Here is a 57,671-nt window from a genome sequence, read left to right on the forward strand (position 1 = left end):
GGTTTTATAAGAAACCTGAAATATAGTAGCTAATTCTGAAATTGTCTTTTGTCCTTTGTGAAGAAGTCTTAGAACCGCTAATTTTTCATCTTTTGAGTGGTTACTTCGAGCCATAAAAAAATGCCCCCTAGATAAACAGATTTTTATTTTTTAATCTGTCTACCTAAAGGGGAGCATATCAAAAGTTAGATTGGTGTCTAACTTTTACGGGGCAGTTCACATCAGTATGTTTTTTATAAGAAAGAGTGGAAGCTTTGAGGGGCTAATAAGATAGCAACTTTCGTTTTATATTTTTCCAACCTAAAAATTCTTTTATATATTCAGCAGGTGTTATGACAAGTAAGCTTTTAAATTCTTTGTAATAATGTGAAGGATCATAGTAACCATATTGGTCAATGTTTACAGGTGTCTCTTCAAAAGAAAAATGTTGAAGCAAGAGTTGAATGCGTATGAATTTACTTAGTTTTTTTGGTCCGAAACCTGTTTTTTTGTAGAAAAGTTCACGAATATATCGCTCAGAATAGCCTGTTTTTTGCTGAATTACATCTGGTAAGAACAGCCCATTATTTTCAATAATAGAATCAAAACAAGTAGCGAATATTTCATCACTCAAACTTTTTTCCTTTTTTTGAGAACAAAAATACTCATTACAAATCTGTACTCTTTGTTCGAAATCTCCTGCTTCAAAAACAGCTTGTATAAATTTAGAGTCAAGTGTGCAGCCTAATCCAACATTAACAAACGGTTGTTGAACAATTTGTTTTAATGCGCAATTGTATTGCATCACTGTTTGTTTTGGATTTAGACGAACACCAAAATATTTACCTTTTGGGGTAAATGAATAAATTCCACGTGTAGTCGGGGTATTTCCTAAGACAACCTTTTGATCTTTGCCCATGTAAAACATTACATCTTGGCAAGCATCAGGAATAACATGAATATCACTATTAATGCCTATTGGTTCAAACTCATAATAAAATAGTATATCCTGGTTTAACTCGCTGTTTGGCGTCAGTTCTCTATAAGAATACGTTTTTTGGACCAATTCAGGTTGGATTGGATAGTAGCTACTCAATAAGCCGCCCCCTCACTTCACTCTTAGGTAAAATTAAAAGAATCCTTGCGCCTGTTCATTGTAACTAGCTAAGACACATTTAGTTGATTGATACGATTCTAAAGCTTTTAAATGATTTTCTCGACCGATGCCTGACTTTTTGTAGCCGCCAAATGCTGCACCAGCAGGGTATTGGTGATACGTATTTATCCAAACACGTCCTGCTTGGATCTCTCGACTTGCTTTATAAGTAACGTTTGTATTACGTGACCATACAGCTGCCCCTAATCCATACATAGTATCATTTGCAATTTCAATCGCTTCCTCGAAAGTTTTAAACGTAGTCACTGCCAATACAGGACCGAAAATTTCTTCTTGGAAAATACGCATTTTGTTATCGCCTTTAAAAATAGTTGGTTTAATAAAATAACCATCTACATGATCAAGGTGATTTTCGGCACCACCGATTAAACATTCTGCGCCATCTTGTTTGGCAATTTCAAAATAAGAAAGAATTTTTTTATGTTGTTCTTCTGAAGCCTGTGCACCCATCATTGTTTCAAGATCGAATGGATCACCAACTTTAATTTGCTTTACTCGTTCAATGGCTTTTTCCATGAAACGATCATAAATAGACTCATGGATCAAGGCTCTAGATGGACAAGTGCAAACTTCACCTTGATTTAAAGCAAACATAACTAATCCTTCAATCGCCTTATCTAGATAGCCATCATCAGCATCCATGACATCTTCAAAGAAAATATTAGGGGATTTGCCACCTAATTCTAGTGTAACAGGAATAAGATTCTCAGATGCATATTTCATAATTAGTTTGCCGACATCTGTAGAACCTGTAAATGCTACTTTGGCAATACGAGGGCTTGAAGCTAACTCTTTCCCTGCCTCTGCACCAAAACCATTAATGACGTTTAATACACCTTTTGGTAATAGGTCTTGAATTAGTTCAACTACAAATAAGAATGATACAGGCGTTTGTTCTGCTAATTTTAAAACAACACTATTCCCTGCAGCAAGTGCTGGCGCCAATTTCCATGCTGCCAATAAAATAGGAAAGTTCCATGCAATGATTTGGCCAACTACACCAATAGGTTCTTGGTAATGATAAGCTACTGTATCCTCATCAAAAGGTGTCATTTGCCCTTGTTGTGCGCGAATGGCACTTGCAAAATAGCGGAAATGATCAATTGCCAATGGAATATCAGCATACATCGTTTCACGAATCGCTTTCCCATTATCCCAAGTTTCTACCCTAGCAATTTTTTCAAGATTTTCTTCCATACGATCTGCAATGGCTAATAAAATACGTGCCCGTTCTGCTATAGGTGTTTTCCCCCAAGTTTTTTGGGCTTCATGAGCGGCATCTAATGCTAGCTCTACATCTTCTTTTGTTGAACGAGCTACACGTGTAAATACTTCTTTCGTGATCGGCGTACTATTATCAAAATACTCTCCATTAACAGGTGCTACCCATTCACCACCAATAAAATTGTCATATTTCTTTTTGAATTGAATGCCATATTCTTCAATATTCGGTTTAACATTAACTTTTACCATAATGATCGACCCCTTTTAATGATGATGTTGATGCTGTTGTTCTTCCTTTACAGGTACCTCATGTTGAATCTCAAAACTACTTACTACTAGTACACAAATCATTAAACTAGCTACAATGTATATATGCTTTGGAATAGCTTTTATGAATATTGGAAACATCTCACGATTCCATACACCGATAGAAATGATAGCACTTACAATAAACATCATTGTAAAAAAGATAATGCTTAACGTTAAATATTGTGTGGTCATTAAAGTTAGCATCACGCCCATCATTGCTCCCATAAAACTAGATCCTGCACTTTCCATAAATAGGTGCATTGGTAAGCCTGTGGATAGTAAATAGCCTAATGCAATAGAAATAATGATAGATGCTATTGCACCTAGTACCATATCGGGAAGCCAGGTAGCCATATTCATCCCAACAGCAGTACTCATTGTCATAGAAATCAGCATTATACAGCACTTGGTCATGCCATGATTAGCAAAACGCTGTTTTAATAAACGGTTAGTGATTACCGTAAAAGTCACAATCACCAACATGCTTAGGAATGGTAGCATATAATCACTCCTCGTAAGAGTTTTATTGCGTATGACAAGACGATGTTGTGTGACACTTCTTGTCCGGTCTAGGAACGTCTAACGCTGGGTTTCGATCAAAGAATCCAACTGGTTTTAATTGGAAGTTGATGTATGCAGTTGGCATTACAGGCCAATCTTCAGGGCGCGGGATATGATGATGGCCCATTGTGTACCAAACGACGATATCTTCATCATCAATTGAACGGTTATTCTCAACGTATTTTGGAAGTCCATCTCCCCCAGCATGTTGATTTGGATACATACCTGTTGCATATTTTTCATTTTCATCAAATTGTGTAACGTGTAAATGGTGTTTAAGGAAACCAGCACGTTTCATAACGCTTGCTTCTTCATGAGCAAATGGGAAGCAATTTTCGCCAGGTAAAATTTTATATCCAACAGGTTGATTCACTCGGTTAAGTGAGTTTTTATTGATAATTTTCCAAGTACGCTGCGTTTTTAAATCTAAATTACGTAACGCTTCCTTCTCCGTTTTAAAGATACGTGAAACAGGATAGAAACCATTGGCATTTGGATTGTGTTCTCCCAATGTTTCTGAAACTGTTTCTGTTTCAACTACTGAGTTATTTTCACCGTCTAACATCGTATCAAGTCGGAAATTAAAGAAGTGTTGATGATGTGATGCATTTAATCCTGGAGAAATCTCAGATCCATATTTTGTTTGGATGCCATCTTCACATGTACCCGTGCTTAAAATACCTGTTAGTTTGACTTCAGCTTCAATCGTACCGTCTTGGTAGAAACTCCAATAGAATCCGTAATCATAATTTCCAACTGTACAGAAGAATGAAATCACTAGTCGACGTGAGCGCCGTACTTCTACATGGCCTGTTCGCCAATCTGTATGTTTCCAACCAATCCCGTAATCTTCTTCATGTAAGCAAATCGCATTTTTGATCGTACGAGCATTTCCTTTAACATCAGCAACAACACCATCAAAGTATTGAATTTCGCCTAAGCAGTCGCAACCTAGTTCTAACGAATTGGCTAATTGACCCATTCCATATTCACCAGCATCAAAGGCGTTTTGTGTGTTATGCGAAAATGTTGGTTCACCATATGGGACAACCATTTCAGATAATGCTGCACGATAAAGAACTGGACGATCCTTGCCTTTGTCATGATAATTAATTGTGTATAATACAAGGCCCTCACGTGGTGTAAATCCATAGCGGAAACTCCACTTTTGCCATTTGATCAAATTACCTTCAATTGTAAAGCTTGGACCTTCAGGTTGAATGATTTCCAATGGTTTTAAGTCATTTCTAAACACTATGGATTCATCAACTTCAGGATGATAATTACCTGATGTTGTTGGAATTGGACGTACCCCGTGATCTTCTACTTTGTAAACTTCCATTTTGTTTAGGTCTACATACGTTACAATACCTGTTAAAGGGTAAGCATATCCGTTATCTTCTAGTGATTGTTTTTGCCAACAAATCGCACGAAGTAAACGTTTACCCTCATGTTCCTGAACACCAAAATTCCCTGCTGACCAAGGATCCACCATGATTAAATCAGGATTGTCAATGCCACGTTTCTGTAAAGCTGCTACAAAATCAGGGTGGCTCTTTACTAGTTCTTCACATTGCTCAAATTCCTCTAAGGCTACATTTGGTTGTACGCCAGGAATATGTTCGTAGGAATCAACTTTTTCTGAAGTTAAATTTACAACCGCTTCAAATGTTTTCAATTCTTTATCATCTAAAATCACTAAAAATACTTGGCGATCTACTGTATTACCTGGTTTGTAATTTAGTACTTCTGATTTTTTAGGTTCATGTAACATCACCGACATAAATCGGATATGTTCAGACAACTGTTGCTGTTCCTTGACTATTTGAACAGCTTTTTCAATTTCTACTTCAGCTAATGGTGATAATGGGTGATTAAGCTCAACGTTTGGATTAACCTTTACTGACATTCTATCAACCCCTTATAATTTGATCTCTTTAATTATAATCAGAAAATTCAGTGAAGTGATTGTAAATAACGGCATTTTTATAGATACGTTATTTTTAGCTACAAATATATAATATTTTCTACTTCGAGCAATATTTATTTCCATAAAAAATACTAATTGAGCTGTTTATAGTTTTCTTCAGGTTCTCCAAAATTATTTTTCTTCTTGATACAATTAGGATAGAATTTGAAGTTATCGTTCAGCTTAGTAACTATTAAAACAACAAAACCCTCCTATTTTAAATAGAAAGGTTATTTAGTAAGGCTGTTTTCGTATAGATTGTTGCTATTAATACATAAAAACCAAGTTAATTCTACATATTTTGTAGATTAACTTGGTCTTTAGTAAATCCTTCTTTAACAAAAGCATCCGTTAGCCCTCCATGAATCGCAATAAACAGCACTTCATCACAGAAAATGAAAGATGATTAGGTTCTTTCATAGGAGTTTAAGAAAAACACAGTGGCAGTCTAGGATAGGAAAAAGTCTTAGATTGCCACTAGCTTATTGAACTACTTCACTGAACTATGGGACTCTATATCAAAGTCCACATCCTGAATAAATTCGATCACCTCTCCATTAGGACTATGGACTAGAGCGTTTCTGATAATAAGAGGGGGCTCTCCGAGAGCTAGATTGTCTGCTTCCACATAAGGTTTTGCCCCATGGGAAAGTGCCGTTTGAAACGCTTTGTCGACATCTTCCACATAAAACGCTAGGTGAAGCATAGCTCCATAAGCAACTTCCTCTTCCGACCGCGCTTTCTTCCCTTGTGCCGGAATGACAGCATCGTCATCAAAAACCTCGAGACATGTTCGGCCGTCGGGAGAGATCAGCATCGAAGCTTCCTTGATTTGAAACGAAGGAAGGCTCCAATGATGTCCACGCTTAAATCCCAATGCTTCAATGTAAAACCGGATTGTTGCCGGATAATCTTTTGCCTGAATTGCAATATGAGCAAGACCTTTGATATTCAAATATCATTTCCCCTTTCTGATGAATTTAGTATAGAATAGTGTTGTAAGGAAATACATACAATAAAAAAGGAAATTATCGCATTACACTTTCCAAAAATAACGAAAATCAATTAATTTTATTCATTTTCGAAAATGCACTAGGAGGAATTATATATGGAACATTGGATGGATGAAACTGATTACCACATCTTGGGTCTTCTTCAGCAGAATGCACGTATCTCCATTTCACAAATAAGTAAAGATGTGTCCATGTCCCAGCCCTCGGTAAGGGAACGAATAAAAAGACTTGAGGAGAAAGACATCATCTCGGGTTATACGGCAACCTTTCGTCATCAGGCGCTAGGCCGAGGGACCACGGCATTCTTTCTTATTAAAACAGAGCAATGTCAAGCACTGGTGGATTTTTGCGAACGAAATCCTGTTGTAACCGATATGTTTCGAATTAGTGGTGAATACAATTACATGATCAAGATTCAGACTGCTTCCATAGAGGATATTGGTCAATTTCAAGATTCTATTATAAAGTTCGGACCATCCAAGTCCCTTATCAGCTTGAAAAACCTGATTGAGAATCGGATTCTACTACCAGCACCATTCTCAAAATAACAAAAGAATCCTACTTATGCTAAACTGCCTATTAGCCATCCATGAAGAGCAAAAATCAGCACTTCACCACAGAAAATGAAAGATGCTTAAGTTCTTTCATGGGAGTTCAATAAAGAAAAATAGAGCTGCATTATGCAACTCAATAATCTTCAAGTAAAGCTACCTGTTAGTTAAACAAGAAAGGAAAATGTTCTAATAAAAGAGAATGAAAAATTCTTAATTCTGGCTTTTTTCTTTCTTTTCCCAAGTGTTCCAAAGAGTATATACAATAGCCAACAAAACTGAAAAGGTTACAAACTTGCATATATTGCGCATCTGCAACACCCTCTCTATTGAGTAACGCAATTCTTATGACTTCACGATATTCATTCAATTCATTTTTTTGATAAAAAAAGGAGACAGTTAAGTGAACGAGTATGCCAAATATGCTGATGATAAAAACAGTGTTGCTAATCGAACTCATACGAAAAATACGAACCCATAATATCACCATAAAGACGAGTATTGGAATTAAAATCCAAACTATCAATAAAGCTGGATTACCATTTCCTGACGTATCCCCTGAATTTGGAGTCATTTGGTTAACTATTAGGAAGATTCCTAATGCTAAAATATGAACAACGAGTAGCTTAACCTTTGCAAATTTCACTGCACCAACCCCCTCTTTTAAATTGTAACCCTAATTACACTAAACTCCCCCGTTAGCCATCCATGTAGCGGCAAAAACTAGCGCCACATCACAGAAAATGAAAGATGATTAAGTTCTTTCATGAGAGAAAAAAGTACACCATTGTTCAATAAGATTAAAAAGAGATTTAGTTACCAATTCTATTTATATCAACTTCAGGAGTTCTTTCTGGCGCACACCTAATAGAAATATGAACCACTTTATCTGATCTCATTATTAAAGCACCAATCATGATATATGTATTTTCACCAACTCACTTTTTAACTTTTTTTCCTAAAATAACGAACTTTTCCCAACGGTAAATCGTCTAATTATTGGTAAATCTGATTTTGAAGACAGAAGGAGAAATAAATATGAGAAAACCGATTAAAAAAACTTGGATGCTTGCATCTGCATTAACAATAGGAATGGCTGTTCTGACACCACTTCAAGCAGGAGCTGAAGAAGTAAAAACATCAAATAGTAGTAGTATTACTGTTCAACTTGAACAAAAAATTACAGGAACAATTAAAGACTTCAGTTGGGATGGAATAAACCTCAAAGGAAATGATGGTAAAAATTACTATATAGGTTTGGATAACTTTTCTTCAGAGCAATTAGAAAAAATGAAATTTATAGCAGGGCAAGAAATTTCTGTAGAAGGTAACATTCTAGAGAGTTTTTCAGATTTCTACACATTTGAAGTTTATAAAAAAGACTTGCCTAAAGAGGTAACAAAAGGAGATCTAACAAAATTAGAAAAAATGTTTAATGAAATGAAGAAGATAGAAAAAGAAATGTCAGATGAGGTAAATAGAAATGCAACAGATGATGTGATCGATAAAAAATATGAGGAAATTAATAAAATTTACGAAGAAATGCGTAAAATTACGAAGCCATATTATTTAGCTATTTGGCAACCTCAATCTTATGATGAATATATACAAGAATTCGGATTTAAAGAGAAAAATATCGTTATTAAAGAAAACGATACTACACAGCTTAAAGCTATTTATGAAGAATGGGTAAAGCTTGAAAAAAGTGGAGATGAAGAAAAAGCTAACGATAAACTAGATGAATTTAATAAAATCCTTCAACCATATTTAGATGAACTATATCCACCACAAACTTTTGAAGAGTTCGTGAAAGAATTGGAATTAGATATCCCTGCTGAAACTTTAGCCAAACTAAAACCAATCTATGAAAATGCTCAAAAAGCAGATAAAGAGGAAGATAAGGAGTTGTTTGATAAGCTATGTCATGAAATCAATCAAATTATTAGCGCGTTCATCAAGCCAGTAACATTTGAAGAATACATTTCTGACTTCGAGTTTGAAATCAGCGAAGCTGATAAAAAACAATTAAAACCGCTGTATGAAGAAGCCTTAGCTCTTGGTAAAAAAGGAGATTTTGAAAAAGCTGAAGAAAAATGGAATGCATTTTACAAAATTTTAAACCCATATTTTGCAGCAAATGAAGAAACTCTAATCTCTGCTTCTAAAGTAACAATAAACGGCCAACAATATTTCGCAGAATAGAAAAGGAACTGGGGTGTCTCAAAAGTCATTAAAAATGATTTTTGAGATTCCCCCTTTTTATATTTTAAGACCTAAAGTAAAAAAGTGAAGCTTTAAACAGATGGAGCCCCACTAATTATCAGTCTTCACCAATCGGACACAATACCTAATAAAAAATTCTCTTTTGGAGGGAAATTCAAATTATATAGCTTTGATAATAGTCCAGGACCTTTTTGCGTACCTGAATAGACCTCTGTCCATTAAAACAATAAGAAAAAAAGCTGACGATCTATTTATCGATCTTCAACTCTCCCCCTTTACTTTAAGAACATTTCTTTTTTTCATAAAAATTTTATAATTCTATCTTCTCATATAAAAGACTTAGATGTGGTATATTATCACAAAATCTAAATTACTCAATATATCCAATATTATTAGTATATTCCACTTTTTTATAGATTATTGAGCCAATGGAGGGAATATTTTGAAAAACTTATCCATTAAAAAGAAAATGCTAACACTTATTACGTCTGCTGTTATATTTTTGCTAATTATATCAGGTGTCGGTCTTTATTACATTAACGATATGGCAAAAAAAACCAACGAAATGTACGACGAGTCACTTTTGCCAATTCAATATATCGGTCAACTTCGAACTGACATTCGTGCAATGGATTCGTTCGTTTTAGAGCTTATGATTAATATGGACAAAAATCGTAATACTGAACTTCAGAATAATATCTCAGAAAGAGTTGAAAAAATTAAAGACTCAATCATGAAATTTGAAGCCACTTACAGTGGACATGAAGATGAACGAAAACTGTTTGAATCTCTTAAATCCAATCTCGACGAGTATTTTGGCACCATGACAGAAGTCATAGATTTGGCTAGTAAGAACCGAAATGAGGAAGCCTATTCTTTATACACTACATCTATGCATGATTCACGTGAGAAAGTGGCAACTAATGCACGCGATCTTATGACTATAAGTTCTGAAGATGCTAAACAATTAAATGAAGCAAATAAACAAAGTCTATTCACTACTATTCTTATTTCTAACATTCTCTCTGGTGTAGCCATTATTTTCTTTATTATATTGGCAACATGGATTCGACGTTTAATTGTTAATCCAGTGAAAGAGTTGCAGGCTAATATGTTAAAGGCAGGCGACGGTGATTTGACTGTACAAGGTACCTATTCATCCAAAGATGAAATCGGTCAATTAACTCAATCATTTAATTCGATGATTAATAATATTCGTAATACGGTAACTAAAGTCACTGAAACTGCTAATCAAGTAGCCGCGGCATCTGAAGAATTGAATGTTAATGCAGCAGAAACTACAAAAGCAACAGAGATGGTTGCAAGTACGATGGAAACTATAGCTCATGGATCAGTGGAGCAACTAAACAATGTCTCTAACACCTTTAATACTGTCAATGAGCTTTCAACAGGTGTGCAACAAGTAGCTGGAAATGCTCAAGCTGTTACCGAACTTTCAGGTGATTCTTTTTCCCTGGTGATAAATGGTATAAATGCTGCGGATCAGATGAATCAACAAATGATGGACATTACAGAACGAGTAAATGGCTTATCCGATGTTGTCGACTTGCTAGGGAAACGTTCTAATGACATTGGTCAAATTATTGATTCCATTTCAGCAATTGCTGAACAAACAAATCTCCTTGCCCTGAACGCCGCAATTGAAGCCGCACGGGCTGGCGAGCATGGGAAAGGCTTTGCCGTAGTCGCAGATGAGGTTAGAAAATTAGCAGAACAGTCTGCTGTTTCTTCAAACCAAATTGAAGTGTTGATTTCAGAGACACAGAAAGATACTCAAAAGGCTGTTGAATCAATGAATTTAGTAACAGCGGGAGTTAATGAAGGGATTAAAACAACAGAAAATACACGTACAACTTTCTCTGCAATTCAAGGTGCCTTTCAACGTGTTACGATGCAAGTAGAAGAAGTATCTGCAATGGTCGAGCAAATGGCAACAGGAACTGAAGAAATTGTTGGTAGTATGAATACAATCCACTCCATAACTAAATCTACTACAGCCGGCACAGAGAGTATTTCTGCTGCGACTGAAGAACAAACGGCATCAATGGAAGAAATTTCATCATCTGCTTATGCACTTGCAAACTTGGCAGAGGAGTTAAGGGACTTAGCAGCTCAATTCAGAGTTTAATATGATTATCATGGGCGGCACCACTTTTAACATTTGAATATGACTTTACACATTTTACAAGGAATAACAACATCATTCATAAAAAAGAAGCGGCTAGATCATTTTTTGATCTAAACCGCTTCTTCTCCTTATAGCTCCCACTGTTCCGTAAGTCCGAAATTATGAAACCATGTATATTGTTGGTAGAAGTATTTCACAAGGTAGAAGAGCTGGTGTTTATTCTTTGTTTGGTATTATTACTGGCTCCTTGGTCCATACGTTATTTGTTTCTTTGATTATCCTTACAAAATTTATTGTATTATTTAATACCATAAAAATTATTGGTGTTATTTATCTCGTTTATCTTGGAATTAAAATGATACTTGATAAGTCAAATATAGATTTCGAAGCCTCATCAAATAAAATAAACTTGAGAAAAATTTATAAACAAGGACTTTTAACAAGTCTTACGAATCCAAAAGTTTCTTTATTTTTTATTGCATTTCTCCCGCAGTTTATAGATGTCAGGGCATCAGGTCCTATTCCTTTTTTAATTTTAGGACTTACTTTTACAGCAACTGGATTACTATGGTGTTTATTTGTTGCTTATTTCTCTTCATCCGTTACTAAAAAACTAAGAGGAAACCAAAAGATGGAAAGCAACAGACAGGTATGGATGGGTTTACCGTATTCGGTAGCAAAATGATAATAGAGTACAAATAATACTTTAAAAAATGGCACTATGAGACCTAATTATATAAATGATGCTGCAAGTGATACGTTAAATATCTAATTACGAACTACACGCACTGAAGGCATTACCCGGCTTTTTGTCTACTATGCATACAGTGTGAAGTAGACAAAAAGTTAAAAAACACTTCAAATGCTTAAAATTTGAAAGGGATGTAATAAAGTTATGAAAATCACTAATTTATCGCAAAGACAATCTAACCCTGTATACTCAACGAATAAAAATAACCCTATAAAAAGTGATCAGCCTCATTTAAGAGAAGCATATGTATATTCTAAGGAAAGTGTTCAGGCTTCCGAACTACTATGCAACTATACGCCAAATGAAGTAGGAATGAAGTCGGATGCCAATCTGGTTTCATTCAAAGGAAGTCGTTCATTAAATACACCGAATTGGGATATCATCCCGACGAAAGGCATGAAGGTTCCCACGCAGGATGTAATAATCAGCCAACTCAAAGCATTAGCTGAAAAATATGTGCGAAATACAAATCGAAACGCCATAGAAGGCATTCATTACGAAAAAAATAAATTACACGCACAATATATTTCTTCCGTATCCCCTGACCGAAAAATGCTTCACAAACAAGCGATGCAAGCAATAAAAAAATTTGAATCAGAGGAAACAAAACAAATAGGCCAGAGGACGCTTGTGGATTATTTGATCAAACACGACAATATACAAACGGAAACAAATAATAGTCTTGTAGCAGGGGGCATGGTGCGTCCTATTATCAATTCTTTAGGTGGTTATGACTATGATGTCGCCGATGGAGGGATTAAGGTACTAGGAAGCGTAAATGGACAATGGTCTTACGGAATGACTCCAGCCGAAAAACAGAAATCAGACGAGTTTTATCAGCTCTATTGGTCATTTGTAGATGAAGCAGAAAATGATTTAAAGAATGAAGCTAGTAATTAAAACAATAGAAGAATTATGATACTTAAAGAAACGAATAATTATACGTTCAAAAACACACATGAATTTGTAATTAACCAAATTCATGTGTGTTTTTTCTTCATTTGTTAGTTTGTTTTCCTTTTATGTCAGAAGAAACTTTCATGAAATATTAATAAAGGGGTTTAATTGTATGATAGCAAACACTATTTTAAGTAGAGATAATGGAATACAAGAATACATTAGCTTAATTGATGATAGTAAAATGATCGAACCAATGGCAAAAGAAATTTTATATAAAAATCCTTTTGCATGGGCTAATATTATAACGAAAGCATTTGATGTCACAGTTAAGGGTAACAGTATTTCAATTAATTCTTTTACAACGTTTCTAGAGGGTTGCGCATTTGAGAAATTCCTAGAAATACTGGAAGAACATGAAATTATCCTAACAATAGAAAAAGGCATGCTTATATTTTTTGGCAACGGAGATCTAGAAACTATACTTCTAGATGCGCTTTCCACTAATAAGTTTCTTTAATAAATATTTGAAAGATGAATTATAATATGTTGTGAAGGTAAATATTGTATACAGGATTTTTGTAAGGAATGTTTAGCACATGAGTTAGCAGAGCATGCCTGGGAAAATATATCAGGTCTCGAAGTAAAGGGATCAATTATATGGTCTCTTCCTACACAAAAGAAGCCAGTATAGTAAAATCTTTTTTTATTTCGTAATTTGGCGCCGAAGCATGTGTACAATTCTCGTACCAAGTAATTTTGGAAAATGGTACAGGTCTTCTATGCCATTTCAGTATTTGTAATAGTCACCTGAAGTGCGGATTCTATGACCTTGCCCCTAAACAATATTTATCCAATATTGTTTAGATAATATATAGTCTTCGAGTATTTATTCTACGCAGAGTACACTTTATAGTCTCCGATAGGAATTTTATAGATTTCATTAAAAACAGACTCTAAGATCTTGCCTTCTTTAATCGCCTCTTGAATTGAATCAAACTTCAACTCTCCAGTAACTTCTAATCATTTATTCTCTCTTGTTCATACCATGTAACAAACTTGTTAGATCATTCGTATTTTCTAAATCACACAAGCGACTGTTTATAGCATCCTCTATTAGTTCATCATCTAGATTCTTCGCTTAAAGGGTGTTTTGATTTAAAAATTTTAAATTGAATTTTTCACAAATACATAAATCTCCTGGTCGTAAAGTATCTAAGCACGCCATACCAAATGTTCAGGGGATCACTTGCCACCCGTTGACTCACCCAAATACAAATAGTAGCTAAGTCTGAGCCAGAAAACTTACCCCCCCTATTTCTCTTGCAAGTTCTTCTAAAAATACAGGTGTAACATATCGTTGTAATTCTTCCAAAAATGGTTGTAGTTCATCTTGAATTGAGAGATTCATAAAAAAACGTCATCCTTTCTAACCTAGCTAGTTTAGAAAGGATAACGTTTTTTTGTATTTAAGGGTATTAAAATTTCTAAGTTGAAGGGCATGTATGGTGACCCTCTGAGCTGGAGCAATGTGGCGGCACTCTTTTATTATATTTTTGTAATACTTTTGTAATACTTATGAAAGGATTTCGAAAGATATATAAACTAATATGAACTTATCAACACCTTAAGTAGAATTCACTTTATTTTATAAAATAATAGTAAATTCGATTGTTATACAAATTTTATACTATCAAAAAAGGAGCTAGTAATATGCTAAAAAACAACAAGAAGACTAAACAAATTTTATCACTTGCTATGATTGGAGTTATTGGTACTTCATTTGCATTCGCATCCCCAAATTCAGCGAGTGCAGCAAGTACACCTCAAGTTAACCCTATAGCAGCAGGACAAGAAAACCCTTATATAGAAAATTGGGATGAGCCCTTCAAAAAGATGTTTAACATGCTTCAAAATAATGTTGAACAGTATAAGAATTATAAAAATCCACAGTTTGTTCTTAATAAGGTAGTTAAAACATCTGTAGAAGAAGATGGTTCTCCTATTACTAATGCAAAAACTTTATTCGTAGGGAAGACAGTTTTCAGGAATAGTACGGATCGTGATCAAACTTTCACTACAAATGAATTCTCAAAGACAATTGAACATTCTGTTTCTAGTTCCACTACTCATGGATTTAACTTAGGAGTAACTGCTAGTGCATCGTTTGGTATTCCTGTTATTGGAGAGACAAGTGTTGAAATATCTACTGAATATAATTTCTCAAATACAAATGAAACTACAAAGACTGAAAGTTATACTTATACCGCTAGCCCACAAAATATCGTAGTTCCTGCACATTCAGCTGTAGAGGTTTCTGTAATTTTAAATACCGTTAAAATAGACGGAAATGTAGACCTTACCTCTACTATAACAGGAACAGTTAATTATGAAGATGGTTCTCGAAAGCGCAATAATAATCTTCAGAATTTATGGTATGACGCTTTTAGATATAGCAATACCGAGACTAGTGCTTTTAATGTAAAGCCTGTCTATGAATATTCAGATGGTTTGTATGATAAAGTTACTTTAAAAGGAAAAGGTAAATACTCAGCTGAATATGGAACACAGTTCTCTGTATCTGTAAAACCTATTGTAGAGCAACCTAGAGCACTTGCTGTTCAATCTGACGGTACGGTTGCTGAAAATGGCAAATCTACTGACGAAGATTACACTACTGCTAACGAAGGTTACACTTATACAGTTGAACCAGAAGTTAAAAAAGGACAATAAAAATAGAAAAAAGCTCTCTCATAATAAAAAAGTGAAAGTTCCTTCGATTTTATCGAAGAAACTTTCACTTTTTATGTATAAGGGGTCACTATGATACCCCATAGCCGTCAAGCTAAAATTTTAAAGTATCCCCTAAACGGAAATTTTGTGCTAGCTTGTAACAAAAAGCTCATTTTTTTGGTTTGGGGTAATTCTGAATTCTTAAGTTGATGGGCATGGGGTCCTACCTCCTTTGAGATTGCTCCGGCTGCCCTCTCAAGTAAGACAAATATAAATAACCAACCAATCTTTGTAGAAATTCAATTGTCCAATAGTCGTAACAAACTTAAAATCTTAACTTGATAGCGATGTGGTGCTACCTCTAATAAGATTACAACCAAATTTTTGCTAGTTGAGATACTCCTTTTATTATCTTTTCTTCACATAAATTACCCAACCCAAGTTGAATATGTGGATATTGTGGTATATCTTTCGAGAAATATTTTGAGCAAGGATAAACTGCAATTCCGTGTTCATATGCCCTTTCAATTAGCATTTTTTCACTCATTTTTGTTTTAACTTCAATAATAACGAAAATTCCGGAACTACCACCTTTTATTTCAACATAATTCTTAAAGTGTTTTAGTAATTCCCTATTCAATAGATTCATTTTACGTTTATACAAAGCTTTCATCTTCCTTAAGTGTGAGTACCAATATCCTTTATTCATAAAGGTTGCCAGTGTTCTCTGATGTATAGATGAGGATGTTTGCTCAAACAAAGGGAGTATCTTTTTATATTCACTTAATAGCCTCCTAGGTAAAACCATATAACTGACACGGATAGAAGGTAGCAATGCTTTTGAAAATGTCCCTAAATAAACCACCCTATCATTAGAATCTAAACTTTGAAGAGACGGTATAGGCTGATGGATGTATCGAAATTCACTATCGTAATCATCCTCAATAATATAACTTTCCACCCTTTTTGCCCATTGAATTAACTTTAATCTTTCATTGACGGGGATTGTTACTCCGTATGGAAAGTGGTGAGTAGGAGTGACATATAAAAGTCTAGCAGGCGACTTTAAAAGGCGATCGACTTGAATGCCTTGTTCTGTTACTGGGATTGGATCAATGATAAATGACTGAAGAGCAAATAGTTCCCTTGCCACATTATATCCAGGGTCTTCTACTGCCAGATAATGATAGTCTTGCTTTAGCAACAACGACAAAAGTAATAACAAGTGTTGTGTGCTACTGCCAATAATAATCTGGTCAGCAGAAGTATGAACCCCTCTTGATTGAAACAAGTAATCTGCTAGTACCTTTCTTAATTGAATATCGCCTTGTTTTTCTCCGTATGAAAACATGCTAGAGTCTTAAACGATTTTGTTTGTAAGCATTCTCCATTTTTTTAAAGGGAAATTCTCTTGATCCACTGTCCCAATCTTAAAGTCAATAGTTTTTATGTCAGTTTGATTTTTTTCATGATGCTGTTCTCTAATGGGTTCATATGTAAGCGTCTCATCCGATATAGTTGCCTCTACAAAAAACCCCTTTTTGTTCTCACTTCGAATATATCCTTCCGATTGCAATTGTTCATAGGCTACCTGAGTTGTATTTCTGCTAACCTCTAATTGGAGAGCAAAAAAAAATATGTTGCATTTGTTGTTATGCAGAAAAAAACTGTATAAAAAAATATGATTATTTTCACTATATTGCCGAGTATATAGAAGTTTAAGAAATAGGCTTTAATGTACAATTACTAATTGATATGATCTCCTAAATTACTGCAACATTAGATTGATATAATTGTTGTAGCAATTAGGATCATCTGGGGTAAAAAAAGAGGATAGATAGAGCGAATTCATTTTAGCTCTTCTATCCTTTAAATTTATATATATAATGTGTGACATTTTTAACAATACCTATTTGCTTAGCTGAAGCTGGATTTATTTTAAAATTATGCCTTAATTCTTCCCATGACAATCGTATGATAATAGTTGCCATCTGAAAGGACTTTATCATTTTTTAAGACGCCTTCAACTTCAAAGCCAAGCTTTTTATAGAGTAAAATCGCTTTATCATTTGTCTCTATAACATGCAAGGCCATTTTTTTAATGTCATTAGCGTCAGCCCATTCTACCGATGTTTTTAAGAAGTTTTTACCTATCCCATAACGCCAAAACTCCTTTAATACACCTACACCGAAATCTACTTTATGAGCAAATCTTTTTAATGGCGATCCCTCACATCTAGAAAATCCGACGATACGATTATCGACCACTGCTACTAAACACAAATTCCTAGGACTTTCTGTGTCAACTTTAATGATCTGCTCGAAACCTTTTGTATCGATAAAAGCTTCTCCTTGTTCTCTATCAAAGTTTTCCGTTTCTCCATCAAGTTGTAATCTTATTGTAGATAATGCTTCGGCATCTTCTATTTTGGCGGATCTAATTGTATAATGGAGTTCGTTTATATAAAATTCTTGGCTGTCTATTAGCATTGTGAAACCCTTTCTACTACTTATTTATAAAAAACGTACTCGGCTGAATGTTCACGAATCGATTGTTCCAAACGGACTCGTGATGCTTTATAATTTGCTGGGCATTTAATACGGTACTATCTAGTGTGGTATGCGCCCCTTCAACTAAAATGTTTTGATGGTATCCACGACTATAGGCATTTCGGATGGTCGTATCCAGACAAAATTCTGTTTGAGCTCCTGCAAAAATAAGCTGCTCAATTTTTTGTTCTTGTAAATATTGCGCCAATTCCGTTTGATAAAATGCATCCCACGTTGTTTTTTGTATGACTTTATCCTCTGGTTTTCGTAAAAGCCCGTGATATAGATCCCAGCCGGGCTTGCCAAACGCAAAATCGTCGTCTTCATTAGAATCCGTATGCTGGATAAAAATGATTGGAACTTCGCTATGTCGTGCCGAAGTTATTAACGTATTAATATTTTCTACCACTTTTTCATCATCAAATAAGTAGTTTTGGTCATCCAAAAAGAAGGCTTCTTGCATATCTATAATAATTAATGCCTGCTTCATCTCATTCTCCTTCAAGAATCTGACTTTAATTATCTTATTGTACAGAAATTTATTTTCCATTTAAAGAGAATTTCGAGAAATGAGGAAGGTTCCCTTTTTACCTAGGCGCTTTCAGCATGACGTCTGATGAAAAGTTAAGACTGCTCCTAAAACATTTTGGTTATGAGTGTTTTTTCCATTCTTTAAGTTCTTCAAAAAAGTAGTAAAATTTAAAAACCATAAAACTCCTAATAAAGGTACGACAAGCCAAAGTAAAAATAACATAAATTATTCCTCTCCTTTCCATTTACTAAATCTTATTCAACAAAACTGTTCGTTCGTGAAAAAGCGGTAACTCTATTGAACAATCAATTGAAGAACTATCCAATATTTCTTCCTACGCCCCAACCTAAATCAATGACATTTCAGTTGTCTTTATTATTAAATAAAGACGATACTCCCCCTGCAAAAAGGCACTCACTGGCATAACTCTTCGTTTATGGATTCAATCATCTTGACGATAAATGCTACCATCCTATTTTCATACTTAAAACATCGTTTCTCTACCCAAAGCTTTACCTAACAATTTTAAAATAATGACTAATCATACTTAAATACATATAAAACCACACATTTCAATCGAATCACAATAAAACCCCTTCATAGATAATGCTATGAAGGGGTAAACAACATTTTATTTCATTAATTCCTCAACAAATTCAACTGGTACATATGTTTTCGTTGGTTCTAATAAAGCTGGCGCTACTTTAAAGTGACGAATTGCTTTATTATAGCCGTATTCTTTTTGACCACGTGTAATTGTGTAAGATACTGCACCTTTAGAGATAATTGCGCCTTTTCCTGTTGATTCTACTTTATAGCCCAACTCTTCGGCAATTGATCGTAGTGGTACCATTTTTGTACCTTCAACTTCATAAAAGTCATTGTTAATGATTTCTTGTATAGCCGATTCAGATGGATCCACCTCACCCGACTCTTCCGCAATCGTATCTAAAACGACTACTTTTGAAGGCGGTGTTTGTGCTGGGATGCTCATAGTTGCGATTGTATAGAACACTAGTAAATGTTGTTCTGCTAGATCTTCAGCTTTTACTTCTTTGCCAGATAGGCTAAGTAATTCAGTTTCTTCACCAACATTTAGTTTTAACGTGTTATCCGTATTCACTAATTCTTTATTAAATAAGTCTACTTCAACAGTTCCCATTTCTTTTGTTTCGACAATGATTACTTCTGGGTTATATTGTGGTGGATAAATCGCAAGCATTGGTTTATTTGCATATGTATATGCTGTGACTTTATCACCTTTTTGTAGTTTTACTTCTTTACCCGTATTATCGAATACACGTGTATCGTCATTTACGACTAAAACATTTGTATCTTCGCCCTCTTTAACAGTATAATACGTTGCATTTTTACTATTTTCAACATTATCAACAGTTCCAGCTACTTTAATAAAAACCGGCTCAACCTGAGGATTTTGCTCCTTATTATCAGTAGTATTTGTAACACCTGCATTTCCTTCGTTTGCTGATGCGGATGGAGCTACTATAGCACCCCCAATTAATAATGCTGTCATAGCAAATGGTACAACTTTCTTCATTTTCATAATAAAGCATCTCCCTCATTTTACAAATTCATAGTAGTAGTCGGTTATAAATGAAAAAGGTTACAACATTACCAACATTTTTTATAGTGACTCAAAAAAACCGTGATTCTTTTTATGATGAAGAATCACGGCTTTTTTACTTTTGCTGTTTGGACGGGTGTTTTGTTCGGTTCGTGGTGATTCGCTTCCGTGGTATTTTCTTGCTTTCGCGGGTATTTACCTTGCTTCCGCGGATATTCTACTCCTTCGCGCGGATATTCCACTCCTTTGCGCGGGGATTCACCTCGCTTTCGCGGAAATTCTCCTCCTTCGCGCGGGTATTTACCTCGCTTCCGCGGATATTCTACCCCTTCGCGCGGGTATTTACCTCGCTTCCGCGGATATTCCACTCCTTCGCGCGGGTATTTACCTTGCTTCCGCGGATATTCTCCTGATCCGCACCGATATTCACTTTTTCCGTGGATTGCTCCGATTAAAAGCGTCTTTTTTAAAATATAGATTGAAGCCTATTTAAAACACGTTGTAAAAAATATTGATGCTCACTTTGCTTTGTTCGGATATCCAATGCAACATCTGGAAGATCGGTAATGACTCCGTTGACATTTTTCTCGATAAATTCTTGTAATGAATGATCTTTATTCAATGTCCATACAAACAAATCCATCTTTTGTTGCTTCAGCTCTGCGATTAGCTGATCTGTTATCCAAGATTCCTCAAGTGAAATAAAATCTACAGTTTCTACCATAGGTCCGATATTTAATGCATACACAATACCCACACGTAAGTTGGGTGCCAATTTTTTTAGTTGTGCCATCATTTGTAGATCTGATGACTGCACATAGTGTGTATCGAGTACCTTATAAACTTTTAGCTTTTCTACTAACTTTGGCAATACATCTTCCGTTTCTTTACCATGCACTTTCAATTCAATCAGCAAAGCAACGTCTAGAGCCTTTGCTACTTCAATAAAATCATCTAAAGATGAAATTTTATCGTGAAAGCCATTCGCATGGATTGTCAGCGTCTTTAATTCACCAAGCGTCATATTGGCTATGACACCATTTTTACCTGTTAATCTTCTTAATGTTCGATCGTGGAAGACAACGAATTCTCCATCTGCTGTTTGCTGAATATCAATCTCGATTAAGTCTGCCCCAGCACTCGCGGCACTTACAAGACCACTAATCGTATTTTCCACATTCCCTGTCGTATAACCCCGATGAGCAATAATTTTTGTATCTGGTGCATAGACACTTTTCTCAAGTGAAATAGTGTTCATGACACTTAATACGATGAAAACAATCAAAATAATGATGGATAATGGCTTATAGCGCCTTTTTTTAAACTTCGGTGAAAACCTAAACTTACTTAAAATAAGTGTATTATAAGTAATAGCTACCATTACTTGTGAAAATGTTGCTTGCAGTAAACTAAATAGCACTACGAAAACCATTTCTAAAAAAGCGAGCGTCATCCCCGCTGTAACAAGTGCTGCACTCGGCATAAAACGCTCCAACAAATATAATGGCAACGTGCTTATCACCGTAATTCCTAGCATTACGAGTAAATGACCCACTAAAAGCACGGCTAATACTATAAGGAGTAAAACTAGACTACGTCTTGAAAAACGCCAACTTTGTATCAAGGATCGAAGGATTGATATCTTTGGTTGGATTGTAAAAATCGGCAAGGTCAAAAAACTACGAATACCTACTATTAGTAAGACACTTACAACAGCAGCATAGAGTAACCTGCCAGAGCGACTGTTCATTATTCCATCTGTTAAAAAATGTGGAAGTGAAATTGTTTGAGATATTGTTTGCGGTAGGATCCATGAAACTAATGGGAGTAAAAGAGCTACATAGACAACTAAAAAAATAACTTGCACACTAAAAAAAGAAAGGACCTTACGATTGAGCTGCTGCCATATGTGTAAAAATCGATAACGATTACCTTTTTGTTGGTGAAAGGCCATTAAAAAAAGAAAGCCCATTTCATAATAAGTACATAACAAAATGACCATGATCAAAAGAATAATCATCGAGATCACAAAAGGATGCGCCATAAAGCTTTGAATATTTTGCTCAGTAATATGTGTATAGCCTGTTATTTGTAGCATTACCTTAAATACGATCGTTGTCACCGGCATTATTAATAAAAACTGAAATAACCTAATCAGTGCGAAAACCTGTATATAATCAATGCGATACTTATAAATATTGTAGATGGCTTGTCGCATTACTTGTCCGGCTTTATGCATTCATTCACCCCAGTCCGTAGCTGTCGCACTTCAACTTCAGCATGTTTACGCTTTTTATAAGATATGATAATCTGCTTATTTTAAATTACCTTTATCTATAGAAATACAATTTGTCCCATATAATATGCGAGGATGATGAATAAGATTTATGTATTTATGGTGGCTCCAAACATTTTTTTGAAACTTTTTTGCATGTAACTCAGTAGATAATATAATTGACACTATTTGAAGGGGGAGAAACCATTATGAGACAAATAATCTATAACTTCGGAGATATCATTAGTACAACCGTACTTTTTGTTATTTTCCTCTCCATTTTTTTCGTGATCATTAATATGATTAAAAAAATGAAGTCTACAGCTCCCTTACCTCCTCAGCAAACAATTCAGCAAAAAGTTGAAGATTTAACATTACAAGTTAAAAGACTAGAGCAACAAGTGAAAGATTTATCAGAAAGAGGCTAGTGGGAAAAGCCTTTAAAGTCTATCCCTTTCTTTTTGGTCTAACATCACAAAAAAATCGCTGTAAAGTTTATTCTTTACAGCGATTTTTATAAACGATACGGCCATCAACAACCGTATATGTGACTTTAACTTGTGGAATGTTTTCGATATTTATTGAAAAAAGATCTTCTTCTAGTACTGTAAAGTCTGCTGTATAGTCCTTTTCAATCTTACCTCGAACATGATCTTGAGCTATTATTTGTGCAGCTCCTACTGTATAAAGCTTTACTGCCTCAAAGCGTGAAATTTTCTCCTGTGGGTTGTAGCCATCATGCGTCTCTCCAAAATTTCTCCTTGTCACTGCAGCATAGATACCGTACAAGGGATTAGGCACTTCAATCGGGGCATCACTGCCACCTGCAACAACTAGCCCACGATCAAGCAGCGATTTTAACGGATGCAAGCCTTGTGCTCGTTCCTCCCCTAGTCTAGCTAGTTCTGCTGCATATTCTCCCTGTACAAACTGCGGTTGCATATCCACTGCAACCGGTAATGAAGCAAGTTTTTCTAAGAGATCTTCATCAACCAAACTACAATGAATAACCCGATCTACTTGACCCTCTCGAGGCGGATAGGTGGCAAATACTTTTAATATCGTTTCAATGGCTAAGTCTCCAATGGCATGCACTGCTACTGTTTGTCCATACTGACGAGCAAGTTGAACATATTCCTGTAATTGTTCTGTTGAATGTACAAGCATACCGCAATTGTCTAACTCATCACAATATGGTTGACGTAATGCAGCAGTACGTCCTCCAAAGGCACCATCGATAAAGATCTTCATTGCACCAAATTCCAAATATGGAGAAGCTGTTTCCTGCATCTGAGCAATTTCTTCAAATACTGTATGATGTTGCAATAAATGAACTTTAAATGATTGCTGTGCCTCGACGATTTTTCGAAAAGCTTTTATTGGTTGAATCGGTGGCCCATAATAGCTTAAATCTTCAGAATGACCACCAACTAAGCCGTATGATTGCAGTGATACTACTGACTTCTCGAGAGCATCTTCAATATATTCAGGCGTAATATGGGGCATATGGTTAACAATCATATACAAAGCAGCATCCTTTAATACACCTGTTAGCTGTCCATTCACCTTATCGATCACGCCCCCCTCTGGTGAAGGGGTATCATTTGTAATGCCTGCAAATGCTAATGCCTTAGAATTTGCTAAGATTAAATGGTGACAACTCCGCTTAATTATGAGATGCGCTTCACCCAGAACGTCAAGCTCCGCCAATGTTGGGAACATAGGAACTTCAAATTGTGTCTCATTAAGCCCTATTGCGATGACCCATTGATCAGCGCGAACGTCTGCCATCCGTTCACGAATAATTGCCAGTAGCTCGTCCTTACTTCTAACGTTTGATACATCAATATGCTTTAATTTTTCCCCGTAGCCAATAATATGTAAATGACTATCAACAAAGCCTGGGTACATCACATTCCCTTGCAAATCTTGAATAGAAGTAGCATGTGGCGACAGGCTATCTACTGAGCCTGTCGCCACAATTTTTCCATCTTCTACAAGGACTGCTTCAACTGTTTCGCCAACTTGCGCCATCGTGTAAATTGTTCCACCTGTCCATAACGTTGCCAAAACAATTCTCCTCCTATGCAATCACTTCTAATCAATTGTGCCTCGGCATAATTGCGTCCTGAATCGGCTTTGTGCTAGCACAAAGAACTCCTTTCCGATTCCGTGACATCCGCCGGAGGCTTTAATTTCTTTCAGCAGGTGTTTGTAACCCGCTGAAAGAAATTAAATGAGCACTTTCTAAACGTCGACGAACAATTACGCCAACCCATGCTGCTAGAACAGCTTTCAGAATACCGACAACGATAAATGGTGCTACACCACCCATAAATGCTGCAGTCCAACTTAAGTCTGCTGCAACTTTTAACCAAGCCGTTCCAAATGCTAATGTCACAACCATCCCAATCAGGTTCGCAATAATAGCGTGGAAGATTGTAATGCCAAATTTATCTAAGTATAAGCCCATAATAACTGCCGTAACGAGGAAGCCTACAATATAGCCACCTGTTGGCCCAACCAAAATTGCAAATCCTCCTGACATACCACTAAATACTGGAAGACCTACTGCGCCAAGTAAAATATATATCAGTACTGAAAACGTACCAAGTCTTGTCCCTAAAATTGTTACGATTAAACCTACTGCTAATGTTTGCCCTGTAATCGGTACAGGTGAAAAAGGTAATGGAATGCTTACTTGTGCTAACACGGCGATAATCGCTGCACCAAATGCCGCCAACACATAATTATATGTACTGCTCTTTTTCAACCTAAATTGCCTCCCTTTGTGCGTTAACTCTAAATGTAAATAAGTTAACACAACGATAAAGCAAATGAAAACTGTTGTCAATCTATTTCGAAAAATTGCTATAAAAAAAGAAATTACTATAGTGAACTAGCAATTTCTTTTCATAAAATCCATTACCAAAATGGTGTATTCATAGGATCGTCCGCTTTTAATACCATAACGTGTGGTTGATTTCCGTTCCGACTGGGCGCTTTGTTGTTGCTGTCGCTTCGCTTTCGCACAGATAAAACATTTGTTGCTGTCGCTTCGCTTTCGCACAGATAAAACATTTGTTGTTGCTGTCGTTGCACTTTCGCACAGATAAAACATTGCTGTCGCTTCGCTTTCGCACAGAGCAGAGCTTCCTGGGGGCGTCCGATGATCCGCTTGGGCCTACACGATGTAGGTCACGAAGGCGTTATCACAGGACGTGATGTTGTTAGCCTTCGTTCCTCTATTGGCTCGCTCCAGGGTCTCGGGCCAACAGATGTTTTTTGCGCGAAAGCGTAGTGCTAACGTAGCGGCAGCAGCACCGATGTTGGTCACGAAGGCGTTATCACAGGACGTGATGCTCTTAGCCTTCGTTCCCCTATCGCTGATCCCCAAGGAGTCGCCCAGCCTCCACTCCAATCAACTTATATACATGGCATACGTTTTAACAATTGTCATCCACAACTATTGGTGATGTGCCAGATAACCCCCTTATTTGTTTGGTTGATATACATATTGAATGTACGATTCGTTAACAATCTTCAATTAGTGTTCGTGTTTAAATAATAATTAGTCCTTTTTAGATTGAAAGTTGTTCGGAAAAAGAACCGTATCCAGAATACGAAGAATGGTTGCCTCAGTCTCCAACGTGAGCAAGCGCCAAAAATTGAACCATTATGTTTTCATTTCTAGAAAAAAATGGGTTGTTATATTTTGGGTAATATGATAATCTACAGAAGTATTTTTTCCATTATTAAGGAGGTTAATTATGAAAAATCTTGGTATCTTATTTTTAGTTTTGGGGTTAGGGGCATTCATACTACCGTTATTCGGTCTACAATTCAAATTATTCACCGTTTTTGGCAAGATTTTTGGCGGAGGCGAAACCTATGCCGAAATTGCGCTTGCATGTATCGGCGCCGTTCTAATAGGCGTTCATTTATTTAAAGCAAAGAAGGACAAGTCGTCCGCAGCGTAAGAAAACATGGTTTGGGAGGAAGCTATTTTTGAAATCGTTAATTGCAAAACTATTAAAATCAGTAACTATTATAACTTTTATGATGATGGTGTGTGCGGTTCCCGCATTCGCCGAAGAGGAGCTAAAATGGATAGAAGGTGGACAGAAAGTCGACGTGGGAACCAATTTAGCGGAACTGCAGTTAGGTAGCGAATTTCTTTTTCTTGATGAAGAAAATACGAAAAAGTACATTACGCAGAACGGAATGGAAGCGAGCGGGTTAGAAATCGGTGTGGTTTTCCCAAAGGATGAAGCACAGAGTTGGACCGTTTATTTCGAATATGAAGAATCTGGACATATAAAAGACGACGAGAAAGCGGAAATCGATGCTGACGCCTTGCTGAAAAGCTACAAAGAAGGCACAGAAGAAATGAATAAAGAGGTAAGTCCTGAAAATCAGTTATTCGTTGACAAATGGGATGTTGCTCCGTTCTACGACAACGACTTACACAGTTTGTCGTGGTCTTTATTGGCACATGATTATCAGAACAACGATGTTATTAACTACAACGTGCGGATTCTTACGCGCGAAGGCAATATCTCGGCAATACTTGTCTCAGATCCAGCGAATTTGGAGGCGGACCGTAAAGTGTTTAACGACATGATCCTATCGCAGTTTCAACTAAAGCAGGGTCAGCGGTATGAGGATTTTGACAGCAAAACCGATAAGGAAGCTGAATTCGGCTTGACTGGATTAATTCTTGGAGGGGCGGGTCTAGCAGTTGCCAAAAAAGCGGGATTGTTTGCTGTACTTATCCCTCTATTGAAGAAGTTTATGATCGTGTTTGTGATAGTAGGCGGCGCGATTTTTGGCTTTATTCGCAAAAAAATCGGATCAAAGAAAGAGCAGTCGGAGGAACAACCGACACAACCGGAACAGCTAGCAAAGTCAGAGCAACCGGCACAGGACCAGGAAAGTGACCGCAGCAAGGTTAATTCGTAAGAGTACTAACCGCTAAACGGTTCGCGGATGTGGTTATTTAATTGTTTGAAAAATAGGAATAATCAAACCCCTCCTAATCGCTCGATAGCCGAGTAATTAAGAGGGGCTTTTCATATCCTTTATTCATTTAAAGAAGCACCTTATATAACGGTTGGATAATTTAAAATAGATTGATTACCAAAGTGGATCGTTCATAGGATCATGTTCTTGTAAATCAAATACATATGGTGCTAACTGACGGTAATAAATAAAAATACCTGCTAAAAAGAAGATGGTCCCAATCGAAATATTTTCAAAAAAATGTTGCATCAAAATCATAAGGGGAATCGGGAATGTTAAAATACCACCCATTTGTATAGATTTTTTTGTGCGATATTGTTTTTTTCCACAATGAGGACATTCGAGTTGTCCATTTTTCCGGTACATTTTTCGAGCTTGCTTCTCTGTCCAAGTTTCTCCACACTCAATACACACCGGTAGGCCATATCCTTTCTTGATTAACACACGTTTAACAATAAAGGCAATCCCTACCAAAAAGCTAAAAAGCAATATACCTTTTACTAAATCGTATTGTAAAAATGTCCAAATGCTCCATGTATCCGCTTCTTGCTGTAAGCTAGCTGCCTGATGACTTCCAGTATGTTGGTCTTTATTCTGTGATAATAAATAACTAAAACCAACCACAAAAAGCGTAAACGTTGCTAGCACCACACGATATTGCCATGGACTACTCGTTTTTCGTTTATTTTTACTTCGAGCTTTATCGGCAATCACTTGTTTTCGCGCTTTTGTGAGTTTTACATCTTGAAGTTCTTTTAGCACCTCTTCTTTAAATTGATTCATGGCGTAACACCTCCCAATCATAATCACCAATTGCTGTTGCAAGTTGCTTTCTAGCACGTTGTAATCTTGTGCGTATCGTTGCCTCTGGACAACATACGAGCTGTGCAATTTCCACGGTTGTCATATCCTCAAAATAATAGAGAATCAGCACTTCCCTATATGCCACAGATAATGTAAACAAAGCTTCTACTAGCTCTCGTTTGGTGGATTTAGCAAGAAATTCTTTTTCAGGCGTGACTGCTGTCGTACGTCCTGTAATTTTCTCAAATAGTGTCAGTCGTTTACTTTTCCAGCTTCGTAAATAATCATGACTTCGATTGACTGTCATTTTTACTAAATATGTACGTAATGATGATTCTTGCCGAAATTGTTCCTGCTTTTGATAAAAGGCGATAAACACATCCTGCACAATGTCCTCAGCTGTTGCTTCATTTTTCACATATAAATAAGCAACCTTTAGTAAATAGTCACCGTGCTCAGCAATAATTTTTTCGATATTCATGGTTGTCCTCACCTTCTTTCTACACTACGGACGGACGCCACTTCATTTCCGATTCACTTTTTTAAAAAAAATTTTTTTAAAGAAAAGAATCTGCAAAATCCCAACGATGATTCGCTGAAATAAAGCAGATTCTTAATTATGTTTTTTAATCAGTTTTATGATTCTTGTGTGTCTTCGTTTCTTTTATATTCCAAAATATCTCCTGGCTGACATTCTAAGGCTTCACAAATTGCCTCTAAAGTTGAAAACCGAATCGCTTTTGCCTTTCCATTTTTCAATATAGAAAGGTTAGCCATCGTAATTCCAACCCTCTCCGAAAGCTCTGTTACGCTCATTTTTCTTTTAGCTAGCATCACATCAATATTAATTATCATTGGCATGTTATTCACCTCAGACCGTTAAATCATTTTCTGATTTTATATCGATGGCATTTTTCAATAGCTTTTGAAGAACAGCCGCAAAGACTGCAATTACAAAGGAAGCAAAAATAATGACCATTCCGATTACAATAATTCCTGGAGCGTCGTCTAGATCCGCCATGAGATAAAATACAGGCATGCCTATCACATACATACCACTAATAATGATTGCACAAAATTTTATATTTTTTAAAGCTCTAACAGACAAATCCGAAAAAGCTTCATTCTTGTCAATATAGCTTAAAAGTCTTAAAGTCTTATATAATGCAACGAAAAACGCTATCGCTGTCACATATACACCAATTAAAGTGGGATATTGCAAATAAGCTAACTTTGGATAATGTTCTGCTGCTTCATTAGCGAACCAAGGTAACCAAAATATACACAAAGCAAGAACCGGAATTCCAATAAGAAAAACAGCCGTCTTTAATAAGAGTGTTTCCCGTTTCATAAAAGCACCTCATCTATTTATTGTCAATTTGAATTTAACATATTATTTATCGATTAACAATAATCTTTTATTCATTTCAGCGACATTATTATCGTTTGCATAAATCTCATCAAGTGTGTCGATTAACCATTTTTAACTACTTTTATTAATTAGAGGCTCATCACCATAACGTGGGGCTGATTTCCGTTTCGACTGAGCACTTTCCTAGGGGCTCCATTCTTCACTTCAAACAACTTATATACATGACATACGTTTTAACAAATAGTCAGCCCTAACTTTTAGTGATAAATCCGATGCTTTTCGCTATAGCAACTCTGTTCTTGCGGCGAACATCGAGCCGTTCTTTTGATGATATTATCTAGATGATTTTGAGTGCTATAATCAAGAAGGATACAATCAAAGCCCAATAGTTGTAGTCCTTTAGAATATCGCGAAAGGATGATTGCTTAAAATGAAGTCTATTGAATTAATCGTAACGGTAGATAGGCCGATTGGATACGTTGATCATTATAACAATGTTTACCCAATTAATTATGGTTATATCCCTGATCTGATAGGTGGTGATGGTGAAGAACAAGATGCATATATCATCTCAAAAAAAAAGCAAGAACCACTCGAATCATTCACTGGAAATTTAGTCGCCATCATTCATAGAAATGATGATATCGAGGATAAATGGGTAGTTGCTTTACCAAATGAAGAATTTTCAGTTGAGGAAATTTGGGAACAAGTTAGTTTTATGGAGCAATATTTTGATGCAGTAATCGAAATAATTAAATAAAAAATTGGAGAGTTTTTTTCCCCTCCAATTTACGTCTAACTTTTGGGGTTCAGTACCATATTAGGTACCCCCTTTTCTATTATCAACTATTCCCCACTTCACTATAATGATTATTAATTGTAATTTGGTTTCGTCCATTTCGCTTTGACGTATAGAGTGCTAGATCTGCATTATGAATTAGTTCCCCAACCTCAGTAATCTGCCCTTTATTATTTGTACTTACACCGATACTAAATTCCAAATGAACGACCTCACCATTCATTATTAAGGACAAAGAAGTCAATGTTTGATAAAGATTTTCTGCCATCGTTTGAACAGATTCGTTCTTCTTTAATTCGATAAGGACAATAAACTCATCTCCTCCAAAGCGAGCGACAATCGACTCAAACGGATGAAAAAATTCCTTTAATGTCGCCGCGGTAATGGTCAATGCATCATCCCCACATAAATGACCATTTGTATCATTAATTACTTTAAAATGGTCTAAATCAATCATCAATAGCGCTAGTTGCTGATTATCTAATGAAGCTTTTTCCACCATTTTTTCTGCATTCTCATCAAAATAACGACGATTATAAATATTCGTTAATGGATCAATATAAGAAGTTTTTTCAAATTGCTTCTTCTGGTCATTGTACTCCATCTCAAATAACCCATGTGTATAATTCTCCCTTTGTATTTCCAGTAAAATGTTAATATATTCCTTTTGTATCGAGCATAAAACAATTTTATTACCTTGCTCTTCTATTAGTCTCACTAATGAGTTGTAGATCGTTTGAAGCAAAGATAAATCATTATTCTCTAAGGCATAATACTTCGATTTTTGATACCAATCAATTGCCTCGCCAAAACGTCCTTGTTTTTCACAAAGTAAAGCATAGGCATTCATAACCTCCAATTGAACCTTGGAATACGGTGGTTTCTGAATCTTCATCAGTAACTCTTGCAGTATTTCATATGCTTCATAAAATTCTCCCAACCAAATTTTAGCAACTGCTAAGTTTAATTTGGGATGAATAATTCCTGTATAAGGCTTATTATCCTTCGTTTCTATAGCATTGGCGTAGTTTAGGCTCATTAAAGCAAACTCTTTTGCCTTATGATAATTCCCTGATGTAATTTCTAAATCACTTAAATTATTATAAATTTTCCCCATGCTTTCTACATGCTGAATACGCTCGGCAATATTTAGTCCCTTGATCATAAACTCTTCAGATTTCTTTAAATGACCAAATGTCCCCCAATAGATAGACGCTAAAATATAATGATGGATTAAATCAATATCATCACCATATTGAAAGGTTAATTCACGATATTGCTCAAGTACACTAATGGAAACTTGCAAATCACCTGTTTGAAAATAGCTTGCACAGCGATAGCGTAATAAAAGGATTGCTTTTTTATACATACCAAGCTCAATGGCACTTTCAATTGCGGCGCTACTTAATTCTATATATTCTAAAAAGCGATTCGCATTATATAATTCATTTAGCGTAATCCATAATTCTTCAAATTCTTGTGTGTTCATACTGCGCCCCCTCATATTAACCCTCACTTCTTTAATACTATCTTCATGTGTAAAATATTACAATTCTTCTGGCACATTATTTTCAATTTAATAAGCAAATTTTACCTAAAAATAAGATATAAGGATTAATTTCTCCCGATAAAAATTTTTTAGCATATGTAAATAGACTCGTATTTTTATGACCGTATAAAAACTAAAATTTCCTGACATATAAAAACAAGCCCCTTCTTATAGAGACTTGCAAAGATTCTTCAATACCTACTATCACCTTCCACGCTTCCATTAAACGACCGTTTTACTTCTTTTCAAAAAATTTTAAATATAACCTTGACCTTGGAGCATACTCCAATGTTAGGATAAATTTAGGAGGTGTTCATATGCAAATCAAGCAGTTTGCCACTAAGTATCATGTATCCACTGATACCGTGCGTTACTATGAAAAAGAAGGATTACTACATCCCAATAAACAGGACAATGGCTATCGAGTGTATGATGTCACTTGTGAACATACAATTAAATTTATTCTAGTATTAAGGCAGCTTGGCTTTACATTACAAGAAATCAAACAACTACTCTCTCTAGAGCAAAAGCCTGTTTCAGATTCCTGCAATCAAGAAACAGTACAGCTCTTCTCTAGCAAGATCACTCACATTGAACAACAATTACTGTTTTATCAGCAGGCATTACAATCCTTACAGCTCACTCGAACATTATTAGCTGAAGGAAAATATGCGGAAAATAAACTGGTGATCGGCTCACTTATCGAGGATATGTATAAAAAATTACAGGAAGGTCGAGGTCATTATGAAACTACGTAAAATTATTTCTTTAGAATATGTAATAGCGTTTTTAGTAACTGTATTTTTCTACTGGCATTTTGAATTTTCGTTCGTATATTTTGTCTTGTTTTTATTACTACCTGATGTAAGCATGTTAGGCTACATAGTCAACACAAAAGTTGGCGCTTTATTTTACAATATTGGTCATAGTTTCATGCTACCAGCCCTTCTCCTGATTATTGGCTTCGTCACTATATCTACACCACTACTAATGGGCTCTATTATTTGGTTGGCACATATCTTTTTAGATCGTGCACTAGGCTATGGATTAAAATATGATGAAGCCTTTACTAAAACTCATTTACAGCAAATCGCTTAAATCAGCGGTTTTGATAGATTTATCAGCGATGTAAGCGGGTTTATCAGCGATTTTGGTACTTTTATCAGCGATGTGAGCGGGTTTATCAGCGATTTTGGTACTTTTATCAGCGATGTGAGCGGGTTTATCAGCGATTTTGGTACTTTTATCAGCGATGTGAGCGGGTTTATCAGCGATTTTGGTACTTTTATCAGCGATCTGAGCGGGTTTATCAGCGATTTTGGTACTTTTATCAGCGATGTAAGCGGGTTTATCAGCGATTTTGGTACTTTTATCAGCGATCTGAGCGGGTTTATTCCGCTGACGCTAAAAAATCCACTTTTTTATCAGTGGATTTTTTAGTTTTTTTGAAGGTACGTGTAGATGGTTTTAAGATTCATTTTAATCCCGTTTACACCCTTCCATTCTTTATACTTTTTAGGGATTTCAAATGCAGAAATAAAGTCTTCCACTGGCAATTTTCGTTGAATTGCCTCTTTTGAGCTTTGAGTCAAAAAAGATAAATAATCGATTAATGTATTACACAAAGCCAAATTAGTAACGCTTCCATGACCAGATACAATTGTATCTATATCCATTTGTTTAACTTGCTGTAAAATAGACAAAAATTCCACAGGGTTATCAATCGGTACATGCAAGTCTTCTGTCGCTATATCACCCATAAATGCTATCTTTTCTTTTGGTAGGTACATAAATGTATCACTTGGTGAATGTCCCCCGCCTAAACAGTATAATTCCACCGTTCGATCGGCACCATTGATGGTCAATTTTTCTTTAAACAACAAGGATGGTAACACAATTTGTAATTGCGATAAGTCATCCAACACTTTCGACATTTCTTGATATTGGTTGATTAGGCTTGCTTGTAAAATGTTGTCTTTTGTTGAATCGATTTGATTTTTTAGCTGAAGAAGATATTGTTTCATTTCCTTCTCTTCATTCTCTAAATCCTCCATACTATTTTTTTCTTTACACAATTTCTGTGTTTCATATGTTGAAATAATCGTTGTATCCAAAAATACTTGATTCCCAAAAACGTGATCTCCATGATAATGACTATTAATCAAGTACTTTACCTTCTTACCAGTTAAACTTTCTGCTTGGCGTCTTAACTCTTTCCCAGCAGAAGGAGTACTTAATGAGTCAAAAACAAGAAGCTCCTCACCTAAATCAACTATTCCTGCATTACTCCAAGCACCTTTACCTGGTTTAGCAATGGCAGCAAATACACCGTCATCTAAAGTATGTAAAGTAAAATATTCGGTTTCTACTCTCTCACAAGCCATTTACAACCCTCCCTTGAAGTTTTTTACATATTATAACATTAATTTAAATAAACATAAAAAAAGAAAATCCACACTTGAATGGATTTTCTAATCGTCATCAATTATGCCTCGGTATAATTGCGTCCGGAGGCTCAGCGGATGTTTGGACACCCGCTAAAAGGAGTTAAATAAGTCGCTTAATCATCGTTTCATATAATGCAACAATCAGTATGCCACCAAGTATAGGGATTAAAGAACTAAAGCTAAAATAAAATCCTGCTTCATTGTATTGTCCAAAGAAATGAAATTGCAGCCATGCAACGTCATATGTTTCACCTACACCATATAAAAAAGCTGTACTAAATAAAAACAACGCGAGACATTTTATAAATTCATTCCTCTCCATACAATTCACCTCACTTTACAACGGTCATTTGTTTTGCATAAGCGGCAAGGTCTTCAATTGTTAGCTCAGGGTTTACCATCATAATGCCATATTGATAGCCCTTTTCTTGCCAGCCAATATAACGGAATTTACTCTCGTCCATGACAGTACCTTTTTGACCTCGGATGTCCATTTCTTTTTCACCAAAAATAGGCTCTTCCTCAGTAACACTACTATTCGCTTTAAAAACCGTTACTGAAATTTCTTGTTGACCATTCTTTACATAATTGAAAGTGTACTCTGGTCGATCTTCTAGCCCTTTATCTAATAAAATCTCCTCTAAAGTAATACCATTTTCTTCTGGCACCATTAAAAATTCACCTAGCTGTTCTTTCACTACATCCAGTGTCACTGATTCAGGTTCTTCGACAGTTATTTCTTCCACTTTTACATCCTTTGGTAAATCAATTGTAAATTGTGTATCATCAATTTTTGCACTTTCATCCATTTTTGTATATTCAGTCGTTGTTTTATTGCCTGCGCTGTTCATTGTCATTTTTAATGTCAGCCATGTTTTTTTATCAACCCAAACTTCCATATCGCCAAATAAAGTATCATCTTTTTTGACTTTCGCTACAAGTTTGTAAGTATCTCTTCCAGCAATTTTCTCTTCGCCTGCAATCGATATATCATGCGTATCTTTTACTAAATTAAACAATGTCTCTGCCTGTTCTCTAGGTGACGGAAACGCGTTCAATGCATCCTTAGAAATATCCATCTTTAAAGCTTTATTTGCTTTGACATCATACGTAATAATTTGTGAACCATCGTTGACTGCAATGCTGTTCTCTCCATTTTCACCTATGATCTCAATACGGCGTTTCCCATCTTTAGTCCACTCTTTGATTTGAGCTTTTCCACCAGCCTCGCCCATATCCATTGTGTATTCACCGTAGTAAGTAAGTGGTTCTTTCGTTTCCTGCAACGCTTGATCAATAATTTCCTGTGGTGAATACGATGCCTCGGTGTTACAACCTACCAAGCTAAATGTTAGTACGGCAACTAAACCTGCTGCACGTAATGATTTTTTCCAATTCATGATCATATTTCTCCTTTAAATGGTGGCAACCAGCATAATACAGCTGTGCCATAGCCTTCTTTAGATATAAGCTCTACTGTCCCACCATGCTTTTCTATTATTTGTTTTGCAATATTTAAACCTAGCCCAGTGCCTCGCTCTCCAGCCTTAGTTCGCGCTGTATCTGCTTGGTACATAGGTTCAAATAACTTCTCAATATTTTCTTTATTTACACCTTGCCCGCTATTTTGCACAATAATATACATGCCATCTTGCTTTGCCAGTGCTGGTACTACAAAATCAAAGCACCATATAGGACATTTCCCTACATTTACAGCTGCTAAACCTATCGTTGTACCTATTTCCCCATAGCGCCAAGCATTACTTATTAAATTGTCGATCACACGTTGAAGCTGCTTCGGATGTACTGCATAGATCCCCTCTATGTCACAAGTAACTGAAAGCGTAAATCCTTCATTCTCACATAGATGCTCGTAATCCGACAGTGCCATTTCAAAAAATTCTTCCCCATCTACTTCAACTAGCTCTAAATGATAGCTTGTAGATTGCAATAAAGTGTACATTAGTAAATCCTCTAACATCTGCTTCATTATGTCAGCCTTCGTTAAAATAATCTGTCGGTACTCGACTTGCTGTTCTTCTAATAACGCCTCGCTTTGCAAAGATTCTGCATATGCTTGAATAGCTGTAAGCGGTGTTTTTAAATCATGGGAAATGCTAGCAATCATTAGTTCCTTTTGCTGTTGTTCAGCTTTTAAGTGAGCACGCGCAGTTTCTATTTCATCCTGCATAGCAAGAAAGGTTTGAGCAAGCTCCCCAATTTCATCTTTTCTTACCCCTAAATTCGATTCCGCATGCTCCCCCTTTGCAAAAGCTCGCATTTGCCGCATCAATTCATGCAACGGCCGATTTAATTTACGGTTAAGCAGCATCATTACTGCAAAATAAATTAGAAGAAATAATAATATAGAGCCAGCTATTACAAGCCAAGAACGACTTTCTACGCCTTTTACCCAATCCGTCCTAACTAATTGAATTTCATATACCCCAAGAAATTCCCCATCTTGATAAACAGGTTCTTTATACGTAAAGGCATTGTACCTTTGCTTTAAATCGTATAAATCTTTAAACATACGATCTTTCGATACAAATCCCGAATTCAATGGATTTGAGGAATACAAAACATAGCCAGAATTCAAATACAGTGTAATGGCTAACTGATCATTGGTTAGTACTTCAATATCTTTTATATCTGCATTTTTTTTATAATACACAGGATTGTTGAGTACAGATTTTACCTGATTAAGTTCTGTCCACTTTTCGATATACTCACTAAAGTTTTTATCTTGATAATAGGCGTTAATCCACACATAAAGGCCATATGCACCAGCTATAGGTAAAATCATCACGATAAAAAAAGTGATGAGTAACCAAGTTTTAATTTTCATAGCGGTTCCCCAATAAAGCAGTAGCCCTTGCCCCATACCGTTTGTATATAATACGGCGTTTTGACTGGGTCTTTTAGCTTTTCTCGTAGCGCCTTTATATGTACAGTGACTGTATGTGTTTCAACTACGCTTGCCTGTTGCCAAATATGCTGATAGAGCTCTTCTTTTGAAAAAGTTTGGCTTGGATTTTTCGCCAGTAGTTTTAATAGTGCAAATTCCTTCTGTGTTAAGGCAAGCTCTTCTTCATCAAGGCGCACTGTTTCCTTTTGCCAATCAATCTTTAAGCCGTGTGTAAAGGATGTAACATCTTCTGATATTTCCTTTTTGTTATAACGTTTCCAGCGACGTAAGTGAGAGGCTACACGTGCCTTTAACTCCTCTAAGCTAAACGGTTTTGCTATATAATCATCAGCGCCCTGCAAGCCCTCAACCTTATCTGCCTCTTCCTTACGCGCACTCATCATTAATATTGGCAGATCACTTTGCCAGCGAATATTTTGGCAAACAGTTAGGCCATCCATCTCAGGTAACATCCAATCGACTAACACTAAATCGAATGTATTTGCTTGAAAATCTGCTAGTCCTTCAAGCCCTGTCGTTGCCCAAGTAACTAGGTAACCCTCTTGTTCAAGCGTATCCTTTACAATACGTCCAATCGCCATATCATCCTCAATCAGTAATAGCTTTTCTCTCATCTGTTTTCCTCCTGTACTAACCTTACTATGCAAAAAGTTTTTTTATCCGAACTTTACACTTTCTTTATAATTACCATAGATTTTGCTATCCGTCGATTCAATCTGGCTATCCGTCGAGCAGGGCGGCCTTTCCGTCGTTCTGCTCGAGCTATCCGGAGAGCAGGGCGAGCTATCCGTCGCTTCGGCCTTTCTTTCCGTCACTCTGTCCTTTCTTTCCGTCGTTCTGCCTGAACTTTCCGTCGCCTTCTTTTCTATCCATCGTTCTGTTCGAGCTATCCGTCGCTTCAGCCTTTCTTTCCGTCACTCTGCCCTTTCTTTCCGTCACTCTGCCCTTTCTTTCCGTCGTTCTACCTGGCCTTTCCGTCGCTTTCTTTTCTTTCCGTCGTTCTGCTCAAGCTATCCGTCGCTTCGGCATTTCTTTCCGTCGTTCTGCCTGAACTTTCCGTCGCCTTCTTTTCTATCCGTCGTTCTGCTCGAGCTATCCGTCGCTTCGGGTTTTCTTTCAGTCACTCGGTCCTTTCTTTCCGTCGTTCTACCTGGCCTTTCCGTCGCCTTCTTTTCTATCCGTCGATATGTTCGAGCTATCCGTCGCTTCGGCCTTTCTTTCCGTCGTTCTGCCTGAACTTTCCGTCGCCTTCTTTTCTATCCGTCGTTCTGCTCAAGCTATCCGTCGCTTCGGGTTTTCTTTCCGTCACTCTGTCCTTTCTTTCCGTCACCTTCTTTTCTATCCGTCGTTCTGCTCAAGCTATCCGTCGCTTCTGCCCTTTCTTTCCGTCGTTCTGCCTGAACTTTCCGTCGCCTTCTTTCGTTCTGCTCAGCCTTTCCATCACTTCGCCCTATCTTCCGGTCACTCTGCTCGTCGCTATCAATTAATCAAATCAAAAAAGGGAATGCACGTAAATTGTGCATTCCCTCTCATTATGTTAGAAAAATAAACTTAATAAGTAATAAATAGCTCCTGCCATGACTGCAGAAATTGGCATTGTGATCACCCATGTTGTCACAATTTTTCGTGCCATGCCCCATTTAACACCTTTAACACGATGTGCTGTTCCTACCCCCATGATGGATGAAGAAATAACATGTGTTGTAGAAACTGGTAAGTGAATTAATGTCGCTCCAAAAATGATAGATGCAGAAGCAAGGTCAGCTGCAACCCCATTTACTGGACGAATTTTCATGATCTTACCACCAACTGTTTTGATGATTTTATAACCACCTACTGATGTACCAAGACCCATCGCACATGCTGCTGCAAAACGTACCCAGAAAGGAATATCGTCACCTTGATGTAAGCCTCCTGCAATTAAAGCGAGCGTAATAATCCCCATCGCCTTTTGCGCATCGTTAGTACCGTGAGTAAATGATTGTAAAGCTGCTGTACCAATTTGCATCGTACGGAAACCTTTATTCGTTCGATATAAATTCATATCCTTGAATATAACTTTAAATAAAGACATCATTAAGAAACCAGCTGCAAACGCAAGTAATGGTGAGAAGATAAGCGCTTGAAGGATTTTTATAAAGCCGCTGTAGTTCAAAGCGTCAAAACCTGCCGCTGCAATAGCCGCCCCTGCCACAGAACCAATCAATGTATGCGATGAACTAGACGGAATTCCAAAGTACCACGTTACTAAATTCCATGTGATCGCTGAAAATAATGCCGCTAAAATAACGACAGAACCTGTAGTATCTCCATCAAAAGCATTCAAGCTGTATGGGTCAACAATATCCTTTGTCAATGCTTTCGCTACCCCAACAAATGTAATAGCCCCGATGAAGTTCATACCCGCTGCCATATATACTGCTGTTCGCGGCTTCAAAGCTCTTGTTGATACAGAAGTTGCGATCGCGTTGGCTGTATCATGGAAACCGTTAATAAAATCGAACACAAGTGCGAATATAACGATTAATATTGTTATTAGTAATATCGTATCCATTTCGTACACTCCATCTTACGCGTTACGCATAATTATTGTTTCAATTGTATTTGCTACTGTTTGACAGTAGTCTGCAATATCTTCAAATTGTTCGTAAATATCTTTGAACACGATGATACGCATTGGATCTTTTTCCTGGATAAATAATTGCTTCATTGAAGAACGGAAAATTTCATCACATTCACGCTCATAATCTTTAATTTGAATCGCATGTTTACGCATTTCCACAAGCTTTTTATTATTTAATAGTTCCATTGCTTGTACCATTTCATCTGTACTTTTCGCAATATATGTTAGGAATTGACGCATCGGCTCTGTCACTTCAGTTAAATTATACATATCAAAGTGAGCAATACAGCCTTCCATGCCGTCAATAACATCATCTAATTTATTGGCAAGCGCTAAAATATCCTCGCGCTCGATAGGCGTCATAAATGATTTATTCAGCATGACGATCAGCTCATGAATCAATTTATCTCCACTTTTTTCATATTGTTTCATTGTATCTGCGATTTCTTTCAGCGCATCTATATCTTGAATACGTGCATTATGTGCATAGTAAATGCCTTCATTAACATTTTTAGAAATGTTTAATAACGCCTTAAAAAATGGATCTTGCTTGTTTGAGTTGAACATATTGTTCCTCCTGTTGAAAGAATATAGTGGATTTCTGCAATCATCATAACAAAACTTTTACACAATTCTACATTTTTTTAAACATAAACGAGTTGAATTTACAAAAATGTAATATAAAAATTGCCACATTTATTTTTTAGTACTTTTCCAAGTTGAAAACGTTGGTAATCTAACGATAAAAATCACCATATTTTCTTTAAATATTACCGTTTTTCCTTTTATTTTAATAAAAATACTTGAAAAAACTTTTTTCTCTTCAATTTTTTCACCGTTACAAATGTTAAGGAATTGTAAACGATTTTTACATAAATATGTCGAGTCTTCATTGTTACTTATTGCCATTTCTCGTGTTATGACAAAAAGTGGCTAACATTTTTACTTGCAGGTAAGGTTGACTTTAAAAAGTTTGCGAAAATAATTCTTTTTTTTACTCGTTCATTGGTGCATACACCATACACCTTGTTTCACCAGCTATTTTAAAGCCTCTGACGCTTGTTATGCTCTTCCTAGTTGCAACTTATACGGTTTTCAAGAAAGTTTGGGACCATACTAGTTGAACTGACGTAATTTTCAATCAATTGACAAAATTTATGTGCATGCTATAATACTTTTGGGCTTCACCGCATTGAAGCGAAGAAGTGATTGTTAGGAGGATTAGCATGTTTCGAATTGAAGCAAAAAGTAACCCTCGATTTATCGAGGCAAGCTTCATTATATTATTAATTATTGCCACGATGGCGTTCAGTATTGGGTATTTACAAGCGACACCCCATATACCTATTTTACTTGTCATTTCACTTTTAATTGCCTATGGATTACTAAAAAAAGTTCCTTTTCGTGAGCTTGAAGCTGGTATGGTGGCAGGTGCCAGTGCTGGTCTTGGAGCTGTTTTTATTTTCTTCTTTATTGGTATTTTAATTTCAAGTTGGATTATGGGTGGCACAATCCCAACGCTTATCTACTACGGTTTCTTAACGGTTTCACCAAGCTTTTTCTTTGCCATCGTATTTTTGATTTGTAGTATCGTTGGTATTTCTGTTGGTAGTTCATTAACAACAGTTGCGACTGTGGGCGTTGCTTTTATGGGGATTGCAGGTGCAATGGACATCTCTTTAGCTATAACAGCCGGTGCGATTGTGTCCGGAGCTTTCTTTGGAGATAAAATGTCTCCGCTATCAGATACAACAAATCTTGCATCAGGTACAGTTGGCGTAGACCTTTTCGAGCATATTAAAAATATGGGTTGGACAACGATTCCAGCTTTCTTAATATCATTTGTTCTTTATGCAATTTTATCGCCAACAGGAGCAGATACTTCATTTGAAACAGTTGAGCAATTTAAAGAGGGATTACTGTCAACTGGGCTTGTTCATTGGTATACATTATTACCAATTGTTGTTCTTGTTATTATGACATTTTATAAAGCACCCGCACTAATTACACTTGCAGTCGTTTCAATTATTGGTGTTGGAATTGCCTACATACAAGAACCGATTGCACTGTCGAATGTCTTCAAAATGCTTTTTGATGGCTATGTCTCTAATACTGGTAATAAAGACGTAGATGCATTACTGACACGTGGGGGTATGAACAGTATGCTATTTACAATTGCCTTAGTTTTATTAGCATTAACAATGGGTGGTCTATTATTTACGCTCGGCATTATTCAAAGTATTTTATCGAAGGTGGAAGGTTTCTTTAAAAGTGCTGGCTCTGTTATTACAGGCGCTGCCATTACAGGAATTGGTGTCAACACATTAATTGGTGAGCAATATTTATCCATCCTTCTTACTGGGGAAGCATTTAAAGCTCAATTTGAGAAGGTTGGACTTGCCCCTAAAAATCTATCTCGTGTCATGGAGGACGCAGGTACTGTAGTTAACCCTCTTGTTCCGTGGAGTGTTTGTGGTATTTTTATTGCTAGTGTACTAGATATACCAACAACTTCTTACCTGCCATATACCTTCTTCTGTCTACTCGGACCAATTTTAACAATCATCTTTGGTTGGAGTGGTAAAACATTAACGAAGCTTGAAAAATAAGATTGGTAGCTGATGAAAACGTCAGCTACCTTTTTTGTTGAGTATCTTCCATGTTAAACTGTCAATTAATAATCGTCATTACATAGAGGTGTTAAATAGAAATGAGAACATGTTGTTTTAAAATGAATTTACCGTTAGAAGAAGCCAAAAAAAGATATTGCCATTGGATAGATGAGGAAATTGATCAATCAGTACATATTGCAGAACATGAAGATGATTGGACATATTTTGTAGACATAGAAGGAGAAGCGTTCTTTGGTTTAACAAATGAATCTTGGCTGGAACTTGCAATGGATCATTCTGTTACTTATGCATACTACGATGAGGATTTTAATGCAGAGCTAATAGTAATAGAAAATGGCAAGTTAATACGAGAATTTTCACTTTATGAAGATGAACCAGATGCTAATGTGAATTTTGGCACTTTTAAATATGAAAAAAATGCTCCAATAGAAGATTGGAATGATATAGTAACTTTTCTTAAAACCGAATTGACTATTTAATGAAGGAGCCGTTTTTGCTAATGCAGGTAAACGATCATGGCGCTACCGTACATAGCCTGCCCCCTTCTATATTCCAATGTGGAATCAAAACTGATCATTTTCCGCATTTCTGTTCACCTACACTCTCTGTTATGCTCAAACAAAGGAGATGAAGAGAAATGACAACAACATGGAATGCCAATTTATATGATCAAAAGCATGACTTTGTTTCAAAATTTGGAGGAAGCTTAGTGGACTTACTTGCCCCTCAAGAAAATGAAGAAGTTTTAGATGTTGGTTGTGGCACAGGTGATTTAGCACGTGATATTGCAGTACTTGGTGCCAATGTGCAAGGGATAGATGCCTCCCACGACATGATTATCGCTGCACAGAAAAAATACCCAGACATTACGTTTTACACAATGGATGCTGCCGCACTTCATATGACAAATCAATTTAATGCAGTCTTCTCAAACGCTGCACTCCATTGGATGAAGCAGCCGGATCAAGTCATTCAAAATATTTACACTGCACTTAAACAAGGTGGCCGGTTCGTTGCTGAAATGGGTGGATACGGTAATATCGCTTCTATTGTATGGGCACTACAAAAAAGTATGGAGGCATTAAATCTGTCTTATATAGAGGAATATTTCCCATGGTACTTCCCTACTTTAGAAGAATACCAGTCGAAATTAGAAGATGCTGGTTTTACGGTTGAAATGATTACGCTATATGAACGCCCAACCTCACTTCAAGGTGACGATGGGCTACGTAATTGGCTAGTGATGTTCAGCAATAATATGCTCCAGCATTTATCAGAAGCTGAAAAAGAACAGATCTATGCAAAATGTGAAGAATTATTAAAGCCTAGGTCTTATCAGGATAATCAATGGATTGCTGATTATAGGCGATTACGATTTGTTGCAATTAAGTGAAACTATAAAAAAATAATAAGGGAAAAGGTTACTTTCTTTAAGGTAACCTTTTCCCTTGCTATGAACGAGGTAATAAAATAACCATCACGCCAATTAAACAAATGCCTGCTCCAACCCAGTCCAAGACGTCTGGTTTTTTGCCGTCTATTCCCCAACCCCATAAAATAGAAAGAACAATAAAGACACCTCCGTAGGCTGCATAAACCCTTCCAAAGGTCGGGAAGGATTGAAAAGTTGCGACAACCCCGTATAAAGCTAAGGCAATACCACCTATAATCCCCCAATAAAATGGTTTACCTTCTCTTAACCAAAGCCATATTAAATAGCCACCTCCAATTTCGCCTATTCCTGCGAGGATAAATAATAATGTTGCACTCATCATTTTTTTCACACTTTCTACATTTATATTTTGAGCTCTATGATAATCTATTCAAATTTGACAGCGTTTTTTAACTCCTCCCTCTTCAGTACAATCCCCAGTATGTAATCGTATCGGTTATACCTAAAATGATCAGAATAATACCCGCAACGATCTGAATCACTCTCCCCATTTTCATGCTTGTCCGCATAATGAGCCTTTTTGCATCAAATAAATGAATAAGCCCTAGCATTACCAGAAGTGGCACAGAGGTTGCTAAACCAAAAATGGCTGGCAAAGCGAAACCATACGAAGAGGTTGCGACTGTTGGCATTAACCACACGAAAAATAACACAAACATCGTAGGACAGAAGGCAATGGAAAAACTAGCGCCCATCAGAAAGGAGCCAAGTTTCCCCTCTTTTAACACGGACGGTATAAACGAAGGAATTCGATTCAGGAATTTTAGTTTTAAAATGCCAATCAACACGAGTCCTGTGATCAGCATAATCGGACCAATTACTTGGCGAAAAATAGGAAAATACTTAGTTATCTTCGTTTCAAAGGACTGACCAAATAACCAAGCGAAAAAGCCGATAAAACTAAATACCACGACTTTCCCCAGTATAAAAAACATAATTTCTTGCCAATTACTTTTCATTTGAATTGCTCGATTCCCATAAAAAGTGATAGCACTTATATTCCCCGTTAACTGACAAGGTGCTAATGCGCCTATTAATCCAAGTAGAATGGCCATAATGAACGGAGAATGTTCATAGGAATTTAAAAATATTGAAATAGGTCCGCTTATAAACTGACTTATGTTCGACATCATACTATACATCTAGAAACACCTTCTATTTTTAATTGTATAACTCACCGATTGATCTATTATAAAAGGAATATATGAATAAATGATGCAGATTTGCTTTACAATGTTGATTGAAGAAAAACGTTGACCAAATGATGTCTAAGTAAAAAAGCTCATTAAAAATTTAGACACGCTAGTCTAAAGCCGCCCCATTGTAGACGGAATGGCAAACAGCTAAGAAGGCCTCAATATCCGATGACAAATATTTTGATAAAAAATAAGTGTTCGATACAATATGGGAAAACTCCTGTACCGAATAGCTATGAAGCAATTGCTGCTGAAATTCCACCTCGATCACACTCTTTGGTAAAAAAGCGATACCTAATCCTTGTTTGACGAAGTTTTTGATGACCTCTGTTTGATTGATATGCATGCTTTTATAGCTTGGGAATTGTTGCAATACTTGTTGTATGTCTTGCCAGTAAGGTGCGTATTCATGTGTTAAAATAATTTCCTGTTGTAAAAGAGTCAGTGCATCTGTCGCTCTTTTTGACATCGGAGCAATTAATTGAAGTGGTTCCTGCGCGAGATGGACTGCTAGAATGTCTCGAGTCGATGTCAATTTTGACAAACCGATATCTACTACGCCTGCATATACCGCTTCTCCGATTTCATTGGATTTTAACAGTTCGATTGTGATTTGAATGGAAGGTCTTTGCTGCTGAAATGCGTGAATGATTACTGGTAATGTGGAATTGGCGATTTGAGGTGCAGCACCAATTGTTAACTGAGACGTATACCCATCCATAAAGGACGCAGTATTTTGTAATCCTTCATCAATTGTCGCAATCATTTTCTCTGCTTGTTGTAAAAAATGGGCACCAATACGATTTAATTTCACGTGCTTACCCTGTCTTTCAAAAAGTGGTGTTTGAAGTTCTTTTTCTAGATGCTGCATATGCTTCGATACTGTCGATTGCGTAATAAAACGTTGCTCTGCCGTCTCACGAAAATTCTCTGTTTTCGCAGCAACAATAAAAGTTCGTAACCATTCTGTTTCCATAAATAGGCCTCTCTAGTTTTTCATTCATTATATCGAAATCTATTTACGTCTTGAAACCTTTTTATGTCTTTTTCAACAAAGCATTGACCGTTCGTTTGTCGATTTAGTTTATTTATATCAGAAAATCTAAGCAAAAAAAGTAGTTGAAGCACTACATTTACTTGTATCTTTAACTACTTTTTTATCTTATCTCATCGTCTAAAACGTTTAGTTAACAGCTACTTGTGTGAATGCTCCTCTTCTTGCAAATCTGTTAGAATAATAACATTTGGATGTTTCGATAAAACACTTGCTGGTACATCTTCAGTATACTCAGACGCAAGCACACGTTCTAATACATCACGTTTTGCTTCTCCGACAGCGATTAATAAAATACACTTTGCGCGCATAATGGATTGAATCCCCATCGTCAATGCTTGGGTTGGAACTTCATCGATTGATTCAAAGAAGCGTGCATTTGCTTGGCGAGTTGATTGTGCAAGCGTCACAAGATGTGTGAAAGAATCAAATGGCGTTCCTGGTTCATTGAAACCGATATGACCGTTTTGTCCGATGCCAAGCAATTGAAAATCTAATGTATGCTGCTGTAATAAAGATTCATAGCGTACCGCTTCCTCTGCTGGATGATCCGCTAAACCATTCGGTAAATAGGATTCTTTAAATGGTTTATTGCGAAATAAATGTTGATCCATATAACATGCATAGCTTTGTTCATGTTTAGCACCTAGTCCAACATATTCGTCTAAATTAAAGCTAATACAATTGGAAAAATCGACATCGATTTCACGGATTTTAGCATATAGCGGTTCCATCGTACCACCTGTAGCAAGCCCGAACGTTGTAGCACCGCTTTTTTTAGCTTGTACTATAATATCTACTGCACGTGTGTATAAATCTTCTTTTAAAGAAAAACGTTCCAATTTCAATTCTTTATTCCCCCTCTTTTTAGGCAGTTTGCTATTTATTAACCGAAATAATATTAGTAGAACCTGCTCGTTGGAAACCTGATTTGTTAAGTGTTACTTCTTGTCCAACTAAACTTGTGAAAACAACTGGTGTAATGATAGAAGGCACTTTGTCTTTAATAGTCTCTAAGACTACTAGTAATAACGGATCGCCGCATTGAATGACTTGACCATCTGTAACCAACGTTTTATCTATGCCTCCCTTCGGTATAGTTGTCTATACCAATTATATGCCTATTATAATATTCAACCTGCGAAAAATAAATGTTTTTCTGAATTTTCAATATATATATATATCTTGTATAATTCATCTTGTAAACGTCGAAAGAATCTACTTCTAGTGCCTTTTCGGTATTTTTTATGATGACGGATAACTATTCTTCTCTTGTTTTTAGTTATGAAGATGAAACTTTTTTACACCTTGAAACCTTTTCCAAAAATTTTCGTATGTATAATTATTAAAGTTAATAGGAGGAATACAAATGTCTTTTTTTAACAAAGCACTTGCAAGTATTGGGATTGGCTCGACAACAGTCGATACAATGCTAGAAAAGTCTACATACCAGGCGGGAGAAGTTATGCGTGGTGAAATCGTTGTGCAAGGTGGGAATGTTGAGCAGCAAATCGATACCATTTTTTTATCGGTGAACACTACTTATATTCGAGAATCTAATGACCATAAATATACGGAAGTCGTAGCGCTACAAAAAGTTAAAGTAACGGAGCCTTTTGTGATTGCTGCTGGTGAAAAGAAAGTAATTCCCTTTTCTTTAACATTGCCATTTGAGACACCTATTACAGCGGGCAAAACACAAGTTTGGATTCAAACAGGGCTTGATATTAAAAACGCAGTAGACCCTCATGATAAAGATTATATTCGTGTCCAGCCTACAGACCTCGCAGCACATATTCTCGATGCCATTAATGGACTTGGATTCCGTTTACGCGAAGCTGAATGTGAACAGGCGCCAGCTCGATTCCGTGGATACTATCCCTTCATCCAAGAGTTTGAATTTGTGCCAACTGGGCAATTTAGAGGACATTTAGATGAGCTTGAAATCGTCTTTTTATCTCAAACTAATCATTCAGTAGAATTACTCATGCAAATTGATCGAAAAGTAAGAGGTATTGGTAGCTTCTTCTCTGAAGCTTTAGATATGGACGAAAGCAATGTTAGAACAACGATTACGACACAGGACTTACCAACTATTCAAGCAAAGCTACAGCAAATTATCGCTAAACATTTGTAGCCTTTAATGAATCTAAGAATTAGAAAAACACGGTATGAAAGTCGATTTCATACCGTGTCTTTTTTATGCTGTCACATCACGTTTCATGAATGACAGATAGCTTATTGCTAAGAATAAAACTGCATAGATTGCGAGAATTGTAAGAGAGAATGGCATTGTAATACCTTCTATCATTAAATTACCACTTTCATACTGTGTTAAATTTGAATGTGTTATCCAAATATATTTAACAAATTCATATCGGCTTAAGAACATCACAATCATTCCGCCCATAAAAGATAAGAACATCGTTAAACCAATGGCTAAAGAGCTTGAACGGAATACTGAGCCCACTAAGAAAGCAAATAATGTCGACATCACGAAATCTCCGCCAGAAAGTAAATAGTGATATGCCAAATCATTCCACACTGCTTTTTCAACTACCTGACCATTGACCATCTCTAACTCAACGCCCGTTGCACCACCAAATAATATGAACCCTACTAGAGCGCTAACCACTACATTGACAGCAATTAAAAAGAGCCCAAATATGAAAGTTGTCAGTAATTTTGAAGTTAATATTTTTGCCCGAGACATAGGACGTGTTAACAACATTTTAATCGTGCCTGTTGAAAACTCACTTGATACGATACTCGCTGCTAAAATCACTGTGAACAATGTGATTAAAGTTAGCATATTACTTGCAAATGTCATAAAGCTTGCTAGGCTTCCCTCTGTTTGAGAAGGCACGTCATTTGCTAATCGATACTCAGAAATAGCAATTTGCTCTTCAAAGTATTTTTTATCTACTTCTGAAACATTGTCACCCTTCAACATGTCTTTATAATTATTAATAACCTGTTGTTCATTTTCCTGCCACGTTATATCCTCTGCAGTCTTTGTTTCATAGTATTTCATAATAATACCAGGACCAACAATAGCGAGGATTAATAGTGCGACCATTGCCCAAGTTCCTTTTTTATGCCACAATTTCATCCATTCATTTTGCATTAGCTTCAGCAATTTGGCCACCTCCTGTCATTTCTAAGAATTGATCCTCTAACGTTTTTTGATGTGGTTGTACGGCGAATAATTGGATTTCTGCGTTCACAAATTGCGTAATCAGTTTCGGTATATCTTCTTTCTTTATTTCCACCACGAAACCATTATTTTCTACAGTAAAGTTATAATCGAACTTTTGCAGATGAATGGCAACATCATCTTTTGGTGCAGCTTCAATATAATAAAATGAAGAAGTTTCAATGTTAATATCACGAATATCGATGAGTTTACCATTTTGTATAACCGCTACTCGATCACACATTAACTCAATTTCGGATAATAAATGGCTAGAAACAAAAACAGATACGCCATCCTCAGCCGCAATTTTACGCAAATACATACGGAACTCACGAATGCCCGCTGGATCTAAACCATTTGTTGGTTCATCTAAAATTAGAAATTTTGGTCGATGAAGTAGTGCCTGAGCAAGTCCTAAACGCTGACGCATCCCAAGTGAATACGTCGATACCTTTTCATGAATGCGTTTCTCTAGACCGACCTGTCTAACTACCTCTTCAATACGCTCTTTTGTGACGTTTTTATGCATACGCGCAAAATGCAGTAAGTTTTTATAGCCCGTCATAAATTTATACATTTCCGGGTTTTCTACAATTACGCCAATCTTACTAATCGCTTCTTCATAATTCTCCTGTAAGGAAAGGCCATCTACAATGACTTTCCCCTCTGTTGGATGCATAAGCCCTGTCATCATACGAATTGTCGTCGTTTTCCCGGCACCATTTGGTCCTAAAAATCCAGTAATTTGACCTGGATATAAATCGATATTCAGTTGCTGAATTAATTGCTTACCACGAATGGTTTTTGATAAATTTTGCAATTGAACTATTGGTTGTGTTGTCATTAATTTCATCCTTTCTTATAATAAGTTTTCATCCATTGCACAGCATCTTTATTCGTAACATCTCGAATCGTCTCTACTTCCTCATGTGCAATAATCGAACCATTTTGCAGTAAAATAATTTGATCTAAAATAGGTTCTACCTCATATAACTCATGCGTTGATAACAATATTGTTTGGTTTTCAATATCTGTAAATTGAATTAAGCCTTTAATAAGCTGTTCACGAACAATTGGATCTAAACCAGAAAATGGCTCATCCATTAAATAAAAGGGTACTTCTCGCCCAAGAGTTGCGGCCATTTTCATCCGACCACGGTTCCCCTTTGATAATTCCCGTAGCTTCATATTTTTATCAACGTTTAAAAACTCTGCAACGATACATGCCTTATCATACGAAAAATCTTCGAATTGAGAGGCATAGTGCTGAAAAAGCTGCTCACCTGTGTAAAAATCAAAAAATAAATCAATATCTGGTAAATAAGCAATCTGATCAGCATTTCTGCGTGTTACAGGCGTTCCATTTAGCAAGACCTCACCACTAGATGGATGTAATAAGCCTGCCAATACTTTTAAAAGTGTCGACTTGCCACTGCCATTTTCTCCAACAAGCCCAATGATTCGGCCAACCGGAATGGAAAAAGACACATCTTGCAAAATCGGCTTTTTCATATAACGAAAAGAAACATTTGATAGCTGTAACATTTATTTCACCTCACGATTTTTTGTTAACACGACAAGCATCTCTTCCTTGGAAAATCCCAGTGCTTCAATAGATGTTAAAAAATTTTCAGCTAATTGGTTTTTCATATCTTCTCGTAAAAGTACAATCCGCTCTTCGTTGGTTGTAATAAATGTACCTTGACCTCGTTTCGTTTCCGTTATATTCATGGCTTCTAACTCCTTGTACACGCGTTGTACGGTATTTACATTAACACCTGTTTCAACTGCATATTCTCGAACAGAAGGAAGTCGATCCCCTAGCTCTAAATTGCCTTTCAAAATATCTCCACATATCCGATCTACAAGTTGGCTATATATGGGCTTATCACGTGAAAAGTCGATTGTCATCGTAAAACCACCTTTTCAAGCCACTTCGTCGCTACGATAAATAGAATGACGATCAAAATTATCATCACTACTTCCTCCACAACATAAAGCGGATTATAGATAATCTCAATAGTCGATACTTTTGCCTTTGGTAAATAGTGTGCCAACCAATCTAATGGAATTTCAATATGATGAAAAATAGAAGCATATAGCTGGCTTTCAGTAAATTTATACCATAAATTCATACTGAAGAAAAAAGCACCCATCATAATAACAATGGCAAAGCGACCTATAAAATGCTTCATTTGGAGATAAAATGCTAAAAATAGTAGCAGTATGACAAACATTATCCATTGGAAAATGACTAAAATTCCTACAGAAAGTATTAGTGATAATACTATTTGTCCAAAATTGGCTACAAATTCATCTTTTACATTGTACATGGCTATACTAATAAAAAATAAATTGAAGATAGCATATCCAAATAGTGAAAAAATAACTTTTACACCCACAAGCTGTGTAATCGAGCTAGTGGAGTGTAGCCATATTTCTTTGACCTTTAAATCGTGTCGTATACTAGCTAAAAATTGTAATATCGAATAAAATCCGCCTAATACAATCACTAGCATTGTGAGTGCAAAAGATAGCTGATTTTCCGGCATTGTCAAGCCATCAACAAATCGCTTTATTAAATATGGAAGCACCAATGACAACATAATTCCTGCAAAAATCGCAACAAATAGCCATGTCCTAAAAAGCACCCATTCTTTTTTGAATAACCCTGCCAATTTTTTCAATGCAAACACCTCGTGTTATAGTGTACTAGTTGAATATTACACTATGACTTTTAAGTTTGCAAGTATTAAATGCAAAAAAAGGAAGATCCTTTTTCATAAAGGACCCTTCCTTGATTAAGTTCATTTTATAAAATCTTTGATCTAGCATTCGGAATGTTACTAGTCCATTCAATAAACAGGCGGCTCATTCAAGCTAACCTCCTCGTTGTGGGACTAGTCAAAGCCTAGTGTTTTTATGGGTACAAAAAATTTCGCAAAGGACAAACAATTCACTCCCAAAATATGGTCTTTTGGCAAACTGTTTGCCCTGAAAAAAATGGAGGGTAAGCAACGGGTTTGCCCGGGCAAACTCCAAAACTAGAGTTTTGGCTTGGTAGGAGATTCCTACGACCTTTACAAATATATAGCTACTTATTTTTGCAAAATAAGTAGCTATATTTGTTGGGAACTGAGTATTGAAGAACTGAAAGTAGTGCACTTTAAAATGCAGAAGGATTTGAAACCAATAAAATATCCAATAGGAAGTTTCAATACAAAAAGCACATCCACGATAGGATGTGCTTTTTGTTGCGCCTCATGGTGAGGTTAACGTTCATTTACTTATTTAAATTATTTTTCGAAAAGTGGTTGTTAAAAAGAAGATGAAAAGTTCTTTATATAGTGTTGGCTAACACTGTATAAAAAATAAAAACAAACGGGGGAAATTAATATGACACAATATCGATATTTAACAAAGGTTATTACAGTAACACGAGATGATTTGGATAAAATGTTTACAGCACAAACAGTAGCTAAAGAGCATATCCGCAAAGAGGATGCTGATTCAAACGCAATACAAGCAAGTCTATCGTCTGTAGCAGGTATCCTTGGATTAGTATTTACAGTGGCTACAAAATTTAGTGTAGCAGCTGGTATCGCTTCAGTTATTCTTTCTCTTACTTCGACACTTAAGGCATCTATTCTACCACGTCTTGTAGATGGTACAGATTATATGATTATCTTACGAGAAGACATGAGAGTTAAAGGGTGGAAAAAGGTTGACGTTGAAATGCCTTATTACGAGTTGTATGACAATCCGACAGGTAAAACGTATTTCACTTTTATCGCAGGTGAAGGTCTTGTCAAAAAGTCTTATAAATAATAATATGATTTAAAAAATGCCCCTCTTTTACCTTCACACTTAAAGGGGGGCATTTCTATTATTTATTATCTTTCTCTTTTTTTATCAAACTTTCTATAAGTTTGTAGAAATCGCTATTACTCATTTCGTAGTTAATGTAATATCCTACATCTTCATCTTTAGTGGTAAAAATGATTGTTTTGCCGTTGCCGTTTAAATATAAGTTATAAATATCATCTTTCGTTGATGTTGTTAGCAAATATCCAGAATCAAATGGTAAATCTTTTTTTGAAGTGCGATGTAATTTTAAATTCTTTAATGCTTGCACGATAGTGTCTTTGTCTTCTTTTTCAAAAGTGTATTCAAGTTTTGTGTCATCTACATCTTTTACTCTTATAGAATCAACTGCATTGTAATCTAAAGTGGTTAGGATATCGGTAACTGATTTTTCTTTATATTTGTTGTATTGAAAGATTGAAAATGCAATTCCTACTACCATGATAACACCAATGGTGATAAGTATTTTTTTCATTGGATTTATACAACTCCATCCCTTTGATTTTTTATAAGTTTATGATATTGGAAGAAAGTTTTAAACTCTTTTAAACAAGTAAGAACATCTAGAAATGCTCTAGAGGCTTTTATTCATGCTGCGATGTTGGCCATGTGGTGAGGCAAGCAACGGCAGTATGGGTACTCCCCAAAAACTTCGATTTTGACTTGGAGAAATTAATAAAGAGGATAAACAATATGGGATCTCGCCAGATTTATGCGGATTTACAACATTAAGCAAAGAAATGTCCCCAAATGAAGGTTGGTAACATTTCAACTCAAATACAAATCGCTGCAAGAAAGTCACTAGTTTTGAGTGTCATTTGTAAAAATCGTAACAGTGACAAACCAATCATATTCCTATTTCCCACATTTTCTCCGTTACTTTTTCGACTCTGCTATCTATACCCGTCCCATTAAATTTCGGTAGCTTCAGCTCACTGACGATTTTTCCGTCGCGCATAAACATTATACGCTCCGCCCTTGCTGCAACCTTTGCGTCGTGAGTGACAAGCATAATCGCCGTACCGTCTGCGTTGATTTCGGAAAATATGTCCATAATCTCCTGTGCTGATTTGGAGTTAAGTGCACCCGTAGGCTCATCACCGAAGATGATTTTCGGGCTATTCAAAAGTGCTCGACAGATACCCGCACGCTGTAGCTGTCCACCCGAAACTTGTGTAATATCGCGTTGTTCAAGTTCCGCAATGCCTACCCTCTTCATAAGTACTCGTGCTTTTTCTGAAATTCTTGCAACGTTCTTTCTGTTGTCGCGCATTATAGGAAGAATAATATTATCAAGAATATTCAGGGTTTTCAACATAGTTGGCTGTTGAAAAACGAAGCCCATTTTTGTTCGTCGTATATCCGAAAGCTCAATCTCTCCCACTAACGATAAATCACTACCATCAAAAACAATCTTTCCGCCATCAACGCTATCCATGCCGCTTAGGGCAAACATTAGTGTTGATTTTCCCGAGCCAGATGGTCCCATTACCGCAATAAACTCACCTTCGCTTATTTCAACGGACGCTCCGTCGAGAACATTGTGCTTTTCATAACCTTCGCCAAAAGATTTTACAATATGTTCTCCAATAATAATGTTCTTCATAAGCTACTCCTTTATATTTTCGGATATTTTTATTTTTCCTGCACCCGATGTGCCGATGATTGTTGCGATAAGCACCGAGCATACCATCATGAGTGGACAAAGCACATATGCCGAAAGTAGATTGACCGAAAACTTAAACGACGACGCCCCAAACGAGGTGATTACTGCACCCGCAAGTCCCTCTCCAAGAGTGTTTGCCAGAAGCGTACCGATAACGATTCCGATTATTAAAATGAATACCGATCGCGAACCATATTGCACTGTTATATCCGAGTTTGTAAAACCTAACGCTTTCATTACGGCAATGGAATATCTGTCTTTTGCGACAAGCATCTTCATAAATAATAATGTAACCAGTATTATTATCACGAGCGCAACGACAATTGCGGCAATGGAAGCCTTGCCGACCGATTTTATTGTCGCGCCGAATGTTTGTGTAACAAATTGTTCAATGTTGGAAATCTTCGCAAAAGCAAATCTATCCGTATATTCCGAAATTTTTTCATCGACAAGAGATTGATTTGAAAGGCTCGCACAAATAACACTCCACATGATGTCTGCCGAATTGTCGGTAAAAACAGCCTTTGCGGTTTTTCCACCATTCGTAATGTCGGAATAAATGCCACTTACCGTGAGCTCTCTCTCCTTCCCTTTCATCACAATCGTTATGACATCACCAACCTTTTTGCCCATCTCATCGGCATTCAAAGTCGAAAGTGCAATTTCATCCTCTACGGTTGGTGCCCTACCCTCGGAATATTCGATAGGGAATATTGAATGGTCGCCGAGTTCAATTTTTATATTTTCCTCCAATCCGTCTTCTGTTTTTGTTTTGAATGTTTTTGTTGTAAGAATGGCATATTTCGAAATGGAACTGTCACTGCTCATAGACTTTAAAACTTCAGCGCCTTTTTTAGAGATATGATCAGTCTGCTGTATATCAATGCGTATATCGTAGTTTCCAATACCCATATATTTAATGAAGCTTGTTGAGGAAATCGTGTTGTATAGATTCTGAGGAACAATAATGATAAATACTGAGATCACAATCACTGCAAGCATTGTGGCGTAAAGTCTTTTCCTTGCTAGAACATCTTTAATACCGAGAAAAACATTCGTGTTAAGCAGCTTATTTCTGTTTAGGCAAAAACTCTTTGCGCCTGTGTTTTTTTCCTGTGACGTGCCAAAGCGTATTGCCTCTGCAGCTGATATTTTTCTAAAACGTCTCAGCACTCCGTTTACATAGGCAATCATCGCCAGGAATACAAGCAATACGCCAGTTATTCCTAATAACGACGCAAAAGAAGCGTTTTCACTTTCCCCCATATAAAGCCGTATATTTTTAAGAAGCACGTCTTTAAACAACAACGAAAGTGCAAAACCAAGAATACTTCCTCCCGCCGCAATAGCTGTGTACTTCGCAAGATAAATCTTTTTAATGTCGGAAAGACGTAGCCCTATTGCCTTCATAACGCCAATTTCACGGTAGTCATCTTCAATTTTCGCTAGCAGCGTAAAGCGGATGCACATAAATGCGATCGCAACGACAAGTACGCTGACAAGAAGTATGACTGCAATCATCATTCCATCAGAAAGTGCGTTAAGTGTTTTGAAAAGTGGATATGTAATCGTTGGTCCATTCGCTTCAAGTCCTGCGGAGGCATAGGCAGTTTCAAATGCGCCGAGTGCCGACAAATCCTTTAATCTAAACTCAATCAAATATTCCGTACTTCCGAGGCTTTTAATTTCAGCGAAATCATTTTCACTGACAAGAAATCTTTTGGAGGAGGACAGCATGGAATTCATCTGTGAATCTCGGAGAAATCCCGCAACAGTAAATTCCTTCCCTCCTATTACTGCCTTGTCACCGACCTGTAAATTGTTCTCCTTCATATAGTTAATTGGCACATAAAGCTCGCCATCGGATACGTTTATGATGTTTCCGTCAAGATCAAGTAGATAATCAAATTTTTCACTCTGTATGCTGAACCCGTTATCTTGAACATTATTCGCAAGTGAACGCTCACCTAAAATAAGTTGCGCACCGTCCATATTGAGAAACTCTAGCACTTGAAATTCATCGACATTGCTGTTCTGCTCTGCGAAATTCGTAAGCCGTGCAGTATCAAGATTACCCGAATGCATTTGCATAAAATGCGGAGTTTTCGCCTGATTCATCAGTGTATCGATTGCACCTGAAAGATTGACGATAAGTATCGCTGATAATGAAACAAGCATAGCCGCCACAGCGACAAATATCGTTGTTGTCAACGTTATCAATTTACTGTTCGACATATCATTACGGATTATTCTGTAATACATAAGTCACCCCTATTTTCAAACTATTAACCGATTTTAAGATGTACAGCATTTGAAGTAACACTTAACAAAATATCTAGCCAAAACGACGGAACCTTGCTTCCTATTGCTGAAATCTGCTGTCCTGACCGTAGCAGAAAGAATAATCTCTTTTAATTAACCATCTTCATTTCCAATTCTTCCACTCTCATCTCCGCTGCCAAACAGTTTCATCATGTACATAAGACTTCCGCTTTCAACACCGAGCAATCTTTCTACGTTGAATACAAAAGCAGGAATACGTGAAGCACGCTCTTCCTTGGACATTTCAACCAGATCATCATCAAA

59 protein-coding genes and 3 pseudogenes (1 of these 62 running past the window's edge) are annotated in these 57,671 nt (G+C 36.5%); 21 read left to right on the forward strand and 41 right to left on the reverse strand.

The annotated features are described in order from the left end of the window. Positions 1-262: 262 nt before the first annotated feature. The 5 genes from BFJ97_RS15565 to BFJ97_RS15585 form a co-directional block, all read right to left on the reverse strand. On the reverse strand, positions 263-1,075 hold the full coding sequence (locus BFJ97_RS15565) for a helix-turn-helix domain-containing protein (protein WP_068985575.1): 813 nt from the start codon (positions 1,073-1,075) through the stop codon (positions 263-265). A gap of 33 nt (positions 1,076-1,108) precedes the next feature. Continuing rightward, positions 1,109-2,629, reverse strand: a complete 1,521-nt coding sequence (locus BFJ97_RS15570; protein WP_068985576.1) for an aldehyde dehydrogenase family protein — start codon at positions 2,627-2,629, stop codon at positions 1,109-1,111. A gap of 15 nt (positions 2,630-2,644) precedes the next feature. After that, a complete protein-coding gene (locus tag BFJ97_RS15575; RefSeq protein WP_068985577.1) occupies positions 2,645-3,190 on the reverse strand; it encodes a hypothetical protein in 546 nt (181 codons plus the stop codon). 22 nt (positions 3,191-3,212) lie between these two features. After that, a complete protein-coding gene (locus BFJ97_RS15580; protein WP_068985578.1) occupies positions 3,213-5,159 on the reverse strand; it encodes a primary-amine oxidase in 1,947 nt (648 codons plus the stop codon). Positions 5,160-5,709: 550 nt separating this feature from the next. Next, a complete protein-coding gene (locus BFJ97_RS15585; RefSeq protein WP_068985579.1) occupies positions 5,710-6,174 on the reverse strand; it encodes a VOC family protein in 465 nt (154 codons plus the stop codon). A gap of 153 nt (positions 6,175-6,327) precedes the next feature. Here BFJ97_RS15585 and BFJ97_RS15590 point away from each other — a divergent pair, with 153 nt between their 5' ends. Next, positions 6,328-6,780: an Lrp/AsnC family transcriptional regulator gene (locus tag BFJ97_RS15590; protein ID WP_068985580.1), complete on the forward strand. Its 453-nt coding sequence runs from the start codon at positions 6,328-6,330 to the stop codon at positions 6,778-6,780. 166 nt (positions 6,781-6,946) lie between these two features. Here the strand turns inward: BFJ97_RS15590 and BFJ97_RS15595 are convergent, their stop codons facing one another. Next, positions 6,947-7,429: a hypothetical protein gene (locus BFJ97_RS15595; protein ID WP_068985581.1), complete on the reverse strand. Its 483-nt coding sequence runs from the start codon at positions 7,427-7,429 to the stop codon at positions 6,947-6,949. 368 nt (positions 7,430-7,797) lie between these two features. Here BFJ97_RS15595 and BFJ97_RS15600 point away from each other — a divergent pair, with 368 nt between their 5' ends. The 5 genes and pseudogenes from BFJ97_RS15600 (at position 7,798) to BFJ97_RS15620 (ending at position 13,323) form a co-directional block, all read left to right on the forward strand. After that, positions 7,798-8,985 (forward strand): hypothetical protein, encoded by a 1,188-nt coding sequence (locus tag BFJ97_RS15600; RefSeq protein WP_254660188.1) that lies wholly within the window; start codon positions 7,798-7,800, stop codon positions 8,983-8,985. A 463-nt stretch (positions 8,986-9,448) separates the two neighbouring features. Next, positions 9,449-11,155 carry a methyl-accepting chemotaxis protein gene (locus BFJ97_RS15605; protein WP_068985583.1) on the forward strand — a complete coding sequence of 569 codons (1,707 nt, stop codon included), beginning with the start codon at positions 9,449-9,451 and terminating at the stop codon, positions 11,153-11,155. Positions 11,156-11,318: 163 nt separating this feature from the next. Next, positions 11,319-11,789 (forward strand): annotated as a pseudogene (locus BFJ97_RS15610) (LysE family translocator); the annotation flags it as partial. A 261-nt stretch (positions 11,790-12,050) separates the two neighbouring features. Then, positions 12,051-12,806, forward strand: coding sequence for a hypothetical protein (locus tag BFJ97_RS15615; protein WP_068985584.1), 756 nt, complete (start codon positions 12,051-12,053; stop codon positions 12,804-12,806). Between the two features lie 169 nt (positions 12,807-12,975). Next, positions 12,976-13,323 carry a hypothetical protein gene (locus tag BFJ97_RS15620; RefSeq protein ID WP_068985585.1) on the forward strand — a complete coding sequence of 116 codons (348 nt, stop codon included), beginning with the start codon at positions 12,976-12,978 and terminating at the stop codon, positions 13,321-13,323. A gap of 718 nt (positions 13,324-14,041) precedes the next feature. Here BFJ97_RS15620 and BFJ97_RS24265 read toward each other — a convergent pair. Then, a pseudogene (locus BFJ97_RS24265) lies at positions 14,042-14,214 on the reverse strand (IS4 family transposase); the annotation flags it as partial. Between the two features lie 302 nt (positions 14,215-14,516). Here BFJ97_RS24265 and BFJ97_RS15625 point away from each other — a divergent pair. Continuing rightward, positions 14,517-15,536 carry an ETX/MTX2 family pore-forming toxin gene (locus BFJ97_RS15625; protein ID WP_068985586.1) on the forward strand — a complete coding sequence of 340 codons (1,020 nt, stop codon included), beginning with the start codon at positions 14,517-14,519 and terminating at the stop codon, positions 15,534-15,536. Positions 15,537-15,906: 370 nt separating this feature from the next. Here BFJ97_RS15625 and BFJ97_RS15630 read toward each other — a convergent pair. The 5 genes and pseudogenes from BFJ97_RS15630 to BFJ97_RS15655 form a co-directional block, all read right to left on the reverse strand. After that, positions 15,907-17,163 (reverse strand): annotated as a pseudogene (locus BFJ97_RS15630) (PLP-dependent aminotransferase family protein); the annotation flags it as partial. Positions 17,164-17,480: 317 nt separating this feature from the next. Beyond that, entirely contained in the window at positions 17,481-18,026 is a 546-nt protein-coding gene (locus BFJ97_RS15635) for a GNAT family N-acetyltransferase (RefSeq protein ID WP_068985587.1), read from the reverse strand. A 16-nt stretch (positions 18,027-18,042) separates the two neighbouring features. Continuing rightward, on the reverse strand, positions 18,043-18,576 hold the full coding sequence (locus tag BFJ97_RS15640; RefSeq protein WP_068985588.1) for a cysteine hydrolase family protein: 534 nt from the start codon (positions 18,574-18,576) through the stop codon (positions 18,043-18,045). A 673-nt stretch (positions 18,577-19,249) separates the two neighbouring features. Further along, positions 19,250-20,182 carry a stalk domain-containing protein gene (locus BFJ97_RS15645; protein ID WP_083227068.1) on the reverse strand — a complete coding sequence of 311 codons (933 nt, stop codon included), beginning with the start codon at positions 20,180-20,182 and terminating at the stop codon, positions 19,250-19,252. A 487-nt stretch (positions 20,183-20,669) separates the two neighbouring features. Then, the gene (locus BFJ97_RS15655; RefSeq protein ID WP_068985590.1) at positions 20,670-22,442 is read right to left on the reverse strand and encodes a glycerophosphoryl diester phosphodiesterase membrane domain-containing protein; all 1,773 of its coding nucleotides are present in this window, start codon (positions 22,440-22,442) and stop codon (positions 20,670-20,672) included. Between the two features lie 245 nt (positions 22,443-22,687). Between BFJ97_RS15655 and BFJ97_RS15660 the strand changes: the two genes are divergently transcribed. Next, positions 22,688-22,906, forward strand: a complete 219-nt coding sequence (locus BFJ97_RS15660; protein ID WP_254660190.1) for a FeoB-associated Cys-rich membrane protein — start codon at positions 22,688-22,690, stop codon at positions 22,904-22,906. A gap of 67 nt (positions 22,907-22,973) precedes the next feature. On the opposite strand, the gene BFJ97_RS15665 is transcribed toward BFJ97_RS15660, so the two are convergent. The 3 genes from BFJ97_RS15665 to BFJ97_RS24270 all read right to left on the reverse strand — a co-directional run bounded on the left by BFJ97_RS15665 (position 22,974) and on the right by BFJ97_RS24270 (position 25,621). Then, complete coding sequence (locus BFJ97_RS15665) at positions 22,974-24,548, reverse strand: amidohydrolase (protein ID WP_083227069.1); 1,575 nt, start codon at positions 24,546-24,548, stop codon at positions 22,974-22,976. Positions 24,549-24,669: 121 nt separating this feature from the next. Then, a complete protein-coding gene (locus BFJ97_RS15670) occupies positions 24,670-25,251 on the reverse strand; it encodes a biotin transporter BioY (RefSeq protein WP_068985591.1) in 582 nt (193 codons plus the stop codon). Positions 25,252-25,438: 187 nt separating this feature from the next. Next, positions 25,439-25,621, reverse strand: a complete 183-nt coding sequence (locus tag BFJ97_RS24270) for a hypothetical protein (protein ID WP_139114463.1) — start codon at positions 25,619-25,621, stop codon at positions 25,439-25,441. 26 nt (positions 25,622-25,647) lie between these two features. Between BFJ97_RS24270 and BFJ97_RS25485 the strand changes: the two genes are divergently transcribed. From BFJ97_RS25485 to BFJ97_RS15680, 3 genes are all read left to right on the forward strand, one after another. Further along, entirely contained in the window at positions 25,648-25,779 is a 132-nt protein-coding gene (locus BFJ97_RS25485) for a hypothetical protein (protein ID WP_302621801.1), read from the forward strand. Positions 25,780-26,248: 469 nt separating this feature from the next. Continuing rightward, entirely contained in the window at positions 26,249-26,458 is a 210-nt protein-coding gene (locus BFJ97_RS15675) for a hypothetical protein (RefSeq protein ID WP_068985592.1), read from the forward strand. A gap of 28 nt (positions 26,459-26,486) precedes the next feature. Then, on the forward strand, positions 26,487-27,440 hold the full coding sequence (locus BFJ97_RS15680) for a DUF2167 domain-containing protein (RefSeq protein WP_139114464.1): 954 nt from the start codon (positions 26,487-26,489) through the stop codon (positions 27,438-27,440). Positions 27,441-27,614: 174 nt separating this feature from the next. Here BFJ97_RS15680 and BFJ97_RS15685 read toward each other — a convergent pair whose 3' ends face one another. The 4 genes from BFJ97_RS15685 to BFJ97_RS15700 form a co-directional block, all read right to left on the reverse strand. After that, a complete protein-coding gene (locus BFJ97_RS15685; protein WP_068985593.1) occupies positions 27,615-28,283 on the reverse strand; it encodes a TIGR04104 family putative zinc finger protein in 669 nt (222 codons plus the stop codon). After that, entirely contained in the window at positions 28,270-28,785 is a 516-nt protein-coding gene (locus BFJ97_RS15690) for a sigma-70 family RNA polymerase sigma factor (protein ID WP_068985594.1), read from the reverse strand. The genes BFJ97_RS15685 and BFJ97_RS15690 overlap by 14 nt, the downstream gene beginning before the upstream one ends. Positions 28,786-28,940: 155 nt before the next feature. Further along, on the reverse strand, positions 28,941-29,165 hold the full coding sequence (locus tag BFJ97_RS15695; RefSeq protein WP_068985595.1) for a helix-turn-helix domain-containing protein: 225 nt from the start codon (positions 29,163-29,165) through the stop codon (positions 28,941-28,943). Positions 29,166-29,175: 10 nt separating this feature from the next. Then, positions 29,176-29,655, reverse strand: coding sequence for a DUF2975 domain-containing protein (locus BFJ97_RS15700; protein ID WP_068985596.1), 480 nt, complete (start codon positions 29,653-29,655; stop codon positions 29,176-29,178). Between the two features lie 451 nt (positions 29,656-30,106). Between BFJ97_RS15700 and BFJ97_RS15705 the strand changes: the two genes are divergently transcribed. After that, complete coding sequence (locus BFJ97_RS15705) at positions 30,107-30,436, forward strand: inorganic diphosphatase (protein ID WP_068985597.1); 330 nt, start codon at positions 30,107-30,109, stop codon at positions 30,434-30,436. Positions 30,437-30,518: 82 nt separating this feature from the next. Here the strand turns inward: BFJ97_RS15705 and BFJ97_RS15710 are convergent, their stop codons facing one another. Beyond that, entirely contained in the window at positions 30,519-31,964 is a 1,446-nt protein-coding gene (locus BFJ97_RS15710) for a tetratricopeptide repeat-containing diguanylate cyclase (RefSeq protein ID WP_068985598.1), read from the reverse strand. 377 nt (positions 31,965-32,341) lie between these two features. Between BFJ97_RS15710 and BFJ97_RS15715 the strand changes: the two genes are divergently transcribed. From BFJ97_RS15715 to BFJ97_RS24275, 3 genes are all read left to right on the forward strand, one after another. Beyond that, on the forward strand, positions 32,342-32,782 hold the full coding sequence (locus BFJ97_RS15715) for a MerR family transcriptional regulator (protein ID WP_068985599.1): 441 nt from the start codon (positions 32,342-32,344) through the stop codon (positions 32,780-32,782). After that, entirely contained in the window at positions 32,769-33,122 is a 354-nt protein-coding gene (locus tag BFJ97_RS15720; protein ID WP_068985600.1) for a DUF4260 domain-containing protein, read from the forward strand. Before BFJ97_RS15715 ends, BFJ97_RS15720 begins: the two co-directional genes overlap by 14 nt. 72 nt (positions 33,123-33,194) lie before the next feature. Further along, positions 33,195-33,464 (forward strand): hypothetical protein, encoded by a 270-nt coding sequence (locus tag BFJ97_RS24275; RefSeq protein WP_139114465.1) that lies wholly within the window; start codon positions 33,195-33,197, stop codon positions 33,462-33,464. On the opposite strand, the gene BFJ97_RS15725 is transcribed toward BFJ97_RS24275, so the two are convergent. From BFJ97_RS15725 to BFJ97_RS15745, 5 genes are all read right to left on the reverse strand, one after another. Further along, complete coding sequence (locus BFJ97_RS15725) at positions 33,461-34,408, reverse strand: MBL fold metallo-hydrolase (protein ID WP_068985601.1); 948 nt, start codon at positions 34,406-34,408, stop codon at positions 33,461-33,463. The two genes, BFJ97_RS24275 and BFJ97_RS15725, sit on opposite strands and share 4 nt — an antisense overlap. A 163-nt stretch (positions 34,409-34,571) precedes the next feature. Then, complete coding sequence (locus BFJ97_RS15730) at positions 34,572-34,793, reverse strand: hypothetical protein (protein ID WP_068985602.1); 222 nt, start codon at positions 34,791-34,793, stop codon at positions 34,572-34,574. 10 nt (positions 34,794-34,803) lie between these two features. Then, a complete protein-coding gene (locus BFJ97_RS15735; protein ID WP_068985603.1) occupies positions 34,804-35,871 on the reverse strand; it encodes a LolA family protein in 1,068 nt (355 codons plus the stop codon). A gap of 2 nt (positions 35,872-35,873) precedes the next feature. Then, positions 35,874-37,319, reverse strand: coding sequence for a HAMP domain-containing sensor histidine kinase (locus BFJ97_RS15740; RefSeq protein WP_068985604.1), 1,446 nt, complete (start codon positions 37,317-37,319; stop codon positions 35,874-35,876). Further along, the gene (locus BFJ97_RS15745; RefSeq protein WP_068985605.1) at positions 37,316-38,014 is read right to left on the reverse strand and encodes a response regulator transcription factor; all 699 of its coding nucleotides are present in this window, start codon (positions 38,012-38,014) and stop codon (positions 37,316-37,318) included. The genes BFJ97_RS15740 and BFJ97_RS15745 overlap by 4 nt, the downstream gene beginning before the upstream one ends. Before the next feature lie 27 nt (positions 38,015-38,041). On the opposite strand from BFJ97_RS15745, the gene BFJ97_RS24280 reads away from it, so the two are divergent. After that, the gene (locus tag BFJ97_RS24280) at positions 38,042-38,245 is read left to right on the forward strand and encodes a hypothetical protein (RefSeq protein WP_139114466.1); all 204 of its coding nucleotides are present in this window, start codon (positions 38,042-38,044) and stop codon (positions 38,243-38,245) included. 692 nt (positions 38,246-38,937) lie between these two features. Here the strand turns inward: BFJ97_RS24280 and BFJ97_RS15750 are convergent. After that, entirely contained in the window at positions 38,938-39,954 is a 1,017-nt protein-coding gene (locus BFJ97_RS15750) for an inorganic phosphate transporter (protein ID WP_068985606.1), read from the reverse strand. A gap of 15 nt (positions 39,955-39,969) precedes the next feature. Continuing rightward, complete coding sequence (locus tag BFJ97_RS15755; protein WP_068985607.1) at positions 39,970-40,590, reverse strand: DUF47 domain-containing protein; 621 nt, start codon at positions 40,588-40,590, stop codon at positions 39,970-39,972. A 659-nt stretch (positions 40,591-41,249) separates the two neighbouring features. Here BFJ97_RS15755 and nhaC point away from each other — a divergent pair. The 3 genes from nhaC (at position 41,250) to BFJ97_RS15775 (ending at position 44,049) form a co-directional block, all read left to right on the forward strand. Next, positions 41,250-42,632: a Na+/H+ antiporter NhaC gene (gene nhaC, locus BFJ97_RS15765; RefSeq protein WP_068985609.1), complete on the forward strand. Its 1,383-nt coding sequence runs from the start codon at positions 41,250-41,252 to the stop codon at positions 42,630-42,632. Positions 42,633-42,733: 101 nt separating this feature from the next. Continuing rightward, entirely contained in the window at positions 42,734-43,135 is a 402-nt protein-coding gene (locus BFJ97_RS15770) for a hypothetical protein (protein WP_068985610.1), read from the forward strand. Positions 43,136-43,293: 158 nt separating this feature from the next. Then, positions 43,294-44,049 carry a class I SAM-dependent methyltransferase gene (locus BFJ97_RS15775; protein ID WP_068985611.1) on the forward strand — a complete coding sequence of 252 codons (756 nt, stop codon included), beginning with the start codon at positions 43,294-43,296 and terminating at the stop codon, positions 44,047-44,049. 58 nt (positions 44,050-44,107) lie between these two features. Here the strand turns inward: BFJ97_RS15775 and BFJ97_RS15780 are convergent, their stop codons facing one another. The 5 genes from BFJ97_RS15780 to BFJ97_RS15800 form a co-directional block, all read right to left on the reverse strand. Beyond that, positions 44,108-44,428: a YnfA family protein gene (locus BFJ97_RS15780; RefSeq protein WP_083227079.1), complete on the reverse strand. Its 321-nt coding sequence runs from the start codon at positions 44,426-44,428 to the stop codon at positions 44,108-44,110. Positions 44,429-44,513: 85 nt separating this feature from the next. Then, the gene (locus tag BFJ97_RS15785) at positions 44,514-45,251 is read right to left on the reverse strand and encodes an urease accessory protein UreH domain-containing protein (RefSeq protein WP_068985613.1); all 738 of its coding nucleotides are present in this window, start codon (positions 45,249-45,251) and stop codon (positions 44,514-44,516) included. Between the two features lie 160 nt (positions 45,252-45,411). Then, positions 45,412-46,281, reverse strand: a complete 870-nt coding sequence (locus tag BFJ97_RS15790; RefSeq protein WP_068985614.1) for a LysR family transcriptional regulator — start codon at positions 46,279-46,281, stop codon at positions 45,412-45,414. A 218-nt stretch (positions 46,282-46,499) separates the two neighbouring features. After that, on the reverse strand, positions 46,500-47,207 hold the full coding sequence (locus BFJ97_RS15795; protein ID WP_068985615.1) for a glucosamine-6-phosphate deaminase: 708 nt from the start codon (positions 47,205-47,207) through the stop codon (positions 46,500-46,502). A 31-nt stretch (positions 47,208-47,238) separates the two neighbouring features. Beyond that, positions 47,239-47,430: a hypothetical protein gene (locus BFJ97_RS15800; protein ID WP_068985616.1), complete on the reverse strand. Its 192-nt coding sequence runs from the start codon at positions 47,428-47,430 to the stop codon at positions 47,239-47,241. A 298-nt stretch (positions 47,431-47,728) separates the two neighbouring features. Here BFJ97_RS15800 and BFJ97_RS15805 point away from each other — a divergent pair, with 298 nt between their 5' ends. Then, a complete protein-coding gene (locus BFJ97_RS15805; RefSeq protein WP_068985617.1) occupies positions 47,729-48,496 on the forward strand; it encodes a sporulation protein in 768 nt (255 codons plus the stop codon). Positions 48,497-48,559: 63 nt separating this feature from the next. Here BFJ97_RS15805 and BFJ97_RS15810 read toward each other — a convergent pair whose 3' ends face one another. From BFJ97_RS15810 to BFJ97_RS15830, 5 genes are read right to left on the reverse strand one after another with little or no spacing between them, the layout of a single operon-like run. Next, positions 48,560-49,498, reverse strand: coding sequence for an ABC transporter permease (locus BFJ97_RS15810; protein WP_083227070.1), 939 nt, complete (start codon positions 49,496-49,498; stop codon positions 48,560-48,562). After that, positions 49,476-50,399, reverse strand: coding sequence for an ABC transporter ATP-binding protein (locus BFJ97_RS15815; protein ID WP_068985618.1), 924 nt, complete (start codon positions 50,397-50,399; stop codon positions 49,476-49,478). The genes BFJ97_RS15810 and BFJ97_RS15815 overlap by 23 nt, the downstream gene beginning before the upstream one ends. 5 nt (positions 50,400-50,404) lie before the next feature. Further along, positions 50,405-51,100, reverse strand: a complete 696-nt coding sequence (locus tag BFJ97_RS15820) for an ABC transporter ATP-binding protein (RefSeq protein ID WP_068985619.1) — start codon at positions 51,098-51,100, stop codon at positions 50,405-50,407. Further along, positions 51,101-51,466 carry a GntR family transcriptional regulator gene (locus BFJ97_RS15825; protein WP_068985620.1) on the reverse strand — a complete coding sequence of 122 codons (366 nt, stop codon included), beginning with the start codon at positions 51,464-51,466 and terminating at the stop codon, positions 51,101-51,103. Continuing rightward, positions 51,463-52,242 (reverse strand): ABC transporter ATP-binding protein, encoded by a 780-nt coding sequence (locus tag BFJ97_RS15830; protein ID WP_068985621.1) that lies wholly within the window; start codon positions 52,240-52,242, stop codon positions 51,463-51,465. Before BFJ97_RS15830 ends, BFJ97_RS15825 begins: the two co-directional genes overlap by 4 nt. 709 nt (positions 52,243-52,951) lie before the next feature. On the opposite strand from BFJ97_RS15830, the gene BFJ97_RS15835 reads away from it, so the two are divergent. Then, entirely contained in the window at positions 52,952-53,383 is a 432-nt protein-coding gene (locus BFJ97_RS15835; protein WP_068985622.1) for a hypothetical protein, read from the forward strand. A gap of 58 nt (positions 53,384-53,441) precedes the next feature. Here BFJ97_RS15835 and BFJ97_RS15840 read toward each other — a convergent pair whose 3' ends face one another. The 4 genes from BFJ97_RS15840 to BFJ97_RS15855 form a co-directional block, all read right to left on the reverse strand. After that, entirely contained in the window at positions 53,442-53,894 is a 453-nt protein-coding gene (locus tag BFJ97_RS15840; RefSeq protein WP_068985623.1) for a hypothetical protein, read from the reverse strand. Positions 53,895-54,266: 372 nt separating this feature from the next. After that, positions 54,267-55,025, reverse strand: coding sequence for an ABC transporter ATP-binding protein (locus tag BFJ97_RS15845; RefSeq protein WP_068985624.1), 759 nt, complete (start codon positions 55,023-55,025; stop codon positions 54,267-54,269). 3 nt (positions 55,026-55,028) lie between these two features. Further along, positions 55,029-57,347 carry an ABC transporter permease gene (locus BFJ97_RS15850; RefSeq protein WP_068985625.1) on the reverse strand — a complete coding sequence of 773 codons (2,319 nt, stop codon included), beginning with the start codon at positions 57,345-57,347 and terminating at the stop codon, positions 55,029-55,031. A gap of 153 nt (positions 57,348-57,500) precedes the next feature. Continuing rightward, on the reverse strand, positions 57,501-57,671 hold the end of the coding sequence (locus BFJ97_RS15855; protein WP_068985626.1) for a TetR/AcrR family transcriptional regulator. The gene runs 486 nt beyond the window's last position; the window shows 171 of its 657 coding nt (coding positions 487-657); the start codon falls outside the window, past its right edge; its stop codon occupies positions 57,501-57,503.

Origin of the sequence: Lysinibacillus xylanilyticus, from assembly GCF_001708185.1 — a bacterium.
Lineage (GTDB): Bacteria > Bacillota > Bacilli > Bacillales_A > Planococcaceae > Lysinibacillus > Lysinibacillus xylanilyticus_A.

Bases quoted from the DNA above. Each gene is read 5' to 3' on its own strand.
- BFJ97_RS15575 (WP_068985577.1), bottom strand. From the start codon at position 3,190: ATGCTACCATTCCTAAGCATGTTGGTGATTGTGACTTTTACGGTAATC.
- BFJ97_RS25485 (WP_302621801.1), top strand. From the start codon at position 25,648: ATGATCCGCTTGGGCCTACACGATGTAGGTCACGAAGGCGTTATCACA.
- BFJ97_RS15840 (WP_068985623.1), bottom strand. From the start codon at position 53,894: ATGAAAAAAATACTTATCACCATTGGTGTTATCATGGTAGTAGGAATT.
- BFJ97_RS15775 (WP_068985611.1), top strand. From the start codon at position 43,294: ATGACAACAACATGGAATGCCAATTTATATGATCAAAAGCATGACTTT.
- BFJ97_RS15730 (WP_068985602.1), bottom strand. From the start codon at position 34,793: ATGGAGAGGAATGAATTTATAAAATGTCTCGCGTTGTTTTTATTTAGT.
- BFJ97_RS15820 (WP_068985619.1), bottom strand. From the start codon at position 51,100: ATGTTACAGCTATCAAATGTTTCTTTTCGTTATATGAAAAAGCCGATT.
- BFJ97_RS15750 (WP_068985606.1), bottom strand. From the start codon at position 39,954: ATGGATACGATATTACTAATAACAATATTAATCGTTATATTCGCACTT.
- BFJ97_RS15655 (WP_068985590.1), bottom strand. From the start codon at position 22,442: ATGCATAAAGCCGGACAAGTAATGCGACAAGCCATCTACAATATTTAT.
- BFJ97_RS15620 (WP_068985585.1), top strand. From the start codon at position 12,976: ATGATAGCAAACACTATTTTAAGTAGAGATAATGGAATACAAGAATAC.
- BFJ97_RS15785 (WP_068985613.1), bottom strand. From the start codon at position 45,251: ATGTATAGTATGATGTCGAACATAAGTCAGTTTATAAGCGGACCTATT.
- BFJ97_RS15835 (WP_068985622.1), top strand. From the start codon at position 52,952: ATGACACAATATCGATATTTAACAAAGGTTATTACAGTAACACGAGAT.
- BFJ97_RS15790 (WP_068985614.1), bottom strand. From the start codon at position 46,281: ATGGAAACAGAATGGTTACGAACTTTTATTGTTGCTGCGAAAACAGAG.
- BFJ97_RS15685 (WP_068985593.1), bottom strand. From the start codon at position 28,283: ATGAATCAATTTAAAGAAGAGGTGCTAAAAGAACTTCAAGATGTAAAA.
- BFJ97_RS15850 (WP_068985625.1), bottom strand. From the start codon at position 57,347: ATGTATTACAGAATAATCCGTAATGATATGTCGAACAGTAAATTGATA.
- nhaC (WP_068985609.1), top strand. From the start codon at position 41,250: ATGTTTCGAATTGAAGCAAAAAGTAACCCTCGATTTATCGAGGCAAGC.
- BFJ97_RS15710 (WP_068985598.1), bottom strand. From the start codon at position 31,964: ATGAACACACAAGAATTTGAAGAATTATGGATTACGCTAAATGAATTA.
- BFJ97_RS15640 (WP_068985588.1), bottom strand. From the start codon at position 18,576: ATGAAGCAGGCATTAATTATTATAGATATGCAAGAAGCCTTCTTTTTG.
- BFJ97_RS15770 (WP_068985610.1), top strand. From the start codon at position 42,734: ATGAGAACATGTTGTTTTAAAATGAATTTACCGTTAGAAGAAGCCAAA.
- BFJ97_RS15705 (WP_068985597.1), top strand. From the start codon at position 30,107: ATGAAGTCTATTGAATTAATCGTAACGGTAGATAGGCCGATTGGATAC.
- BFJ97_RS15825 (WP_068985620.1), bottom strand. From the start codon at position 51,466: ATGACAATCGACTTTTCACGTGATAAGCCCATATATAGCCAACTTGTA.
- BFJ97_RS15580 (WP_068985578.1), bottom strand. From the start codon at position 5,159: ATGTCAGTAAAGGTTAATCCAAACGTTGAGCTTAATCACCCATTATCA.
- BFJ97_RS15645 (WP_083227068.1), bottom strand. From the start codon at position 20,182: ATGAAAATGAAGAAAGTTGTACCATTTGCTATGACAGCATTATTAATT.
- BFJ97_RS15745 (WP_068985605.1), bottom strand. From the start codon at position 38,014: ATGAGAGAAAAGCTATTACTGATTGAGGATGATATGGCGATTGGACGT.
- BFJ97_RS15625 (WP_068985586.1), top strand. From the start codon at position 14,517: ATGCTAAAAAACAACAAGAAGACTAAACAAATTTTATCACTTGCTATG.
- BFJ97_RS15815 (WP_068985618.1), bottom strand. From the start codon at position 50,399: ATGACAACACAACCAATAGTTCAATTGCAAAATTTATCAAAAACCATT.
- BFJ97_RS15675 (WP_068985592.1), top strand. From the start codon at position 26,249: ATGAAAAATCTTGGTATCTTATTTTTAGTTTTGGGGTTAGGGGCATTC.
- BFJ97_RS15735 (WP_068985603.1), bottom strand. From the start codon at position 35,871: ATGAATTGGAAAAAATCATTACGTGCAGCAGGTTTAGTTGCCGTACTA.
- BFJ97_RS15570 (WP_068985576.1), bottom strand. From the start codon at position 2,629: ATGGTAAAAGTTAATGTTAAACCGAATATTGAAGAATATGGCATTCAA.
- BFJ97_RS15725 (WP_068985601.1), bottom strand. From the start codon at position 34,408: ATGGCTTGTGAGAGAGTAGAAACCGAATATTTTACTTTACATACTTTA.
- BFJ97_RS15635 (WP_068985587.1), bottom strand. From the start codon at position 18,026: ATGCTAATAGACAGCCAAGAATTTTATATAAACGAACTCCATTATACA.
- BFJ97_RS15695 (WP_068985595.1), bottom strand. From the start codon at position 29,165: ATGCCAATGATAATTAATATTGATGTGATGCTAGCTAAAAGAAAAATG.
- BFJ97_RS15690 (WP_068985594.1), bottom strand. From the start codon at position 28,785: ATGAATATCGAAAAAATTATTGCTGAGCACGGTGACTATTTACTAAAG.
- BFJ97_RS15590 (WP_068985580.1), top strand. From the start codon at position 6,328: ATGGAACATTGGATGGATGAAACTGATTACCACATCTTGGGTCTTCTT.
- BFJ97_RS15660 (WP_254660190.1), top strand. From the start codon at position 22,688: ATGAGACAAATAATCTATAACTTCGGAGATATCATTAGTACAACCGTA.
- BFJ97_RS15720 (WP_068985600.1), top strand. From the start codon at position 32,769: ATGAAACTACGTAAAATTATTTCTTTAGAATATGTAATAGCGTTTTTA.
- BFJ97_RS15615 (WP_068985584.1), top strand. From the start codon at position 12,051: ATGAAAATCACTAATTTATCGCAAAGACAATCTAACCCTGTATACTCA.
- BFJ97_RS15715 (WP_068985599.1), top strand. From the start codon at position 32,342: ATGCAAATCAAGCAGTTTGCCACTAAGTATCATGTATCCACTGATACC.
- BFJ97_RS24280 (WP_139114466.1), top strand. From the start codon at position 38,042: ATGCAAAAAGTTTTTTTATCCGAACTTTACACTTTCTTTATAATTACC.
- BFJ97_RS15700 (WP_068985596.1), bottom strand. From the start codon at position 29,655: ATGAAACGGGAAACACTCTTATTAAAGACGGCTGTTTTTCTTATTGGA.
- BFJ97_RS15780 (WP_083227079.1), bottom strand. From the start codon at position 44,428: ATGAGTGCAACATTATTATTTATCCTCGCAGGAATAGGCGAAATTGGA.
- BFJ97_RS15755 (WP_068985607.1), bottom strand. From the start codon at position 40,590: ATGTTCAACTCAAACAAGCAAGATCCATTTTTTAAGGCGTTATTAAAC.
- BFJ97_RS15805 (WP_068985617.1), top strand. From the start codon at position 47,729: ATGTCTTTTTTTAACAAAGCACTTGCAAGTATTGGGATTGGCTCGACA.
- BFJ97_RS15740 (WP_068985604.1), bottom strand. From the start codon at position 37,319: ATGAAAATTAAAACTTGGTTACTCATCACTTTTTTTATCGTGATGATT.
- BFJ97_RS15845 (WP_068985624.1), bottom strand. From the start codon at position 55,025: ATGAAGAACATTATTATTGGAGAACATATTGTAAAATCTTTTGGCGAA.